At 31.9% G+C, this 57,671-nt stretch carries 59 protein-coding genes and 2 pseudogenes (1 of these 61 running past the window's edge); 39 read left to right on the top strand and 22 right to left on the bottom strand.

Features of this window, described 5'->3' with window-relative positions:
• From MG290_RS14690 to MG290_RS14610, 17 genes are all read left to right on the top strand, one after another.
• A protein-coding gene (locus tag MG290_RS14690) for an efflux RND transporter periplasmic adaptor subunit (protein WP_264563278.1) crosses the window boundary here: on the top strand, positions 1-1,151 show its 3' portion. 115 nt of this gene lie to the left of the window's left edge; only the last 1,151 of its 1,266 coding nucleotides appear in the window; the start codon falls outside the window, past its left edge; its stop codon occupies positions 1,149-1,151.
• An 11-nt stretch (positions 1,152-1,162) separates the two neighbouring features.
• Positions 1,163-1,585: a Fur family transcriptional regulator gene (locus MG290_RS14685; RefSeq protein ID WP_264563279.1), complete on the top strand. Its 423-nt coding sequence runs from the start codon at positions 1,163-1,165 to the stop codon at positions 1,583-1,585.
• Between the two features lie 47 nt (positions 1,586-1,632).
• Positions 1,633-2,337, top strand: a complete 705-nt coding sequence (locus tag MG290_RS14680) for a transglutaminase-like domain-containing protein (RefSeq protein ID WP_264563280.1) — start codon at positions 1,633-1,635, stop codon at positions 2,335-2,337.
• A gap of 22 nt (positions 2,338-2,359) precedes the next feature.
• Entirely contained in the window at positions 2,360-4,399 is a 2,040-nt protein-coding gene (locus MG290_RS14675; RefSeq protein ID WP_264563281.1) for a heavy metal translocating P-type ATPase, read from the top strand.
• 238 nt (positions 4,400-4,637) lie between these two features.
• Entirely contained in the window at positions 4,638-4,799 is a 162-nt protein-coding gene (locus tag MG290_RS14670) for a hypothetical protein (protein WP_264563282.1), read from the top strand.
• Positions 4,800-5,035: 236 nt separating this feature from the next.
• Positions 5,036-5,338, top strand: coding sequence for a hypothetical protein (locus MG290_RS14665; RefSeq protein ID WP_264563283.1), 303 nt, complete (start codon positions 5,036-5,038; stop codon positions 5,336-5,338).
• Between the two features lie 103 nt (positions 5,339-5,441).
• Positions 5,442-5,936 carry a virulence-associated E family protein gene (locus tag MG290_RS14660; protein ID WP_264563284.1) on the top strand — a complete coding sequence of 165 codons (495 nt, stop codon included), beginning with the start codon at positions 5,442-5,444 and terminating at the stop codon, positions 5,934-5,936.
• A gap of 796 nt (positions 5,937-6,732) precedes the next feature.
• Complete coding sequence (locus tag MG290_RS14655) at positions 6,733-7,023, top strand: hypothetical protein (protein ID WP_264563285.1); 291 nt, start codon at positions 6,733-6,735, stop codon at positions 7,021-7,023.
• Positions 7,024-7,269: 246 nt separating this feature from the next.
• The gene (locus tag MG290_RS14650) at positions 7,270-9,708 is read left to right on the top strand and encodes a TraG family conjugative transposon ATPase (RefSeq protein WP_272586475.1); all 2,439 of its coding nucleotides are present in this window, start codon (positions 7,270-7,272) and stop codon (positions 9,706-9,708) included.
• A 17-nt stretch (positions 9,709-9,725) separates the two neighbouring features.
• Complete coding sequence (locus tag MG290_RS14645) at positions 9,726-10,235, top strand: hypothetical protein (protein ID WP_264563226.1); 510 nt, start codon at positions 9,726-9,728, stop codon at positions 10,233-10,235.
• Positions 10,236-11,036: a hypothetical protein gene (locus MG290_RS14640; RefSeq protein WP_264563227.1), complete on the top strand. Its 801-nt coding sequence runs from the start codon at positions 10,236-10,238 to the stop codon at positions 11,034-11,036.
• Position 11,037: 1 nt separating this feature from the next.
• Positions 11,038-11,673 (top strand): hypothetical protein, encoded by a 636-nt coding sequence (locus MG290_RS14635; protein ID WP_264563228.1) that lies wholly within the window; start codon positions 11,038-11,040, stop codon positions 11,671-11,673.
• Positions 11,674-12,699, top strand: a complete 1,026-nt coding sequence (traM, locus tag MG290_RS14630; protein WP_264563229.1) for a conjugative transposon protein TraM — start codon at positions 11,674-11,676, stop codon at positions 12,697-12,699.
• Complete coding sequence (locus tag MG290_RS14625; RefSeq protein WP_264563230.1) at positions 12,696-13,484, top strand: DUF4138 domain-containing protein; 789 nt, start codon at positions 12,696-12,698, stop codon at positions 13,482-13,484. Before traM ends, MG290_RS14625 begins: the two co-directional genes overlap by 4 nt.
• 11 nt (positions 13,485-13,495) lie before the next feature.
• Positions 13,496-14,044 (top strand): hypothetical protein, encoded by a 549-nt coding sequence (locus tag MG290_RS14620; RefSeq protein WP_264563231.1) that lies wholly within the window; start codon positions 13,496-13,498, stop codon positions 14,042-14,044.
• A gap of 59 nt (positions 14,045-14,103) precedes the next feature.
• Positions 14,104-15,267: a hypothetical protein gene (locus MG290_RS14615; RefSeq protein WP_264563232.1), complete on the top strand. Its 1,164-nt coding sequence runs from the start codon at positions 14,104-14,106 to the stop codon at positions 15,265-15,267.
• An 11-nt stretch (positions 15,268-15,278) separates the two neighbouring features.
• On the top strand, positions 15,279-15,983 hold the full coding sequence (locus tag MG290_RS14610; RefSeq protein WP_264563233.1) for a hypothetical protein: 705 nt from the start codon (positions 15,279-15,281) through the stop codon (positions 15,981-15,983).
• A 22-nt stretch (positions 15,984-16,005) separates the two neighbouring features.
• Here the strand turns inward: MG290_RS14610 and MG290_RS14605 are convergent, their stop codons facing one another.
• Entirely contained in the window at positions 16,006-16,899 is an 894-nt protein-coding gene (locus MG290_RS14605) for a lytic transglycosylase domain-containing protein (protein WP_264563234.1), read from the bottom strand.
• Between MG290_RS14605 and MG290_RS14600 the strand changes: the two genes are divergently transcribed.
• Positions 16,900-17,118 carry a hypothetical protein gene (locus MG290_RS14600; RefSeq protein ID WP_264563235.1) on the top strand — a complete coding sequence of 73 codons (219 nt, stop codon included), beginning with the start codon at positions 16,900-16,902 and terminating at the stop codon, positions 17,116-17,118.
• A gap of 433 nt (positions 17,119-17,551) precedes the next feature.
• On the opposite strand, the gene MG290_RS14595 is transcribed toward MG290_RS14600, so the two are convergent.
• The 4 genes and pseudogenes from MG290_RS14595 to MG290_RS14580 form a co-directional block, all read right to left on the bottom strand.
• On the bottom strand, positions 17,552-18,346 hold the full coding sequence (locus MG290_RS14595) for a cation transporter (protein ID WP_045972337.1): 795 nt from the start codon (positions 18,344-18,346) through the stop codon (positions 17,552-17,554).
• A gap of 4 nt (positions 18,347-18,350) precedes the next feature.
• Complete coding sequence (locus MG290_RS14590) at positions 18,351-20,522, bottom strand: TonB-dependent receptor (protein WP_264563236.1); 2,172 nt, start codon at positions 20,520-20,522, stop codon at positions 18,351-18,353.
• Between the two features lie 86 nt (positions 20,523-20,608).
• On the bottom strand, positions 20,609-20,857 hold the full coding sequence (locus MG290_RS14585; RefSeq protein WP_319800364.1) for a hypothetical protein: 249 nt from the start codon (positions 20,855-20,857) through the stop codon (positions 20,609-20,611).
• Between the two features lie 117 nt (positions 20,858-20,974).
• Positions 20,975-21,379: pseudogene (locus MG290_RS14580) on the bottom strand (conjugal transfer protein MobB); the annotation flags it as partial.
• A 141-nt stretch (positions 21,380-21,520) separates the two neighbouring features.
• Between MG290_RS14580 and MG290_RS14575 the strand changes: the two are divergent.
• The gene (locus MG290_RS14575) at positions 21,521-21,751 is read left to right on the top strand and encodes a hypothetical protein (RefSeq protein WP_264563238.1); all 231 of its coding nucleotides are present in this window, start codon (positions 21,521-21,523) and stop codon (positions 21,749-21,751) included.
• On the opposite strand, the gene MG290_RS14570 is transcribed toward MG290_RS14575, so the two are convergent.
• The 4 genes from MG290_RS14570 to MG290_RS14555 form a co-directional block, all read right to left on the bottom strand.
• A complete protein-coding gene (locus MG290_RS14570; protein ID WP_264563239.1) occupies positions 21,748-21,939 on the bottom strand; it encodes a hypothetical protein in 192 nt (63 codons plus the stop codon). The two genes, MG290_RS14575 and MG290_RS14570, sit on opposite strands and share 4 nt — an antisense overlap.
• 81 nt (positions 21,940-22,020) lie before the next feature.
• Positions 22,021-22,626 (bottom strand): IS3 family transposase, encoded by a 606-nt coding sequence (locus MG290_RS14565; protein WP_264563240.1) that lies wholly within the window; start codon positions 22,624-22,626, stop codon positions 22,021-22,023.
• A 12-nt stretch (positions 22,627-22,638) separates the two neighbouring features.
• Complete coding sequence (locus tag MG290_RS14560) at positions 22,639-22,842, bottom strand: hypothetical protein (RefSeq protein WP_272586471.1); 204 nt, start codon at positions 22,840-22,842, stop codon at positions 22,639-22,641.
• The gene (locus MG290_RS14555) at positions 22,842-23,129 is read right to left on the bottom strand and encodes a transposase (protein ID WP_264563242.1); all 288 of its coding nucleotides are present in this window, start codon (positions 23,127-23,129) and stop codon (positions 22,842-22,844) included. Before MG290_RS14555 ends, MG290_RS14560 begins: the two co-directional genes overlap by 1 nt.
• Positions 23,130-23,201: 72 nt before the next feature.
• Between MG290_RS14555 and MG290_RS14550 the strand changes: the two are divergent.
• Positions 23,202-23,654 (top strand): annotated as a pseudogene (locus tag MG290_RS14550) (IS982 family transposase); the annotation flags it as partial.
• Positions 23,655-23,845: 191 nt separating this feature from the next.
• Here MG290_RS14550 and MG290_RS14545 read toward each other — a convergent pair.
• The 7 genes from MG290_RS14545 to MG290_RS14515 all read right to left on the bottom strand — a co-directional run bounded on the left by MG290_RS14545 (position 23,846) and on the right by MG290_RS14515 (position 29,963).
• Positions 23,846-24,169 (bottom strand): hypothetical protein, encoded by a 324-nt coding sequence (locus MG290_RS14545; protein WP_264563243.1) that lies wholly within the window; start codon positions 24,167-24,169, stop codon positions 23,846-23,848.
• 71 nt (positions 24,170-24,240) lie between these two features.
• A complete protein-coding gene (locus tag MG290_RS14540) occupies positions 24,241-25,020 on the bottom strand; it encodes a GLPGLI family protein (protein WP_264563244.1) in 780 nt (259 codons plus the stop codon).
• A 56-nt stretch (positions 25,021-25,076) separates the two neighbouring features.
• Entirely contained in the window at positions 25,077-25,868 is a 792-nt protein-coding gene (locus MG290_RS14535; protein ID WP_264563245.1) for a GLPGLI family protein, read from the bottom strand.
• Between the two features lie 70 nt (positions 25,869-25,938).
• Entirely contained in the window at positions 25,939-26,283 is a 345-nt protein-coding gene (locus MG290_RS14530) for a hypothetical protein (RefSeq protein WP_264563246.1), read from the bottom strand.
• A 203-nt stretch (positions 26,284-26,486) separates the two neighbouring features.
• Positions 26,487-26,834 (bottom strand): hypothetical protein, encoded by a 348-nt coding sequence (locus MG290_RS14525; protein ID WP_264563247.1) that lies wholly within the window; start codon positions 26,832-26,834, stop codon positions 26,487-26,489.
• Between the two features lie 44 nt (positions 26,835-26,878).
• Positions 26,879-27,232 carry a hypothetical protein gene (locus MG290_RS14520; RefSeq protein ID WP_264563248.1) on the bottom strand — a complete coding sequence of 118 codons (354 nt, stop codon included), beginning with the start codon at positions 27,230-27,232 and terminating at the stop codon, positions 26,879-26,881.
• Between the two features lie 79 nt (positions 27,233-27,311).
• Positions 27,312-29,963 (bottom strand): TonB-dependent receptor, encoded by a 2,652-nt coding sequence (locus MG290_RS14515; RefSeq protein ID WP_264563249.1) that lies wholly within the window; start codon positions 29,961-29,963, stop codon positions 27,312-27,314.
• A 646-nt stretch (positions 29,964-30,609) separates the two neighbouring features.
• Here MG290_RS14515 and MG290_RS14510 point away from each other — a divergent pair.
• The 8 genes from MG290_RS14510 to MG290_RS14475 all read left to right on the top strand — a co-directional run bounded on the left by MG290_RS14510 (position 30,610) and on the right by MG290_RS14475 (position 37,652).
• A complete protein-coding gene (locus MG290_RS14510) occupies positions 30,610-31,140 on the top strand; it encodes a transposase (RefSeq protein ID WP_264563250.1) in 531 nt (176 codons plus the stop codon).
• Positions 31,141-31,606: 466 nt separating this feature from the next.
• Entirely contained in the window at positions 31,607-32,632 is a 1,026-nt protein-coding gene (locus MG290_RS14505; protein WP_264563251.1) for a zincin-like metallopeptidase domain-containing protein, read from the top strand.
• A gap of 431 nt (positions 32,633-33,063) precedes the next feature.
• Positions 33,064-33,663, top strand: coding sequence for a ParA family protein (locus tag MG290_RS14500; protein WP_264563252.1), 600 nt, complete (start codon positions 33,064-33,066; stop codon positions 33,661-33,663).
• Complete coding sequence (locus MG290_RS14495; RefSeq protein ID WP_264563253.1) at positions 33,656-33,934, top strand: hypothetical protein; 279 nt, start codon at positions 33,656-33,658, stop codon at positions 33,932-33,934. The genes MG290_RS14500 and MG290_RS14495 overlap by 8 nt, the downstream gene beginning before the upstream one ends.
• Positions 33,918-34,142 (top strand): hypothetical protein, encoded by a 225-nt coding sequence (locus MG290_RS14490; RefSeq protein ID WP_163432955.1) that lies wholly within the window; start codon positions 33,918-33,920, stop codon positions 34,140-34,142. Before MG290_RS14495 ends, MG290_RS14490 begins: the two co-directional genes overlap by 17 nt.
• Before the next feature lie 145 nt (positions 34,143-34,287).
• Positions 34,288-35,442: a hypothetical protein gene (locus MG290_RS14485; protein WP_264563254.1), complete on the top strand. Its 1,155-nt coding sequence runs from the start codon at positions 34,288-34,290 to the stop codon at positions 35,440-35,442.
• A gap of 1,000 nt (positions 35,443-36,442) precedes the next feature.
• Entirely contained in the window at positions 36,443-37,240 is a 798-nt protein-coding gene (locus tag MG290_RS14480; RefSeq protein WP_264563255.1) for a topoisomerase C-terminal repeat-containing protein, read from the top strand.
• Positions 37,241-37,475: 235 nt separating this feature from the next.
• Complete coding sequence (locus MG290_RS14475; protein WP_264563256.1) at positions 37,476-37,652, top strand: histone H1; 177 nt, start codon at positions 37,476-37,478, stop codon at positions 37,650-37,652.
• An 81-nt stretch (positions 37,653-37,733) separates the two neighbouring features.
• Here the strand turns inward: MG290_RS14475 and MG290_RS14470 are convergent, their stop codons facing one another.
• Both MG290_RS14470 and MG290_RS14465 read right to left on the bottom strand, forming a co-directional pair.
• Entirely contained in the window at positions 37,734-38,201 is a 468-nt protein-coding gene (locus MG290_RS14470; RefSeq protein ID WP_264563257.1) for a LexA family protein, read from the bottom strand.
• Positions 38,198-39,451, bottom strand: a complete 1,254-nt coding sequence (locus MG290_RS14465; protein ID WP_264563258.1) for a Y-family DNA polymerase — start codon at positions 39,449-39,451, stop codon at positions 38,198-38,200. The genes MG290_RS14470 and MG290_RS14465 overlap by 4 nt, the downstream gene beginning before the upstream one ends.
• Positions 39,452-39,496: 45 nt before the next feature.
• On the opposite strand from MG290_RS14465, the gene MG290_RS14460 reads away from it, so the two are divergent.
• The 8 genes from MG290_RS14460 to MG290_RS14425 all read left to right on the top strand — a co-directional run bounded on the left by MG290_RS14460 (position 39,497) and on the right by MG290_RS14425 (position 48,560).
• Complete coding sequence (locus MG290_RS14460) at positions 39,497-39,952, top strand: hypothetical protein (protein WP_264563259.1); 456 nt, start codon at positions 39,497-39,499, stop codon at positions 39,950-39,952.
• Positions 39,953-40,066: 114 nt separating this feature from the next.
• Positions 40,067-40,522 carry a helix-turn-helix domain-containing protein gene (locus MG290_RS14455; protein WP_264563260.1) on the top strand — a complete coding sequence of 152 codons (456 nt, stop codon included), beginning with the start codon at positions 40,067-40,069 and terminating at the stop codon, positions 40,520-40,522.
• Positions 40,512-41,075, top strand: coding sequence for a PIN domain-containing protein (locus MG290_RS14450; RefSeq protein WP_264563261.1), 564 nt, complete (start codon positions 40,512-40,514; stop codon positions 41,073-41,075). The genes MG290_RS14455 and MG290_RS14450 overlap by 11 nt, the downstream gene beginning before the upstream one ends.
• 125 nt (positions 41,076-41,200) lie before the next feature.
• On the top strand, positions 41,201-41,767 hold the full coding sequence (locus tag MG290_RS14445) for a recombinase family protein (protein ID WP_264563262.1): 567 nt from the start codon (positions 41,201-41,203) through the stop codon (positions 41,765-41,767).
• Between the two features lie 241 nt (positions 41,768-42,008).
• A complete protein-coding gene (locus tag MG290_RS14440) occupies positions 42,009-42,692 on the top strand; it encodes a hypothetical protein (protein WP_264563263.1) in 684 nt (227 codons plus the stop codon).
• 6 nt (positions 42,693-42,698) lie between these two features.
• Positions 42,699-44,246 (top strand): type I restriction-modification system subunit M, encoded by a 1,548-nt coding sequence (locus MG290_RS14435; RefSeq protein WP_264563264.1) that lies wholly within the window; start codon positions 42,699-42,701, stop codon positions 44,244-44,246.
• Positions 44,243-45,421, top strand: coding sequence for a restriction endonuclease subunit S (locus MG290_RS14430; RefSeq protein WP_264563265.1), 1,179 nt, complete (start codon positions 44,243-44,245; stop codon positions 45,419-45,421). The genes MG290_RS14435 and MG290_RS14430 overlap by 4 nt, the downstream gene beginning before the upstream one ends.
• A 37-nt stretch (positions 45,422-45,458) precedes the next feature.
• Positions 45,459-48,560, top strand: coding sequence for a type I restriction endonuclease subunit R (locus MG290_RS14425; RefSeq protein ID WP_264563266.1), 3,102 nt, complete (start codon positions 45,459-45,461; stop codon positions 48,558-48,560).
• Positions 48,561-48,629: 69 nt separating this feature from the next.
• Here MG290_RS14425 and MG290_RS14420 read toward each other — a convergent pair whose 3' ends face one another.
• A complete protein-coding gene (locus MG290_RS14420) occupies positions 48,630-48,806 on the bottom strand; it encodes a hypothetical protein (RefSeq protein WP_264563267.1) in 177 nt (58 codons plus the stop codon).
• Positions 48,807-48,941: 135 nt separating this feature from the next.
• A complete protein-coding gene (locus tag MG290_RS14415; RefSeq protein WP_264563268.1) occupies positions 48,942-49,130 on the bottom strand; it encodes a hypothetical protein in 189 nt (62 codons plus the stop codon).
• A 295-nt stretch (positions 49,131-49,425) separates the two neighbouring features.
• Between MG290_RS14415 and MG290_RS14410 the strand changes: the two genes are divergently transcribed.
• The 3 genes from MG290_RS14410 to MG290_RS14400 are packed head-to-tail and all read left to right on the top strand — an operon-like array spanning position 49,426 to position 52,763.
• Positions 49,426-49,989 carry a BfmA/BtgA family mobilization protein gene (locus MG290_RS14410; protein ID WP_264563269.1) on the top strand — a complete coding sequence of 188 codons (564 nt, stop codon included), beginning with the start codon at positions 49,426-49,428 and terminating at the stop codon, positions 49,987-49,989.
• The gene (gene mobB, locus MG290_RS14405; protein WP_264563270.1) at positions 49,989-51,134 is read left to right on the top strand and encodes a MobB family relaxase; all 1,146 of its coding nucleotides are present in this window, start codon (positions 49,989-49,991) and stop codon (positions 51,132-51,134) included. The genes MG290_RS14410 and mobB overlap by 1 nt, the downstream gene beginning before the upstream one ends.
• Before the next feature lie 12 nt (positions 51,135-51,146).
• Entirely contained in the window at positions 51,147-52,763 is a 1,617-nt protein-coding gene (locus tag MG290_RS14400) for a type IV secretory system conjugative DNA transfer family protein (RefSeq protein WP_264563271.1), read from the top strand.
• A 479-nt stretch (positions 52,764-53,242) separates the two neighbouring features.
• Here the strand turns inward: MG290_RS14400 and MG290_RS14395 are convergent, their stop codons facing one another.
• Both MG290_RS14395 and MG290_RS14390 read right to left on the bottom strand, forming a co-directional pair.
• A complete protein-coding gene (locus MG290_RS14395; protein ID WP_264563272.1) occupies positions 53,243-55,516 on the bottom strand; it encodes a multicopper oxidase family protein in 2,274 nt (757 codons plus the stop codon).
• 10 nt (positions 55,517-55,526) lie between these two features.
• Positions 55,527-57,671: a heavy metal translocating P-type ATPase gene (locus MG290_RS14390; RefSeq protein ID WP_264563273.1), complete on the bottom strand. Its 2,145-nt coding sequence runs from the start codon at positions 57,669-57,671 to the stop codon at positions 55,527-55,529.

Below are 57,671 nucleotides of genomic sequence, written 5' to 3'. Positions count from 1 at the left end.
AAGCAGCAACAACAACGGACGAACACGAAGAAGAAGAAGAAAACGTTGCCGTACTGACCGATGAACAGATGAAAGCCGTAGGTGTCGAAATCGGCTCTATTGAGCAAAAACAATTATCCGCAACATTGAAAGCCAACGGTGGATTGAGAGTACCCAACAGCAACAAGGCAAATGCAACTTCAATGTTTGGTGGCGTTATCAAATCCCTCAATGTGGAGATAGGCGATTTCGTAAGGAAAGGTCAGGTCATCGCCACTATTTCCAATCCGCAATTCATACAGTTGCAGGAAGAATACCTAAGCATCAATAGCAGGATAGAATTTGCAGAGCAGGAAGTGGTAAGACAAAGAGAGCTGAACGAGGGAAATGCAGGTGCAAAGAAAAACCTGCAAAGTGCCACTTCTGAATTGAATACGTTAAGAACACGTAAATCCTCGTTGAACCAGCAAATCCAAATGATGGGCATTAATCCGGCTTCCTTGTCAAATTCCAGCCTTAAATCCTCGTTGGTTGTTACAAGCCCGATAAGCGGTACGATAAGTAACGTTTTTGCCAAAATCGGAAGCTATGTAGATGTGTCTTCGCCTATTGCCGAAATAATAGAGAACACAGCATTGCACTTGGATTTACAGGTATATGAAAAGGATATTCCCCTAATCAAAATAGGTCAGAAAATAGATTTTGTCGTAACCAACAACCCCAATAAGACCTATTCTGCCGAAGTTTATAGTATTGGTTCGTCTTTTAGCGGAGAGAGTAAGACCATTGCGGTTCACAGTAAAATTACCGGAGATAAAACAGGATTGATTGACGGAATGAGTATAACCGGAACGGTAAGTTCAGATGATGTGCTAAGTACGGCTGTGCCAAACGATGCGATTGTCAATGCTGACGGGAAATATTACATCTTTTTGGTCAAGGAGCAGGAAGAAGAACCACACGACCACAAAGAGGACGAGGCTCACGACCACGGTTCGGAAAAAGGAACTCAATTTGTAAGAGTAGAAGTCGTTAAAGGAGCTTCTCAATTGGGTTACACGGCGATAACGCCTGTAAGTGAAATTCCACAAGGTACGCATATCGTGGTAAAAGGTGCGTTTTTTGTGAATGCAAAAATGGATGATACGGCAGAACACGCTCACGGTCATTAAAATAGTATATAATGAAAAAAAGCATTGAACAAAAGCTGTTGTCAAAGAATACTAATCCGACCAGTATGCGGATATTGGTGTACGATTTCTTGGAGAAACAGCAAACAGCGATGTCCTTATCTGAAATCGAAAGCCATTTTTATAAAGCAGACAGAGTTACGATTTATAGGACTTTGAAAACTTTTGAGGAAAAGGGCATTGTACACAGCATTCAGGAGAACACTACGGTTAAGTATATTTTGTGCCACGATGGGTGTGATGAAGAAACACACAAGGATTGGCACTTACATTTCTATTGTAAGATTTGTAAACAGACGACCTGTAAGGAGGATTTCATAATACCGCAGAATGGAAGTCAGAATTACCGTATCGACGAAATAAAATTATTTGGTAAAGGTGTTTGTGAGAACTGTTTAAAGGAGAGTTTGCAATAGCATTGCAGGCTCTCCCTGTGTAACTTTACTATAAATTTAAATGTATTATGGACACCTATCTTAAAGAAACAAAAATTCTTGATTACTCAAACGTTTCTATACAAAGCCTTTTGGAGCAAAGGGGCTGGGGAAATTTGGACACTATTTCCAAAGTAAAGGCAATATACAATTTTGTACGGGACGAAATAAAGTTTGGCTACAATGTTTCGGACGATATTCCGGCATCAAAAATATTGCAGGACGGCTATGGACAATGCAATACAAAAGCAACTTTGCTAATGGCTTTGTTAAGAGCAACGGGAATACCGAACCGTATTCACGGTTTTACAATTGACAAAGCCTTGCAAAAAGGAGCTATTACGGGTATTTGGTACAAACTTTCGCCTAAGAACATCCTGCATAGCTGGGTTGAAGTTTGGGTAAACGAGCAATGGTATTTTTTGGAGGGCGTGATTTTGGATAAACCGTACCTCACAAAATTACAGGAACAGAACAGTGATTGCAAAACCACTTTCTGCGGTTTCGGAGTTTACACCGATAATTTTGAGAACCCGCCGATTGAATGGAGCCTCAATAATACGTTTATTCAAGACAAGGGTATTAATCAGGATTTTGGTGTATTTGTCACGCCCGATGATTTTTATTCAAAGCACCAGCAAAAGCTAAATGCTTTTAAGCGGTTTATTTTTCGCAACATCGTGAGGCATATAATGAATAATAACGTGGAAAGAATAAGAAATAAAAAAGTGTAATAAATCTAAAAAATTAAAGGCTATGATAAATACAGATAAAAATCATAAGCATACCTATGATGCACAAGGCAGAATGACTTGTTGCACACAGGAAGAAAAAATTTACACCCAAGCAGGTGCAAAAGAGTTGGTAAAAGAAAAGCATCAACACGACCATAGCGATGATGACGGACACGACCATTCACATTCGGGCAGTAACGATAGTGTTTTCAAGATGTTTCTTCCTGCCATTATTTCCCTTGTGCTATTGCTTACAGGTATCACAATGGATAATTGGCTTCCGCAGCAATGGTTTACAGGTTGGGTAAGGATTATTTGGTATGTGGTAGCGTATGCTCCCGTCGGGTTTCCTGTATTGGCAGATGCCGTGAAAAGCATCAGAAAGGGAGAAATATTTTCAGAGTTCTTTTTAATGGGCATTGCCACCATCGGGGCATTTGCCATTGGCGAATATCCCGAGGGCGTTGCCGTTATGTTGTTCTATGCCGTTGGAGAAGTTTTTCAAACAATGGCGGTTTCCAGAGCCAAAGCAAACATCAAATCATTGCTTGACCAAAGACCCGATGAAGTAACCGTTTTAAAAAACAATGAACCGCAAACCGTAAAGGCAGAAACTGTTGCCGTTGGCGAAATTATACAGCTTAAACCGGGAGAAAAATTAGGCTTAGACGGAGAACTGTTGTCCGAAACGGCATCGTTCAACACCGCAGCACTCACAGGCGAAAGCAAACCCGACACCAAAGCCAAAGGAGATACGGTTTTGGCAGGAATGATAAACCTTAATACCGTTGTACAAGTGAAGGTTACAACCGCATATACGGATAGCAAGTTGAGTAAAATTTTGGAATTGGTACAGAATGCCACTTCACAGAAAGCACCGACTGAATTGTTTATCCGCAAGTTTGCAAAAATCTATACCCCTATCGTGGTACTGTTAGCGGTTGCTATTTGTGTGCTGCCTTATTTTTTCATAACAGATTATCAGTTTAAGGATTGGTTGTACAGAGCTTTGGTATTCCTGGTTATTTCTTGTCCTTGTGCATTGGTTATAAGTATTCCATTGGGTTATTTCGGTGGTATTGGAGCAGCGAGCAGAAACGGAATACTGTTTAAAGGAAGCAGCTTTTTAGATGCCCTTTCCAATATCCAAAATGTGGTAATGGATAAAACGGGTACAATGACAGCCGGCGTTTTTAAGGTTCAGGAAGTGGTATTTGACAAAGCGTTCAATCCAGACGAAATTCTGCAATTGGTCAATGTTTTGGAAAGCCACAGTACGCACCCCGTAGCGACAGCTATTCACGAGTACGTCGGCAAACCGGATAATACAATCCGCTTGGTAAATACGGAGGAAATCGCAGGACACGGACTGAAATCAACCGTAAATGGAAAGGATTTGTTGGTAGGGAATTTCAAACTGATGAACAAGTTTGGAATACAATATGACTTAGACCCGAACAGTATTGTTTATACAACTATTGCCGTGGCTTACGACAACAAATTTGTTGGTTACATCACTATTGCCGACAGCATTAAAGAAGATGCACAGGAAACCATAAATCTATTGCATAAGCTCAATGTAAAAGCGACTATGCTTAGCGGAGATAAAAGTACAGTGGTAAAGTATGTAGCAGAGCAGTTAGGGATAGACAATGCTTTCGGGGATTTATTGCCCGAAGATAAAGTAAACAGGGTTAAAGAAATCAAAGCCAAAGGCGAAAGTGTTGCTTTCGTTGGCGATGGCGTGAACGATGCTCCCGTTGTGGCATTGAGCGACGTAGGTATCGCAATGGGCGGTTTGGGAAGCGATGCCACCATTGAAACGGCGGATGTGGTCATACAGGACGATAAGCCAAGCAAAATTCCTGTGGCAATCAACATCGGAAAAAAGACAAAGAAAATCGTTTGGCAGAATATTACTTTGGCATTTGTAGTAAAAGGAATTGTATTAGTACTTGGTGCAGGTGGATTGGCTACAATGTGGGAAGCTGTTTTTGCTGATGTGGGTGTAGCATTATTGGCTATCCTTAATGCGGTACGAATACAGCGGATGAAATTTTAAACTAAAACTACGAGCGACAATTTTTCAATAAAAAAAAAAAGTAGTTCAGTTTACAGAACAAACGGCATTTTTATAAGAACAATCCGAAAATGTTTTGTTTGATATATGGGAAGAAAAAGCAATGGATAATGTCACCTATTGCCAAGAGTTGATAAATAAAATATTGAAATTCCCTGATGCCAAGTTCCCTGATTTCTTTTCACATCATTGCGATTTTGTGGAAGACCCAATAAAATGATTGAACAAATTTGAAAAACTGATTTCAGAAAATGAAGAATCATTTGTTACAACTACCAAGCGTAGGCGGATCATGAAATGCTATACTATTATAGAAAGCAAACGCAAAGAATTAGAAGTATTAAGAAAACGACACACCAACACCAAACCACCAATGCAATAGATCAATGCCGAGTGTGAGGAGTGATTTTTTTATTTAGGGAAGTAAAAAGTAAAGTAAACCGTATGGGGGATTATACAGATAAGATAATGTTTTTGACCAATGAAAAGTTTGATTATAAATAGGCAAGCTTAGATTTCATCAATCCAAAACTACCCGATTATTCAGACCAATGCCAAAAAGAGATAGACCAGATACAGCATTTATTTCGTTTAACCGATAAATTTTCTAAACAACAGATGCAAAAGAATACCAACGGCATTCCGTTCAATAAGCTGAAAATAAACTGTAACATCAATCAGTTGGTAGATATATTTTACCAACTCCACAGGGAATTATTTACAGAAGGCAAACCCATTATTGACGGTAATATAAATGATTTTGTTGCAGTCATAGTAAATTCATTCACAGATACAGACGAGGAAGAAGAAAAACCGAGCTTCATAGATAGGTTAGAAACCTTTTTAAACTACCGTTATAACTTTCGCTATAACGTAGTTTCGGGAAAATTGGAATACAAGGCTACAAAAGCTACGTTTTGAAATCTGTAACGGATTTTGTAGAAAATTCCATATTGAGAGAAATACTCAAAGCAAAAGTAAAATGCAACATCAATACATTACGTAATTTGTTACGTTCCGATTATTGCGAACAGTTCGACCCATTCAAAATTATTTTGATAACCTGCCAAACAATGAAGATGAAACCGACTACATCACAGAGCTTGCCAACACCATTATCAGCACAAATCAGGATTTATGGCAGGTATGTTTCAAAAAATGGTTTGTCGCAATGGTAGCCTGCGTAATCAACGAAAAAGTAACCAACCAAACCGTAATCGTATTCAGCGGAAAACAAAGCGTAGGAAAAACAACGTGGATAGAAAAGCTGATATCAAAGTCTTTAAAGGATTATATGTTTTCGGTGACAATCAAGCCAAATAATAAAGATACCTTGATACACTTGGCAGAATGTATGCTAATCAATTTGGACGAAATCGAAAACTTAAACCTTACCGAAATCGGTACACTCAAAGAGCTGATAACAAAAACGCATATCCGTATGCGTAAAGCTTATGGACATAACAACGAACCCCTTACACGCAGGGCATCGTTTGCAGGCAGTGTAAACACCACCTAATTTTTAAATGACACAACAGGTTCGAGGCGTTTCCTTTATTTGGCCTTAAAAATAAAATTGTACTACCATTTATTTTGGGAGGAGTCGTCTGATTAGTATTTTCTTCTTTGTCATTACTATTAACGAAGGTTGTTGGAAAACTAATTTTCCATTTTTTTTCTTTTGAATTCCACATTAAATATGTTCCATCAAATCCTTCGAGAAAAATAATTTCAAATTCGTCGTTTCCATTAGTTTCATAACTAGGATTTGTTCCTAGCATTTCAATCTTAAATCCAATTTTTCTTAAAGTTTTCCAATCATCATTTTCAGGAAGTTTGTTATTTTGGGTTTTATACTTATTTATATTTTCAATGAAAGTGTTTCCATAATTTATGTCTGATTTTTTGGTTATTTCAAATGGAAAATTCCAATAGATAATTAAAGAAACTATTGATATTATAAAAATAGAAATTAGAATGAAATTGCCTTTTTCAATGTAGATTTAGTTTGGTAAAATTGCCACTAAGGGCAGTTATAGCAAGATATGCGAATGTTTTTAATCTTTGTTTTGCTTTATATATTTCAAATATAAGTATTCTTTTAACATATCAGAACTAATTATTTATGTTTCAAATTTTTCTGAAATTATATGATATATGGTTTCCATTACAATAAAGTTTCTTTTTAATATATAAAAATATATGTATATATAAATATATTTAAATTGTATTAAATGTTAAAATTTAAAATTAACATAAAAAGGAGTGTATAGTTAGAAAAAAAATTTTAACTTGGGTTTTGAAAAAGAAAATCCATGAAAAAGAAATTAATTTATATGTCGATAGTGACTTTTGCTATCGCACAGAGTTCTATTGCTCAGAACCTTGATTTACAGACGCCAGCGAATAATCTTAAGCAACAAATTTCATCAATATTTCCTATTGTTGCATGTATTCTATTTGTAGTTGTTGCCCTAGTTAATTTAGGTCATTTTACCAAAGAAGGTGGCGACTGGAAAAAGGGTGTTTTTAACATTGTTCTTTACTGCGTTATCGTAGGGGTTATTGTTAGTTTATATCAGTATATAGGTTCCACAAGTTTATAATTTTAAAATACTTTCTGGCTATGAGAAAGATTAAGAATTATAAACACTTTAGAAAAGAACCTTCTATTTGGGGTATGAATGTTAAGGCTTTTATGGTTTTTATAATTGTTGTTATATGTTCATTAATGACATTAACAACCGGAGTTTTCATTCCTAAACTTATAGTTTTATTACTAATAATAGGAGTTTCTTATTTGGTTTGTGTTTCCCTTCTTTCTAATAAAGGATTGTTTTCAAGTGTATCAGATGAAAAGTTACCAAACAAAATATCGAAGTACGAATGATACTACATTAGCTATAGATCAAAATAAAATTTGGGCAGCCAATGGAGTGTTTGCTATGGCATTTCATGTTGATTTGCCTGAAAAATATTCTTTGGGAGAAGATGATCTTGAAGCTATTAATGATTTTTGGCATAAAGCGTTTAAATATCTGCCTACAAATACGATTATTTGTAAACAGGATATTTATGCTCAAAATAATTTCAGTACGCATACTTGGTCTGATACTAACTTTTTGCAAAAATCTACTAAAAGTTATTTTAATAATCGTCCTTATTTAGAACATTCCTGCAATCTATTCTTTGTACAATCAAGTATCGATACGTTTTTCAATGATAAAATTCAAAATCCTTTTAAACGGCTAACTAAAAAGAAATTTACCCAGTATGACGATAAAATCAGAAGTTTTATAGACGCTGTTGAGAATACCATTTCCTTTTTGATTAATCAAAAACTTAACAGTGGTAATGCGTTCCGTATTCAACCTTTTACTTTTGAGGAAACTATGGCGTATGAAGATTTCTTTTTCAATGGTTTTACACATGATGTAATTACGGATCGTATTTTTGAAAAAGATCATATTCAGATAGGAGATAAATTTTTGGCAGCTGTTTGTATCAACGATGAGAAGCAAATGCCTGAAACTATTAATTCGTATAAATTAGATAAAGACTTCTCCACTGCAAATTATAAATTCTTTCAAAGTAATGGTGATATTTTTGGGTTCGATTTAAACTTCGATCACGTGTATAATCAAATCATTTTTATTGATGATAGTAAGAAGCACACTCGTGATTTAGAAAAAAGAAATGAACAACTGGAGAAGTCCCAAAGATTTTCTAATGAGAACAAAATTGGGTTTGATCAAACCAAATTAATAATAGAAGATGTAATCAACGAGCGAGATCATGTACAAATTGTTCGTGGCCATAATAACATTATTGCTATGGCATCGAATATTGAAGATTTAAAAATACGTACGAATCAAATTATTCAAAAGTGCCGAGAATTAGATATTAAAGCGTATTTACCTATTTCGAATTATTTGAATGCTACCTTTAATTACTCATTCCCTTTGTTTGCACAGTATTTTTCTAATCGACAAACTTATCGTGCAAATTTAGATTTAGCTGTTTCGTTATTCAATAATACCACGAATTATAAGAGCGATAAAGAAGGGATTTTATTCAATTCTCGCTTTAATTCTAATATTCCTGTGCGAGTGGATACTTGGGATGAAAACAAAAAATATATGAATGCGCGAAACTTCTTCATTGTTGCTCCTACAGGTTATGGAAAGTCGTTTTTAGCGAATCATATTTTTAGAAATTTTAATGAACAAAATAACAGTAAAACCGTTATTATTGATTTGGGAGGATCTTATAAAAAGCTATCTGCACTTTATCCGGATACAGCTTATATTACCTATCAAGAAGGACAAAGCTTAGGTATTAATCCTTTTTTTATAGAGGGAGAAATATCTTCTAAAAAGATTGAAGAATTAACGCTCTTTGTTCAAACGCATTACAGAAGGGATCGGCTTCCAAGTCAGAAAGAAAGTACTGCCCTAAAAAAAATTATAGAATATTATTATCAAACGAAAAACAGAAATAATGATTCGTGTTTTTCCTTTTTAAACTTTGTTGATTTTGTAGAAAATTCAAAGGATAATCTTTTATCTACTTTAGAAATTGATTCGGATTATTTTGATTTAAGAGAGTTCCTGTTTTTGTTGTCTGATTTTAGAAAAAATGGATTGTATGAGTTCCTTTATCGGGAAGATGAACATACAATTATTCAATCATTAACCGATAAAAGAATTATTGTTTTTGAGTTAGACGAAATAAAGGATAATGAGCTTTTGCTTACTATTATGTTGCAGTTAATCGGGATTACTATTGAGGATATTATTTGGAAAGATAAATCCACAAGAGGATATATCTTTTTTGATGAATTCGCTAAACAATTAAAATTCGAAGGAGTTTTAAATAAAGTGGAATATTTCTTCCAAGCGGTACGTAAACAAAACTCGGCAATTGGTATTGTTCTACAATCAATTACCCAATTACCAGAAAATACTACCGCCCAATCTATTATTGAAAATACTCAAATGTTATATGTTCTCAATGCTAAAGATTACCGTGAAATTCAGAAGCGTTTTCATTTATCGGAGCACGCGTATAATCAATTAGTTTCTATACAAAGTAATTTTTCTGCGGAACGTCCCTACTCGGAAGTTTTTATTATGCGTGGAAATGTTCACGGTGTTTATCGATTAGAAACTCCTCAGGAAGTGTTTTGGGCATATCAAACGGAAGGTAGTAAGAATCAAGAACTGATGAATTATTACGAAGAGTATGGTGATATGGAAAAAACAATTACAAAGATGATAAGTAATAAATAATTTAAAAAAAATAGGCTATGAAAAGAATTTTTTTACTCGTTGCATTATTAGTTGGTATAAGTAGTAATGCACAAATGGTAACCATAACTGAAGCACCAGCCACCGATATTTTATTAGGTGAGCAAATTGCAGACGGCTTGAAAAGTCTACAGGTGTCAATGGATAATTACGAATTGGTAAAATCGAATGTAGAAAAGGTTGAAAAGGTGAATTCATATATCGGTCAATTGCAGTTGATATCCGATATGATTGATCGGCAGCAAGAAGCCATCAAAAATGCCCAACAGGTTCAAAAACTGATAAAGAATATTAAAAATGTTTCTACTGCAAATTCTACAATGAATTCAGTTTCTAATTCGCTTACTGCAATTAATAATTCGGCAAAGATGATTAACAAAATTACTTCATCTGGATTCTTTAATATGAGCGACAAAGAACGTATTGATATGTTGGAGAAAGAGAATCAAATAATATCATCTAATGCAAGAAAAATAAAGAGTAAGCTGTACATTCTTAAAAATTTGTAGATGGAGGCGTTTGATTTTTCATTTATAAATAGCCTTCGGCAATCCATTGAAAGTGAAAATATTTTAAACTATACCATTACTGGGTTTAAGGCATTTGCTATTGCTTTGTTGGGTTTGAAATATTTAGGAAAGTACTTTCAAAATATGGATCATGAAGAACCTCGTTTAGGTGGCTTTATGGAAGTTTTAGGGGCAGGTATGATTATTATTTCAGCTGATTGGATTATCGATATGATTGAAAATATATTTGCTCAAATCGATGATTCTATAACCACCAAAACCGTTCCTTTTAATACAGAGGTATTCACTAATGCGATGCTTGAACTACAAATGTTACAAGATGGATGTTCGGGGTTTGACTGTATTAATGTCTTTATTGATTCGTTTGTCGCCAATTGTATCATCGTCATATTCTATGCGATTTATTGTTTGTTATGGGTGTTGGATAATTTGGTATATGGGTTTTATTTGATTGAACGGGTGTTTCTAATTCAGATTATGAGGTTCATTTTTCCATTAGCAATTGTATTTTCTCAGCTAGATGGTACAAAAGACTTTTTTTACCGCTGGATTAAAAAATATGTAGGGATTCTACTATTGCCCATACCTTATATGGCCATATTTCATTTATCGAATTTAGTGATGACACATACCTCACAAATTCAAAGTATAAACCCTGATGATCCTGCTAATTTAACCAAGAGATTATTACTCTATATCGCAGGTTTGGGTATATCATTTTTCTTGAAAATTAAATTGTTCAGTGGCACAAAACGATTAGTAGATAATTTATTTAATTAGTATGAAAGTAGGAGAAAACATATTTTATAAACTAAAAAGAAACAATGTAGCCGTATACGTTATGGCTGTAATTACGTTGGTTTCTGTAGTGTCGGCAGTATATTTCAGTTACCAAACATATCTACATAGTCGCAATCATGTGTATGCTATTGATAGTACAGGTCAAATGCTACCACTTACTCTAATTGATGAAAAGAAAGACCGTATTAGGCAAGTAATGGCAAATGCCGATTTATTTGTCAATTACGCCTACGATATTGACGCTTTTAATTATAAAGATAAGAAAGAAAAATTAGCGTGGTTGTTAGATAATAATGTAATCAGGATTTTTAAGAATAAAGAGAATGCCGGCTATTATAATCAGTTGCTGCAATACAATATTATTCAGCACGCAAAAGTACTTCCTGAAACGATGCAGTGGTCGGAGGAAAATGGAAAATATACGCTACGATTTATAACTCAAATTCAAATTATTAATACAGGACAAAAGCAGGTTTATAATATTCAAATTAAGCTGAGTATGATTGATGTGTCCATTAATTATCCATACAATCCTTATGGGCTTTTGATAGTTGATTATGTAGAAGAAAGTAAGGTTTTAATTCAAGATGTTGAACAGTTAAAAGAAATGGAATAGATGAATTGGGATTTTAAAAATTTAAGTGAAGAAGATAAATGTAAATTCATTGTTTATACCATTTTCGGAATTATATCAATAGGTGTAATTGGTATTGGTTTTTCGTTCGCAGGTGGTGAGGATTCATCAAATAAGGAAGTTAGTACTATGGATATTCCTTTATCTTCAAAAAAAGAACAGTACGAAACAAGGCTACAAGCTTTAAAAAAATTTGATACCGTTAGGGGGGATCCAAATCAACGAATGACTCAATTTTTTGCAAGAAAAAAGGAGAATGATATAGAGGGTAATATAGATTACTTTAATCAGAATAAATCGGAAACAAATTTTAATACTAGTTATGAACCGATTCATCAGCAAGTAGATAATACTACTCCAGTCCGAAAATCGAATTACAACCGATACGGAAATTCATCCATGTGGCAAGTAGAAGAACCTCAAAATAGTAACATTGGGTATTCATCAGCCAATAATTACGTTGAAAACAGAGTACAGCAAATGGAACAACGTACTACTGTTCAAACTACCGAAACTTATGTGAAGAATGTTGTTTCCGTAGAACAATCAAAAAAGGAAATATTCGAAAATGGCAAACAAGTACGAAATGGTACGATTCAGGCAGTTGTTAGAGGTACACAAGAAGTTAAAAACGGACAAACGTTACGGTTTCAAACCAATGCAGATGGTTTTATTGGTGGAGTCAAAATTCCACGTAATACGTCCTTATTTGGTATTGTTCGCTTTAATCAATATCGTGCCGAAATTACCATAGAAACTACAAATATTAATGGATCTATCGTGCCTGTTAATCTAGTAGTTTATAGTAATGATGGTTTAAAAGGAATTCCCATCTCTTTAGATGAAAGTTTAAAACAAGGAAGAAATAGCGCAGTGGATGATGTGGCTAGAAGTGGTGGTATTTTAGGTAAAGTGGGAAGTGTTGTGGGCAGTGTAGTATCTAATAAAGTTAAAGAACCTTCTGTAAAATTTATTGATAATCAAAAAGTCTTATTAATTCAAAAATGATAAAGTTATTTTCAATCGCATTACTATTAATCGGATTTAAGGTAAATGCACAGATACAAGTTTTAAAAGCCTCAAAAGATAAATTCATAACGGTACAATTCCCTGCGAAAGTTGATTTTTATCAAAACTCTGTGTCTATACACGATAAATTCGGAATTCGGCAAGTAGATGATATTTTGTTTATACAATTTCTTGAACCAAACGTTCAGGAAACCAACTTATTTGTAAAAACAGTTGATAATAAAACATACAATTTTTTATTACGATACGATGAAGATCCAACAGACCTTACTGTTCGAATTGATGCAGGAAATATAACGAATGAATCGCAATCAAACGCTAAATCATTACCGGTTAATAGTTCCAACATAAGTCAGAAGCTTTTGAAGGAATCTGGATATATAAAAAGCCGTAATATCTCATCTTATAAAAATATCAAGGTTATTTTAAATGGTATTTATGTGAATAGTGATAAGATGTATGTTTTAATGCGAATTGATAACAATAGCAATATCAATTACGATGTGAATGCCTTCAAATTTTATATTACTAACTCCAAAGGTATTGCTACGAGTGAACAAACAGTTGATGTTAATATTCTCCAAGTAACTCCTGATTTAAAAGCGCTTCCTAAAGGTAAAAATAAAATAGTTTTTATGTTCGATAAATTCTCTGTAGGAGATGACAAACAACTTCTGTTTGAATTAACAGAGAAAAACGGAGATAGGAATTTAAGTTTCAAAATTTTAGCATCATTAATTGATAACGCACGCTATTACAATTAAAAAATATGACTATGAGAAAGATATTATTGTTCCTTTTCGGACTTTTCTATGCATCAACTTTTGCTCAAACACATTACGCAGGGCAATATAGCTTAGGGTTTAATTATGGATTTGTAAATAATGGAAAAAACTATAATATAAACGTTCAAAAGCTTATTGGAAATAAATTCTTTGGAATGCGAGCCGATTTGGATCTTTTGCAGCAAGATTATAACCTTGCATTTTTTGGTTCAACCGTGTATCAAGGAAATTTTAATAGCAAAAGAGTGGGTATTGCAGGTACTTATTCGCTTGAAAAAGTAATTCCCCATCCTTTCTATTTACAGCTATATATTGGTGGAATTTATAGTAATGAAGAACTTAAGAATTTTGATCTTCCTGAAGGAGCCATGCCTTCATACAACCGAAATAATTTCGGCGCATATGGGGGTACAGAATTAGAATTTGTTCTTTTTCCAGCTCTCTCATTAACTGGCGGGGTTAAGTATCACAACATTTTTAAATCTACTATTGATAAAGAAATAGTTTTTGGGCAAGTAGGTCTCAAAATAAACTTTTAGTCTAACACATTTAAATTTTTTATGCTATGAGAAAGATTTTAAAATTATTTGTTTGCTGCATGCTTCTTATAAGTTGCTCAGATGAAGAAAATCTTATTAGTGGAAATTCTGATTATAAATTTCCTTTTGAAATTGTTATTACAGGAGAGAGTAATTCGGTAAGTAATATTCCTTTTGATATTACTATTCATCCGTTAGAATTGGGCGAGATTGAAAACCCTAATCCAGATTACAAATTCAAATTTACGATTATGGACGCACAGGTAAAAAACGGAGAAACATTACTTACAAATGGTACTTGGTTAAATTATGACGAGCTAACCGATGGTAAGTTAACGTTGATTTTTAATTCTAATAACAATTCTTCTGCGAAAACCTTGACTATTACTATGATAAATAGCCAAGGATATGAAACAACCCAGACTAAATCTTTTGGCATTACCAACCAAGAACTAGATTTTGAAGTAAGCCTTGTAGATAGTCAGCTTAATCCGTTTTCTAATAATGTGATTCCTTACGATCAGCGTGAAAATACATTGATTAAAGTTGAAAACGTAGTCAGTACAAATCCAATTATCGGGGTAAAATTTCAAAGCAATGCTATTTTATCTGTAAATGGAAATCCTATTACAAATTCTACTGTTATTCCATATGGTTCAGGTGTATTTACAATTAAATATAAAGATGATAGTTATGGTGTACAACCTATTAATGTTATTGCTATGGATCAGCAAAATAATGAGGTTACCAAAGGGTTGATTGTTGATTTAAAGTATAAAGTGTTTGATGTGAATTTTACATGGGGAACAAGTCAATCTGTTACTACAAATACCACTAATTTGATTGAGTTTTTTGTGACAGGCAATTGGAACAGTAGCCCTTATCACTTCACAAGAACAAGTGGAAGACAAGATAAGTACATTAAAGTTAATATTCAAAAATATGACCCTTCAGAGACTTTCCATGTGGAATTTACGCAAAATCCTACGGGATTATTAACTTATAGTTATGGTATTGTAAATGAACCTTTAGATACGAATTGGCAAGGACATTATATCCTGGAAGAAGGATCAAACTATTTAAAAATAGATACCAATTTTGGAGCTCAGGCTACAACAATTTGGGGAGCTGGTACTGCTACTTTTAAAGTTGTTAGCAGCAATGGTGATGAAAAATCAAAAACATATAATATAAACGTGTATTTAAACGGATCTTTAAATTAAAATAATTGTATATGAAAAAGTTAATCTTATTTGTTTCTGCTGCATTTATGTTTATTTCTTGTAGCGATGATGATTATGCAGTAAAAAATGAAAAATATATTTCTGCTTTAAAAATAGAAAGTTCATTTGCTTCTATTGATAAAAATGAAATCCCTGTTGATTTTACATTTTATTCGACCTCAGATGTTGAATCTGTAACTATAAATATTGATTTTGACGGAGAAGTCAAATTAAATGGAAATATTGTAAACGGTAATTTTCAATATCACATAAATGATGATGTGACATTAACCCCTAATGAGTACGGAAGAACCAAAGCTATTGTTTCTTTACCTGAGCATGGTACCTTTTCAATAAAAGATTTTTACACTATTGAATCAAATGGTCAGCCGTATGTATTTGTAAATAATTTAATTAACCGAGCACCAGAACATTCAAACGGTAAAATTTATTATGAAACAACCGATGGTAATTCATATTCTGTAAATAAAGTCCAGTTAGTAGTATTAAGTGCACAACCATATGAATTTACAATTGATGAAAATAATTCCATCTTAAATTCTTCAACTAGTGTTTTTCAAGGAAGTGATTTATTGTCAACATTCGAGTTAGGACTAAAAGACCAAAACTATGGTTCTAATAGTTTCAAATTTAACTTTGTAAACGGACATGAAGTTGAATATCCTTTTAACTATGTGAAAACTTACATAAAATAATTATTAAAACAAAAGAGCGTTTTCATCGCTCTTTTATTTTGTAATAATATATCCCTTTTGGCAGATAATTTTTAAGAATATGAGGATTACTAAATTTGAATAGTTCATCTTTATTTATGGTTTGATCTTTTTCATTCCGGATAATCTTAAAATCGAAAAAAGAATATTTAAAATATAATGGTTTCATTTGATGCTCCTTATAGAAATTGAAAATATAGTTAATGGCAATAAACGTAGGTACATACGCTTGGGTTTCTTTAGGCATATAAGGGCGTAATTTCCAGTAGTTTTTGGTTTTATAGCTCTTTATTAAAGCTTCAATTTTTCCAGGTCCGCAATTATAAGCCGAGATTGCTAAATTCCAGTCTCCAAATTTATTATATAAATCTTTTAAATAACGTGCTGCCGCATCTGTTGAAGCAACAGGATCATAGAATAAGTCAACATAGTTATCATTATACAATCCGTATTGTTTACCTGTTTCTGGCATAAATTGCCAAATTCCCTTAGCTCCTGCTGATGATACTGCTCGTGGGTTTAAGTTTGATTCAACAATGGCTAAATATTTCAATTCTTTGGGTAAACCATATTGCGCTAATTTTGATTCAAATAATGGAAAATAATAGGTTGAAAGGCCAATTATTTTAGGTAGCCATTTATAAGACAGGTATTTTTTTACATAATAATATGTGACATCATTGTATTCTATATCAAGAGATGTTTTATTATTTAAAAAATAAAAATTCTCTTTATAAATATTTAGTGATAAATTAAAAATATTGTTCGTATTTTCGTTTAGTTGTATACTATTAAGAAATTTGTCATCATTTTTTAAAAAAATGGTATCTTGAGATTGCGAATAGCTTTTTTCTGAGAGGATTATTAAAACGTATATGATTATAATAATCTTTTTCATATGGAAATTAACAAGTTTAGAAAGCAAAATAAATTAACGCAAAAAAGAATCTCTGAAATTCTCGGCTGTCATCATAAAACAATTGCTTATATGGATAAACGAATGGATGAGCATCTTTTTATTCAATATTTAAAAGTACTTCGACAACACGGTTTTGATGTAAATGAATTCATTGATTATCAAATTACTCTTACTGAAAAGTCACCTGAAACCGAATAATCAAATATAAGAATTTTCATTTTGAGGTGTTAAAAAAAGGAGTCTATATTGAGGAATATGTTATATTTATATTTTAAAGTTTTCAGGAAAAAGCTGTATCGGTTGAATACTAAGCTTTTATAAAGATTATCAAAAAAGTCAGGTAACGATTTGGTAACGGTGCTTATTGCTTTGTATTTCAACGTGTTTCCGTTAGCTCAAAGCAAATATACGAATTTTTTGTTTCTCAAAAACAAATAAACATTTTATTCCCTATCGGGATTACAGGACAAGAGAAAAGGGCTTGCAAAGCCCTTTTCACATAATAATGATAGAATAAACTCTGTCTTTCGTCCTTGTTCTTCCGTTTTATTCAAATACGTTCACAACAGCTTAATACCTGTATTTTCATTATCCTGTCTGTTTCTATTAGTTAAAATAGGGAACTTAACGACTACTTTGCCAATTTCAATATTCTATATGCCCCTCTTGCCACTACTACAAATACAATAGCTCCGATAATCAAATCGGGATAGCTCGAGTTTAACCAATTGACCAAAATTCCTGCAACGATAACCCCCGAATTGATTATAACATCGTTTGACGTGAAAATCATCGAAGCCTGCATATGGGCTTCTTTACTCTTGTTCTTTTGCAATAGGTAAAGACAAAGTACGTTTGCTATCAATGCCAAAACAGAAACAATAATCATTGTTTTGAAATCGGGCATCGCTTCTATTCCGATAAAACGTCTGATAACTTCAACAAAACCGATAACGGCTAACAGGATTTGAAAGTAACCTGCAAATTTGGCGATATTGTTTTTTCTTGCAATCGTACCCCCAACAGCAAACAAAGCCAATGCGTAAACGATGCTATCGGCAAGCATATCCAAGCTATCCGCTACTAATCCCATTGAGTTGGAAAAAATACCGAACAACATTTCCAATCCAAAGAAAACGAAATTGATAATCAATACCGTCCATAGTAGTTTCCGTTGGCTATTGCTTGTATCTGTTTCAACAACTGCGTTAGTTTCTTCGGTTGAAATCAGCGTTGTATTTAGGTTCAAGGTTTCCAAAGCTGAAAAAATCGGCTCTGGGTTTCCACTATGGTAAACATTTAGTTTTCTATTGGGAATATCAAATTCCAATGACTTTACCGTATCAAAGTTTTGCAGTTTCATACGGATTAATTGCTCCTCACTTGGGCAATCCATTTTTGTTATATTAAATATGGTTTTATTCATCTTCTTAAAGTCTAAATTTTATTCCTCCGTTAATTACAAATCCGTCTAATGGTGCATAGATGTCTTTAAAAACAGGGTTGGTTATTGTACCTGTATAAATGTTGTCGAAACGTGTCTGTCTTGTATCAAAGAAATTTTCAAAGTTGATGTACAAAGAAAACCGTTCCCAAATTTTTTCAGCCATAAAGCCACATATAACATAGTCTTTTCCTGTTGTTCCGTCATTGAGCTTTTGCGGACTAAAATAATAGGCTTCCAAACCGATTTTCCATTTATCCTCTATTTCATACATAAGTACAGAGTTAATGCGGTGTTTTGGTGTTAGTGGATTTTCGGTATTTGTTCCGTTTTCAATCAATCGGGTATCGGTAAAAGTGTAGCCCAAAAACAATTTAAAATCATCATAACCGATTTTGATATTTGTTTCTGTTCCTTTGGTATGAATGTAGCCCGATGAATTGATGAACTGATATGTATTTGTAGCTATATTTTGAAGCAACAAAGGGTTATCCAAATAGGTGTAAAAGAATAAATGATTTATGCTGAATGTCCAATCATCGCCAATATTAGTACGGTAATTTATATCTGCATTTGCTCCGTAGCTTTTTTCCAATTTATTGGTATTATCGTCAATAGGCATTACGTTTTGATATTGTATGCGTTCGCTTTCTTCTGTAAAAATGGTTGGTGTTTTGTAGCCAAATCCGCCCCCGATACGTGAAGTCAATCCGTTTGCAATCTGAAACAATGCCGATACTCTCGGTAAAAAAACAGCTCCGTAATCTATCACGTAATCCGTTCTTAAACCTGTTTCCAATTGAAGCCAATCCGTAGCCTTAAAAGAATTTTGAAAGAAAGCCCCGAATGTGGTTTGGTTGTAATCTCTCAACGGAAATGCGGTCATCTGCTTTTCTTTAAAATTGTCCGTCCAAATATTAACGCCTGTTACCCATTCTGACTTTTCTTTGCTGTGGGTATAGCTTGCTTCCGTAAAAGTGGCTGTTTGCGTTCCCTCAAACTCGTAATTGGGAATAGCTGTATTGCGGTTAAAATAACTTACGCTGTTCTTTATCTGTACAAAACGGTTTTCGTTTACCGTATGGTCAAAAACAAATTGGGTAGAATAGCGTTGTGTTTTGTTTTCTTCAAAATATTGGTGTGTGTTATCGCCTTTGCCTTTGATGTAAAGCATATCGCCACCCAAACGGTTTTCAATGGTGGTGTTAATGTCGAAGTTCATTTTTGTTTTATCATTGAAGTAAACAAATAATTTAGGGTTCAGTACATACCTTTCAAATTGGGGAATGGCAGAAAGCCCGATTTGTGCAGGGTCATAAGCTCCGTTGCGATTATGCGAAGCAAATATTGTCGTTCCGATTTTCTTAAACTTCTGTCCGTAAAAACCATTGATGTCTAAACCCCTGCCCGATGTTCCGTTTAAATGAAAACGCAAATCCCTTTCTTCCGTTGGTGTCTTGGAAATCAGATTTACCAAACCTGCTATTGCTCCACCACCGTACAGCGTAGATGTTGAACCTTTAATAACTTCAACCTGCTTTAAGTCAAGCGGTGGAATTTGCAACAAACCCAATCCTCTCGAAGCACCCGAATAAATAGGAAAACCGTCTTTTAAAATTTGCGTATATCGTCCGTCAAGCCCCTGAATACGAATACTTGCATTGGCACTTGTGGGCGATGTGGTTTGTACGTGGATGCCTGTGCTTTCTGCCAAAAGCATACGAATATCCCCTGCTTTCATATTGCCTTTTTCGTCTAACTCCTCACTTCCTATAAACTCAATACGTGTGGGGATATTTTGGATAGTTCTTGTACTTCTTGTTGATGAAATAACGATTTCTTCCAAATCTTCCGATTGTTCATAAAGTAGGATTTCAATCGGAGCTGTATCTTCTAACGGAAAATTAAAGCTGTCGGTACGTTGGGCAAAACCGATATAACTAAATTGAATTTCTTGCAAACCGTTTGCAATACCTGTTAATATAATCTGTCCGTTTTCATCGGAAATTGTGGCGATTGTAGTGCCTGTTACTTGTGCGGTTACGCCCATTAAAGGCTCTTTTTTTTCGCTGTCTTTAATTACAGCTTTGAACGTATTTTGTGCATATACACAAAGGTTGAGTGTCATAAAAAATGACACAAAGAGTATTTTTTTCATTGAAAAATAATGCTTAATATTTAATAAATAAGTAATAACGGTGGAAAGCACCGTAACAAATCAGTTTGGGCGGAAAGCACCATATATTAAGCCAATTGTGGAGGATGCCAAATAGAATAAGGAAAGTCTGAAACAGACGGTGCAGGTATTGCACCTGCTTTCTTTACAGGTAGTTGTATAGAGTTTATTGTCGAAAAATAAAAAGAGTCTATTACAAATCCTGTACAGGTATTACACTTGGAAAAAGGCGAGCAACACGCCATTACGCAATCATCATCGTTTTGCTCTTGGCTACTTGTTGTTTGCTGTTCGGTTTCAAGACATTTATCTTCCATAAAGCAAGGTGCGGTCGATAAGACCAACACTAATAATGCTAATATGTATGATAAATACTTCATATTGCAAATGTATTGAAAATATCTTTTAAACCTCTTCCGACAAAGATAATTGTATTACAATCTCCTCCCTTTTTTCTTTTTCTTCTTCATCCGGTTGGCAAACTGTTCTTCTTCGTAATTCACGCTCTGTGCATCGGGTAGCAAGCTGAATAATCCTAAATCGAAATTAGTCGAATGCTCCTGTGGAATAAACTCAAAAAGGTCTTTCGTTGGCAAATCGTCCAATGTATTTGTTTTGGAAACAGGGCTGTTCTGTATTTTTAATTCGGGTTTGTTTCCGTTGTTCCACCAATCGTTGAATACATTAGCTGATAGGTTTCTGTCTAAAGCTGAACCGTTCCAAACACTACGGCTCTCGTGGTCGATAAAAGTTATACCGTAAATCCGTCCGTTGTCGTTTCTGCGAACAACGGTATTAATACCGTGTTCGGTCAATTGTTTTCTAAATTCTATTTCGTTGCTTTTTTCTGCTTTTTACCGCATTACCAAAAAATCATAAAACGGCTGTAAAGCCTTTATTTACAACCATTTTGCCTGTTTTTAATCTTTGATGTATATTTGCTGAAAATTTATTTTAAATAATTTATCAATTTTTCTCTTATGAAAGGAAAGCCTTTTATATTTTTAATTACCATTTTTTTATTAATTAGTTTGTTGGCTTTATCCTTTTTGGATATACCGTCCCTTGCCCAAAACATTATCTATTTTATATTTGGGTTAATTGGAGCTTATTTTATTTTCAATAATTATTTTATGGGAATGAGCGATCAAGAAAAGAAAAACTGGAATATTAATTTAGATTTTTATAAAAAGAAGAAAAGTAAAAACTAAAGATTTATGCTGATTTCATGTAAAGAATGTAACCATAAAGTTTCTGATTTAGCAACTGCTTGCCCAAACTGCGGATTTCCTTTGCGTAAAATTAAACCAGCTGTAAAATCAAAAGAAGGACTATTTTTAAAGTCTATGAATTTTGGTTGTTTTCTTTTTATAATATTGGTAATATTAGGCTTTATCATGGTTTTTAATACGGTTTGGGAGAAGATACCTTAAGTTCCCCTCATTTGTTTAGACCAAAAATATGAGAAGTTAAGTTGAATTTAGGCTGCTTTTTTATATTTCATTTTTGGTTTCTGCATTGCTATTTCTTGATGCCTTCTGTTATGATATCGTTCTAACCAGTCTCTGATTCCTAAATACAATTCTAATCCATTTTCTTTGGGATTGAGATAAATATACTGATATTTAAGAGTTCTCCAAAATCGCTCAATGTAGATATTGTCCAGAGCTCTTCCTTTGCCATCCATCGAAATCTGGATTCCTTCTGATTTTAAGTACTTTGTATATTCATAACAAGTGAACTGTGTTCCTTGGTCAGAATTGAGTATTTTAGGTTTTCCATGTGCTTTTATGGCTTGTTCAACGACTCGGATACTTTCTGAAGCTTCCAAACTGTTGCTCAATCCCCAGCCGACAATATATCTGCTATGGACATCGATGATGGCAGTCATGTACATAAATCCGTTTCTCATAGGAATGTAGGTAATATCCACCTGCCAAACTTGATTAACTTCGGTGATGGATAAGTTTTTTAGCAAGTAGGAATAAATGTATTTATTATCTCCTCTTTGGGTAAGGCTTCTTCGCGGATAGATGGGGACAATATTTGCCTTACGCATCAGTCTTCTCACGCGTTCATAACTCATTGAAAGGCTATTTTAATCTAACATACTTTGCATAGTTAAAACTCCAGCGGTGGGTTCTTCCAAAATGTGTTGATCCATTAAATGCATAGCTCGAAGATTATCTTTGTTTTCCCCTTTTTGGGTATAATAAACGCTTGAGCGGTTAATCCCTAACAGCTCGCATTGCCTGCGGATGCTCATCTTTTTTTCTTTCAAAAGCAATAATCTCATATCCATTACAGACCGAAGCGTTTCAAGTTTTTTTTTAGGAATTCTTTCTCCATTTCTAGTTTCCCAATCTTGTTATAAAGCTCCGAAATTTCGACTTCTGATTCTTTGACCGCCTTTTTTGTGTCAAAAACCTGTGAGGACTTCTCTAAAAACTCCTGTTTCCACTGCGATATTTGATTCGGGTGTAACTCAAATTTTAACGCTAATTCTTGGAGCGTTTCTCTTTCTTTCAAAGCTTCTATTGCTACCTTAGCCTTGAATTCCGACGAAAATTTTCTTCTTGTTTGTTTCATTGTTTTAGACTTGTTTAAAGTTAATATTTTTCAACTTAACTTTTGGTCCAAATTTTTAAGGGTATTATATTATATGGATTCAAGCTTCACTTAATTATTAATGAAAAGGGTGAAATTCTAAGCTTTACTATTACACAAGCCAATTTAGATGACCGTTAACCTCTTAAAAATGAAGGATTTATCAAAGGGATTCTCGGGAAACTCTTTGCAGATAAGGGGTATATCTCTAAGAAAATTGCAGACATATTATTTGTTGATGGTGTTCATCTAATCACACAGCTTAAAAACAATATGAAAAACTGTTTAATGACCTTGTCTGATAAGATACTATTGAGAAAACGTTCTGTTATTGAAACAGTTAACGATGAATTGAAAAATATGTGCCAAATTGAATATTCAAGACACAGATCTATAGGAAACTTTTTTACAAACCTTATTTCGGGGCTAATTGCTTATTCATTTTTTCCTAAAAAACCTTCAATACAATATAATAAATTAAAAACAAATCAGTTAGCAATATTCTGATTAATCGAACTCAGGTTATTAGTAAGAATTTGGTTTGATGTGGCTTTAGCACACAATCTAAGAAAGAAAATTGCCACTTAAGGACAATTCTATGCGTTTTTCAAACGAAATTCATTCGTTGAAAATTTAAACAAATAATAAAGAACCGTCTCAAATTTAATATTGAGACGGCTTCTATTCTGTAGAATTTCTTAATAAAATGAAATTATATACCCAACTTCATATCCTACATTTTGATAAATTTCGGCATGGGCTTTGCCTTGAGAAAAACAATCTACATCATTTTGTGCGAACGATTCTAACTTAACCAATGTTTCAACTCCATCTTTTCGTACTAAAAAAAAGTTGAAACAATTAATGTCTGATTCTACTTCATATAAAAGATCATTAGCTGTTTCAATAATACATGATTCTACTTCTTTTGATATTGAAATGCCATATACAATTTCGTTTGAAGCGTATACTCCTGTGTAACTTGCTAAACCAACAAGTGCTGATAATAAAATTTTTTTCATAATGTAATATATTTATTTGTTAAAAATTCTTTATATAAAGTATATTTAATTTATTAGATGAATATTTATCATTAATCTAACCATGATAAATTAGCTTTAGTTTCAAATTTTTTTTCTTTAGTGTTAAGAAATACATCTTTTGGTGTAGGAGCACTTTTTCCTAAAAATAAAAAATTAAATAAATAATCTTGATATTCTAAATACTCTTTAAAAGAAATTATTTTTAATATTTTTTCTCTAGGTATATACAATTCACTTTCTAGATAATTATTATCTATTTTTTCAGCAATGAAGGTAAAATATCCGTCTTTTGTTTTTGCTTCTAAAATTAATCCTGGTAAGCCATGTAATTTCCATGGTCCATATGGGTAAGGAATAGATGGAGCATACCAAACATCCCAATCATTTCCTCTGAAATTTGTTGTTGCTTTAAAGCACTCTATATTGTTAACTGTTTTAGTTTCTTTCTGTAAATTCCATTTTAACTCATTAAATGTATCGGGAACAGAAAATACTTTCTTACCTAAATCCTCAATAATCTCTATTTTTCTGTTTTTGTAGTCATAAAGAACATAATCATCTGGAATGGTTCTTCCTAATTCCGCTGAAAAAGCATTATTATATCCTTTTTCTATTTGCTCTTTTTCTTCTTTTTTTTTATCATAGTCCCAAATTTGAGCACTTGTATTTTCAACCCAAACTGTTTTTTCATTTTTCAAATCTATAAACAATTTATTTGGTTGCTTAACGGGAATCTGTATATTAATATATTCAGAATAATTTACTTTTAATCTGTTTTGTGCGTTTATATTAATGAAACTTATAAAGAAAAGTAACAAAATCTTTTTCATTTTTAAATATTAAATAGTTTGTTATAAATTTATATTCTTTAATATAATATATCATGTTACTTCATCCATGAAAGGTTTGCTTTAGTTTCAAATTTTCTTTCTTTTTTATGTGCAAATATATCTCTTGCCTGTTTAGGCATATCTTCTCCTAAAAACAACATATTAAATAGAACGTCTTGATATTCCAAATATTCTTTGAACGATAACTCTTTAAGAATTTTATCTCTTGGAACTAATTGATTATTTTCTGGATAATTATATTCTATCTTATCTGCTATTAATGTATAAAATCCGTCTTTTGTTTTTGCTTCTAAAATTAATCCTGGTAAGCCATGTAATTTCCATGGTCCATATGGGTAAGGAATAGATGGAGCATACCAAACATCCCAATCATTTCCTCTGAAATTTGTTGTTGCTTTAAAGCATTCTATATTGTTAACTGTTTTAGTTTCTTTCTGTAAATTCCATTTTAACTCATTAAATGTATCGGGAACAGAAAATACTTTCTTACCTAAATCCTCAATAATCTCTATTTTTCTGTTTTTGTAGTCATAAAGAACATAATCATCTGGAATGGTTCTTCCTAACGAAACTTCAAAAGAATTATCGGGGCGTCTTATATCTTCGTTTTTAGGTTTTTCAATATTTTTTTTGTCATAATTTTCTATTCTAGAACTTGTATTTTCAACCCAAACCGTTTTTTCGTTTTTTAAGTCTATATAAAGTTGTCCCTTTTGCAAAATAGGAATTTGAACATGTTTATATTCGGAATAATCCACTTTGATACGTTCTTGTGCAGTAACGGCAAAAAGGCTAAAATAAAATAAAATAAAACATATTATTTTCATAATGTGAGATTTAAAAAATAGTAATTAGCAACTTATAATTAAGTTGCTAATTACTTTGATGTTTAATATATTAACCACTATAATTGTTGGAATAATCACTTACAACATATCCTGCTAGTTCAAAAAGTTGTTTTTGCTCTTGTCCTTTTTGTGAACAAGCTTCCGCAGATGAAGTTGTTGTTTTTGAATAATGTTCAGATGGGAGACCTTCTTTATCTGTAAAAGTAAACCTTGTGAAACAGTTATATTTTGGATCAAAATCATTAACTGATTCGGTTGTTGAATTTAAATTAGTTATTAAATTACTAAATTCATATTCTACTGTATTAACAGTATTAGAAACAATTTCATTTGAAGCATAGACCCCAGTGTAACTTGCTAAACCAACAAGTGCTGATAATAAAATTTTCTTCATAATATTTAAATTTTTTACATTAAAATAATTATTCTTAATTGATTACCCATGTTATAGCATTTTGATAAAGTATATTATAACAGATATTTCAATAAGTATTTGAAATAGTACTAAAATTATTTTTTTAAAAAGAAAAAATTAATTTTAATGATAATTAAACTTGGTTATTATTTAGTTAAAATAGATTCAATTTTTGTTAAAATCTATTCGATGTTAAAAGAATTATTATAATGTGTAATTTCAAACCCAGCGGCTTCATATAACGAAGCAAATTGCAAGCCCCTTTCTATACACTCATCTGCATTTGATGTATTAGTATTAAGGTTTACTTCTGTTTGCAATCCTTCCTTATCTTTAACTCTGATGGTAGTACGACAATTATAACTAAATTCTAAGTTGTAATTTTCAGTAAAAGCTTCAATTTTTAAGGTTTCAATTGGAAAGTTTAATGTTTCAACTGTATTAACAGTATTAGAAACAATCTCATTTGAAGCATAAGCCCCAGTGTAACTTGCTAAACCAACAAGTGCTGATAATAAAATTTTCTTCATAATGTAATATATTTATAATTAAAAATAATAATTTTAGTTGATTACTACCAACCATCTTCTCCGTAATGAATACTATATTTATCAATAGTATATCCCCAAGATCTTAAGTCGTCTAATTTTTCATTTATAGCTCTAACACAATCAGAATAACTCTCATAGGTGCCAATAGGCATCATTGTTTTGGAATGCTGAAAACCATTTGTATCAGTCCAAAAAACAGAATAAACGCAATTATCAAAAAAAATTATTTTTTCAGAATGCTCAAAAGATGATACCTCAAAAGAAATATCATTAAAAAATAAGTTGCTTTTTAAATCTAATTGGATTTCTCCGTTAGAAGCATAAGTTCCAGTGTAACTTGCTAAACCAACAAGTACTGATAATAAAATTTTCTTCATACTATAATATATTTATTAATGTTAACTAAAATTTGTAAAATATTTTTCTAAAAATAATAAAAAAAAATAATAATACAAATTAAAATCTAAATTTGATTGAAAGTAAAATATACCGGTTGACTAAGGAGTATGTAGATGTTGTATAGCCGATGTCAGAAATACGATAGGTCGAAAAGTTTTTTTTATTCAATAGATTATTACCCCGTAATGTAATTGTATATTTATCATTTATATTGTATGACGTTTCAAAATCAATAAAAAGATGGTCTTTATTATTATTCTCTAGGTTTCCAAAATGATAGTGCTCTCCTAATATTTTAAAATTAAATTTTCCCAATAGATAATATAATTCTAATACATTAAAATTATTATTAAAATTATTAATAAAATCTGGAGATTCTACTTTATCAAAAGTAAATTCTGAACTCATAGAAAAGTTAAAACCAGTACGATAATTTGTTCTCCATTGAAAATTATAGTTTTGGGAATAATAAATGGTTTTTCGTAATCCTGAATTGTTAATTACATTAAAAGATTTAGATATTCTATAGTTCCCACCAAAACTAATTGTGCTTTTCATAAAATATGGTAAATAAAATTGCGATTTTATTGAAAATGAATAAGTATTACCCCCTTTCATTAAAATAGATTCTGATAGATTATTATTTTGGTTTAGTATACTTCTTGTTGATAAAGTATTATTCTGCTTACTATAATCTAAACCAAATGTAATATTGTATCTTGAAAGATAATGATTGTAAGTGTATCTTATATTAGCAGATTGAAAATCTGTTAACTGAAAATTTCCTAATCCTTTAGAAAATGATCTTGATGAACTAAGTACGTACGTGTCATTTACATTGATTACTGGAATATTTGAATAGTTTAACATGTAAGCCGCAATTAGTACTTGTGTAGGGGTGATATCCCATCGAAAACTAATTGAAGGATTTATGTAAAATGGGTTTTGCGATTTATTTGATTTTAAAGATTCAAATCTATTAAATAGTTGATGAGCATCTCCACGACCTGTAATTTGAAAATTAGTCCATTTCCAAGTATAACGACTTCTAATATAAAAATCATTTGTAGAAAATGAACTATCAGTCTGAAATTCATTTGGACGAATACTTGAGTAGTTATTAAATAATTGAAAATTAGTATTAATTATATCTTTATTATATTGATAACCCACTTGAAATTCAATTAAATCATTATTTTTCTGCTTTAATTTAAAATCTGCTTCAATTCCAGAAAAGGTCTTTTGATTATCAATATTATTGTTCATAGCATCTGCATCAAATGAAAATAAATCTCCCAATAGATAATCATCTACAGCATAAAATTGCGGAATTTTATTTGAAAAAAACCTTCCTTTTATAAGTACAACATTTTTATCTTTCCATTTATGAGTATAGGTTAACTTTTGATCAAAAAAACTATTTTCAGTTTCCAAACGTTCTAATGTATTTTTTTTATTAAATGTTAAATCATTATAATTATTTATTATCCCCTTATTAAAGACAGAACTAACTTGTAGCATATCATTTTTAGAGATATCGTAAGTAGTTAATAAATTTATATATCCTTTTTTTAAGTGACTTTTAAATCTGTTCATTTCAGAATTTTCGAAATAAGTATTTCCAACAGAAGTTACATTTAATCTATTATTAAATGCATAGTTTTCATCCAATCCCAAAAAACCGACAAATTTCACTTTTAATACTTCTGTTAAGGGAATAATTGTACTTAATGATATATTTTCCGCGTTATTTATTCTAGTTCGCTCATCCTTTAATTGACCTGCACGACTTGCGTCCAATCCCATTATTTTATTTAGATTTTTACTTCCAATTGATTCTAGGTCATTATTATTAAAAATCATATCTTCTATTGAGCCTACTTTGTCTAAACCAATATTATTTAATCCATAATTAAGAAAGTTTTTATATTTTTTACTAAAATTCATTAAATTTCCACTAACATCGTAACGGTTTTCTGAAACTAAGCCATAACCCATAGAAATATCTCCAAACCAAATATCTTTATATTTGTCGTCTATCGTAAGGTTTAACGCCACCTTATTTGATTCCTCTATTCCTTTTAGAAGTTTATTATTAGAGTATCTTCGTAATATCTGTACTTTATCAAGTGGCTTATTGGGCATATTTTTTGTTAGTAAAGAATACCCTTTATTAAAAAAATCATCGCCATCAACCATTACTTTTTCAATTTCAATACCTGCAAATTGAATTTTACCATCTTTTTCAACTGTAATTCCCGGAATGTTTTTTAACAAATCTTCCACAGTTTGTTCTCTACCGGTACTAAAATTTTTTGCATCATAAGAAAGAGTGTCCCCCATTTGTTTAATCGGATTTTCAATTTCAATGACTAAATCATCTAGCAATTCACTAGTTTCATTTAACACAAAATCTAGTTGATATTTTTTATTTTTTTTATCAACAATAAGATCTTTTTTTTCTTTTAAAAAACCCGCTTTATTTACTTCTATTATAAACGATCCACTTGTTTCAATATCTATACTGTAATCCCCACTATTATCAGTAAAGCTAAAACTAATAATATGCCCCTCAGTGTTTTTGCATACTACTGATGCATTAAAAATGGGATTCTCATTGAAATCTTTAATTTTTCCAACACATTTAGTTTGTGCGAAAAAATAATTTGATAATAGACATATAAATAGAATTACAATTTTTCTTAGCATAAGATATCTTTAAATTGATTTTATTGTTAAAAATAAATGAATTGGAATATAATATATATTTTTCTACTATAAAACTATTCTGATAATATTACTTTAATAAATTTTATAATTAATTAAAAAATAAATTTATAACCAACATAAGCTGGTTTATAATAAAGATGATTTTTGTAAACAGAAAACCACCATTATAAAATAGTGGTTTTTCTTTTATATCTATCATTTTTGTCGTTTACAGTATTTGTTTACTATATTTGAAAATAGCATTTTTGTAAACTTTTGTTATTATTGTACACTTATAAACTTCATTTGTAAATGAAATTTGGATATGTAGATAGAGTGGATAAAGTGAACCAGTCGCAGCGGATAAAAGTGTGCAGATTAGTCTTGCTTTTGGCAATATTATGTGCTTTTTGCACAACTCAAATATAAATAAAAATCGCATCTTGTTGCATGCAAGAACGTAAAGATTTTACCTTAGAACTTTTTTATTAATTAAGCCTAGATGGCTTGGTTCCAGCAGATAACTTTTATAGGTGCATAAATCAAGAGTTAGATTTACACTTTCTGTATAACTCCACAAAAAAAAATATTACGGTAGCCAAGGTCAGAAAAGTCTATACCCTGTGGTTTTTTTAAGATTTTGTTAATGAAAATTGGTGAAGTTTTACCAGATGTAGGTTACAGTAGTGGTATGAGTTTGCAATATTGTGAGCACAAAAAATTGGATGCCTGGATCCCTAATTTTGAAAAGTACCCCCCGAAAAGTTTTTTTTTAATACAGAAGAAAATCGATATGAATGCGTTCAGGAAGGAGGGAACAAGGCTCATTTGCCTTTTAAATGAACAGCAACAACCTCTTTACGACAAAATGCATAAAAAACTGATCCGAAACAAAGCGTATCACCGCAGATTGGTTAAACGTCGATCAAGCACAGTGGAGCCAGTATTAGGTACGTTGATCAACTTTTTCAATATGAAGCGCATCAATAGTCGTGGGATGGCTCAGGCAAACAACCATGTAGTAATGTCAAGTTTATCGGATAACTTGAAGAAACACTTGCGTTTTATATTTAAAATACTCCATGTTTTAGCCCAAGTTTTCTCCTTAAAACAAGGTAATAGTTTGGTTTTTGTAAAACCTGTCCAACCCAACGTAAAAAGGTTCAGTTTTAGTTAATCATTCTACGATTGAAATTAGTGTGTTTATCCTATTTAAAAAGGAAAGTTGTTAATGTTTTAATTAATTCTTTTTGCTTGGTTTTTACTTGTTCTATCATAATATTGAAAATAGCTTCTTCCCTTTTTATGTCACTCTATTCGGAGGTGTCGCCGTATATGATTTTCTTGTTGCAAAATTATTGCCTATTCCGCTTTATAAAAATCTATTGAGGTTTCTACTTCTTAAGAACTACATCAATAGATATCACCTTAAAATCGTCAGTATTTTCAGGAAAAATAACGCCAATTTTCAGTTTATCTATCTTGTATTTCTAACTCGCAGACACTCCTAAATATATTTACCAGTCGAATCCATTTGTCAGCTTCATTTCTGTAGCGGCCAATGGATTTTTCCTTTTATAAATCGTTCTGTAGTCAATAGTTCTATTTCGCACAGAAAAGCCATAAGCGACAACTCACGAAGAATGATTAATAAAAATTGTAGAACTATTAAATATTATTTTATTATGGAAACAAATGTAAAAACTCCCCAAGCAAAAAGAACCGTTAAAACAACAGAAAAGAGCCAAGCTCAAACTACAAAGAATAATTATAACGATTTGTTCTTTAGTTCAATTATTGAACAACTGGAAAACGTAGAAGAGAAACATTGGCAACATTTTTTAAAAGAAAATGTATCTTTTATGCCTGCTAACAGACTTTCTTTACAATCTTACACACGATTAAACCAATTTATATTGGCACTTGATATGTTGATTAATAAGCGTTCAAATTGCTATTATGCGACTTTTAATCAGATTACTAAATCAAAAGGCAAAATTAAGAAAGGTTCAAAGTCATTACCAATACAATACTTTAGTTATGATATTAGACATAAAGAAACGGAAGAACGTATTCAACTTGCTGATTTTAAGGCTTTAGATAGCACAAAACAAAAAGAATATCGAGTAAAAAGCTTTATGAAGTATTATCGTGTATTTCATACGGATAACATTGAAAATATAAATGATTGTGAGTTTCCTATTATTGCTGATGTTGAACTCATAGAACTTGATGATTGTGCCGAAAATTTTATTAATGGTTTAATTGAAACCAAAAATTTATCATTACAACATTTAGTACAAGGCGAAGCGTATTATACTCCTGGAAAAGATGAAATTCATTTACCCAAACCGCAGTATTTCAAAAATAAGGGTGCATATTATTCAACTGTTTTTCATGAAATTATTCATTGGACAGGACATAAAGACCGATTAAACCGTTTAGACCAAGATTTTGAAGACGGTAGAAATAAATATGCTTTTGAAGAATTGGTTGCGGAATTGGGTTCGTTATTGTTTTCGTTAGAATTCAATTATTCAGAGCAGTTTATTAACTCAATTATTTATTTAAAAAGTTGGTTAAAGCATACAGCCGAAGAGAAAAAACATCAAATTTTAGAAGAGGCTTTTAGTTATGCGAACAAAGCAATAAATTACCTTAAATTATAACCCTTTTACGCCTTTTAAAATAATAAAGGGCGTAAAAATTCGCCCCTTCGGGGCGGATTGAATTATTTAGTGAAACCTTATATTCGTACCTTAATATTTTTCTTACCCACCCACCCTATTTCAAAGTTAAATTTCTATCGACCTCCTTTAATACTTTACACTCGGAAAATATTTCCTTGTTGTAAATAATTAAAGGGTACATTCACAAAACAAATCCTCTTTTAATCGGATTAGTTTTTAGTTGTTCTTTATACGATAGAAATTAGTGTGCTTAACCCTTTTGATATAAGGTATTTATAAAATATTATTTCATACATTTTTAATAATATATAAATATATATTTATATCTAAATATATTAATATTTAACTATACAAATATTTGTATATCAATATATTTTGTTTTATTTTTGATAAAAATTAATAGATGAATTATGGCTAAGATCATTTTATTTACTCATCAAAAAGGTGGCGTTGGGAAAAGCACATTATCTTACAATGTTGCAAATTTACTCAACCAAGACGCTAAGGTTGGTTTAATTGATTGGGATTATCAAGGTACTTTACTCCAAGTAAAAGACTTAAATGACCAGCTGACATATATAGATGTAGATCGTAAAATTAATAAAATCCCACATGAAGATTTCGATTTCATTATTATTGATACACCCCCTTACCTATTTGAAGAAATTCACTCTTTAGTACAACAAGCTGATTTAATTGTAATACCAACGCAAGCGAGTATCAATGATCTATTAGCTATTGATAAAACCGTTCAGATTATTAAAGATAACAATGCTGTAGATCGATCTTTAATCGTTTTTAATAGAATTAAAGCTAATTCATCACTTAAAGATAGATTAACTGAGAATTTTAATGAGTTGGATGTTCCTATTGCTAACACAGTAATCAACGACTATGATGCAATTACTAATAGCATTGTAACCAAAGGAGTTGAAGGGAAACACAAAGCAAGTAATCAACTTCAGAATTTGACAAGAGAATTAATGATTAAACTTTTAAGTAATGGCTAATAAAAAAGTAGATTTATCTGCATTAGTAAATCAGGTAAAAAAAACGCAAGTAGAAACACCAGTACAAAAAGTGGTGCCGGTACAAAAACCTTCAACGTCTGAAAAAGGATTATATGTAAAAGTTCCGAGTGAAATGATCACATTTCTTAAAAATAAAGCTTCTTTGATTGAAGGAATGACGGTGAAAGAATTGATTAATACTGCATTAATAAACGTTTATGAGGAAGAATATAATGAATTCTTAAAGCGTTATCATGGAAAAGTCAAATAAAGTATATGTAGTAAATGTGAAGCTCTTAAATGGTAACTGGGTTAAGTATCGAGCTGTACAAGGATCAGCTGGAGTAAAGCGGTTGGTTAAGTATTTTGATGAGCATTTTGTAGGAGAAAATAAATGGTTATTCTGCAATGTATATGAGAAAGAAAGCCAACAACAAGTTGCTAATTATTTAAATGGTAAAAATCCTACCAGACCATAAAAAAAAGAGGAGCCGAAGCCCCTCTTTCGGAAACAAAATAAATTTTGTTTTCCTTTTCGTGTTTCAAATATACGATTAAATTTTATTTGTTCACTGAAATAATTATTAAATTACAGCACTTTAACCAGTAGAAAAGTTACAAGTTATGAATGAGGAAGAAAAAGACAATAAAGTAAAAGAAACCTTTAGCAGCAATAAGATAGCTGATAAGGTTAAAATTTCAAATGAATTTTATAGAGATCTATTTTTCCAAGATGTTAAAGGCAATTTCATTGTTAAAGAATCTATGCCTATTGAGGCAAATCGTATAATTATTAATATTCTAAATGTTCTTAGAAATAGGCAATTTCAATATGGTGTTTCAGATGATAGTTTTCAATTAGATTTATTTAAGAAAACTTATTTAGAAGATGATGAATCATATGCTAAAATTGTAATGCGTACTTCAGATATATCTAAATCCCGTAATTTAGAATTAACTAAAAAAGGACTACAATTTTTAGTTAATTATAAGCAAGAATGGCATACAGTAAAGTATATTAATTCTAAAGGTGACATTGAAAAAAAACAATTTTATGGTGGTTTAATTATTGATCCAACTATTTATAAAGGACAAGTATCTTTCTATATTAATCCTTATTGGTTTAAAAAGATTGTTGCTTTAGCCAATTATAATTACGTTCTCTATTCTTTAGTTTATTCTGTAAAATCTCATAAACAATTCTTATTTGCACTCTGGTTAAATACTCTTAAAGAAGACGGAACCAAGGTTACCTTAGAGTATATGAATAGAACCTGGGGGATTAATTATAAAGATTTAAGAACGCTAAAAAAGGGCTTTCTAGACCCTATTAAGAAAGTATTAGATAAATCATCGTCTTTTTCTTTTAATAGCTCTGTAAGTGGAAATTTTATAGGTATAACTAGATATCAACTTAAATCCATTGGTAGTGGCGCAGCAGAATCTATAAATTTATCAAGTCAGGACAATCAATTCAAATTATATAAACTTTCTTATATTAAGAAAAGACATAACCTGACTAAAAAAGAGTTAGAGCATATAGAAAAAATATTTGATATGGATTTTGGTGCAAAGTTTCTTTTTAGCAGTGCATATAAGAATCTGGTTAAAAAATATAATACAGCAAGAAGAAAAGATAACAACAATCCTTTAATTACTGATATTCCTTTTTCAGCATTGTTAGATGAAATTCAAGAAGAAGTTATTTCTCTTTATTCTGCGACGAAGCATGCTCAAATATCCCCTAAGGGTTACCCAATATTTAATGCTCCTTTGTAGGAGCATTTTTTATTATTATCGAGATTCCACTACCCACCAGGATAAAAGACTACTAATAAATCAGGGAACTTCTCTTTTAAATTTCGAGATTCCACTACCCATAATAAAAAAAAATCTATAGAATTTAAGTCGAGTTTGTAGTACTTACGTAGTTTCAACTAAATTATTTTTTATTAATATTATCGAGATTCTACTACCCACCATTAAAAAAGATTATTATTAAACCAAGGAAGTACTCTTTTAAATTTCGACATTCCACTACCCATTACTATATAAGCACTCTGATATATAAAGATAACTTAATATATATTTCGACATTCCACTACCCATATTGTATTAATATGTTAGCTATCATTACTTTATTAATATGTATTCATACAATTGAGTATATATTTATACCGTTTATACTAATATACCTTATTTATTTATCGTATCTTTATATGAGTTACTAATTCAAAATCGATATTTCACTACCCAAAATTCAATAAAGAACAACTATTTTCTTTTATTTCGACATTCCACTACCCATAATTATGCATTTTATCCATTTAATATTCGACATTCTACTACCCATCAAACTTTTTTTGATTTTAGAGTCAGTTTTTAAGGTAAAATATCGAGATTCCACTACCCAAAAATCGACATTTCACTACCCACGTGATTTTATTTCGACATTCTACTACCCAAAAATCGAGATTCCACTACCCATTTAATCGACATTCTACTACCCATATCTTCGAGATTCCACTACCCAAAAAAGCCTAAAACAAAGAGTGTAAAACATTAATAAACAATGTTTTATAGCTTAAAAAAACGATTACTTAAAATTAATATTAAAATTAATATTAAAATTAAAATAAGAAACGTTCAAAATTATATTCCCATTTTAAAAGGAATTTTTTTAATAGTTTACCCATTATTGATAAAAAAGTCCGAAAAGGAAAGACGATATTTCACCAGTGCCCGGCGAATTTTTGTAAAAAACAGCTAATTTTATAGAATGAAACGAGTTGGTACATGTCCCATTTGCAACAAAGGGCAGCTTTTAGAGTTTGAGGATAAATTTCAATGTAATTTTGTTGAAAACAATAAGCAGTTGTGTAATTTTTTTATTTATAAATCTTATTCGAAAAAAATTATTACTCCAGAAATGCTATTTGACTTGCTTCACAATTACGAAACAAAATATTATTCAGATTTTGTGGACGATAAAGGCGAAAAATTTGAAGCTGCATTAAAAATTGTACACGGTTATATCAATTATAAGTTTCGAAATCAAATTGTAGATGATCTTAGATGTATTAATTGTGATGGCGAAATTCTAAGAACAAAGCAAGGTTGGGGATGTGAAAATTATTTTAACCGAAAATGTGGAATGTTTATTTACCGTTCTTATAGTGGAATTACAATGACTGAAGATAATGTACGATTATTAGTTACTGGCAACTCAACTCCTTTTTTAAATTTTACTTCAAAACAAGGCATTCATTTTCAAGCAAAACTTTTTGTAAATGACAGTACTTTTCAAGTCCAATTTGATTACTCTTTAGGAGATTGTCCGAAGTGCAGCGGTACTGTATTGAAAATGGAGAAATTCTTTGGCTGTACTCATTACTTATCAGATATTAAATGTGATTTTATAATTTGGCCCTCTATTTTTGGCTATAATTTATCTTTTGATGATATCGAGATCTTACTTAGAGGAGATCAAACTGATATTAAATCTTTTAGATGGAAAGATAAAGAATTTCAGGGTAGACTTTCATTAGATGAAAACTTTAAATGCAAAGTGTTATAATAACTTACTTGTTATCACATATCTAAAAACATATATGTATAGTAATATATATAAATAGAAATATATAAAAGTATATATATATTTAAATATAAAGATAGCTTTATATTTAAATATTGTTTTATAATTTAGTTTTACTTTTTAATATGATTATGGTAATTTTAAGCATTAAAATATTAATGAAAAGTTCCTCCCTATTACTGTTTCAAATGCTATATTTGTATAAAATAATATTATAATGAAAAATCTTTTAGAACAATTAAACACAGAATTTGAAGCATTCAACTCAGACGCTCAATTACAAATTGAAAAAGAAAATAAATCAGCTGGAACAAGAGCGAGAAAATCATCTTTAGCTTTAGAGAAACTTTTAAAAGAATTTAGAAAGTTATCTTTAGAAGAATCTAAAAAATAATAGAGAAGCCGTGTATCAATGTATACGGCTTTATTTTTTTATTATAACACGATATATATAAATATATACATAGAAATATATTTATATATTTCTTTTCTTTTTATCTCTGATCAAAGCATCTACCACACCTAATATTATTACTTCATCATCTTCATCAATTTTTACGCTTTTTGCGTAATCACTATTCAAAGCCACTATGCGATTATTTGGTTTATCGTATCGTTTTAATGTATATTCGGAGCTATTAATAGAAACTACAATATCATCACCATCTATAGGATAATAGTCGGAACGTATGATGATAATATCGTTTTCTAAATATTCGGGATACATAGATAATCCTTTCACACGATTTACAAATGTACTTTCTACTTTAGACAGATATCGTTCGTCTAAACTGATACGATCACTTAAAAAATCTTCTGCTGGAGAAGGAAAACCTGCACGAACTCCTCCATATACTTGGACATATTTTTTTTCTCCTTCTGCATGGATGGTTAGATTTTCTAATTCAGTTCCAAAATAGGGTGCTTTTTTAAATGTAATCATTGTATTGTAAGTATATCATTCCACTTCGTTGTATAGTTAGGACTTAATAAATCTTGACGCATTTTCCATGTTTTATCTAATGCTTGAGAACCAATTTTTAATTTTTTAACTCCATATTTAAAATTAATTTGATCCATAACATTCATCAATTTTCGATGTTTGGGGTGCTCGTCTTCAAATAAATTGAATTGTTTTTCACTTTCCGGAGTTATTCCACTAACTATAACTCCTGCTTTTTTATAAGCATAACCTTCTTTATAAATAGCATCTAATCCAATTTTTGCATATTTAATAATCTCAATAGATGAATTAGTAGGGAAGGGGATGGTTACATTGATCGATTGATAATACTGTGGCTTATTTTCTTGAAATCGATTCGTAAAAATAAAAACAGTTACAATTTGACAATTGCTGTGCTGGTTTCGTAATTTTTCTGCACAAGTTGCAGCAAAAGTAGCAATGCGCTCTTGTAAATAGGCTTTATCTTCATAGGTTTTATCAAAAGATCTTGTCGTAGCAATATTCTTTTTTGTTTTTACATCTTCAAGTTCCATAGCAGATATGCCTTCTAATTCCTTTTTTAGTCGTAAACCAACTACAGTAAATTCCTTTCGGACATATTCATCAGGAAGATTTGTAAAATCTAATGCTTTATTTACTCCTTTTGCCTTTAATTTTTTAGCAAATTGTCTACCAATACCCCATACATCTTCAATAGCTAACCAACGCAAAGCTTTTATTCGTTTTTCTTCGGAATCTATAGCATAAACACCTTCTAATTGCGGATATTTTTTAGCTATTTTATTGGCTACTTTAGTTAATGCTTTTGTGGGGGCAATTCCAATACACGTTGGAATTAAAGTGTTTTTAAGCACTTCTTTCCGTATCTCTTTTGCATACGATACTAAATCATAATTTTCAAATCCCTTGAATTGTAAAAAGCTTTCATCTATCGAATAAACTTCTAAATCAGGTGTATATTTTCTAAGGATTCGAGTTACACGGTTACTCATATCGCCATACAGAGCGTAGTTTGATGAAAATACATTTACATTATTATCTTGAAATAACTTTTTGTATTCAAAAGCGGGTGCTCCCATTGGAATACCTAATGCTTTGGCTTCATTAGAACGTGCAACAACACAGCCATCATTGTTGCTTAACACAACAATTGGCTTATGCCGTAATTGAGGATTAAACACCCTTTCACAGCTTGCGTAAAAATTATTACAATCTACTAAAGCATACATCCTGCAAAATTATTAAATTAGTAAATGTGCTAAAGTTAAATTATTATGATGCCAAGAAACGTCGTTTGTTTATCGTTAGATTTAGGAAATTCATTAGAACCTGAGCATATATCTAACATTGAGATTGTAGCAAAAAATTTAGAAGATTTTAATAATCGTTTTCAAACAGATTTTTATCTTTTTTATGATACGGATGGATATACTTTTGAAATCCCCGAACAATTTATAATTAATGACTTATTAAATTGGTTTGTTGAAGGTATTGGCAAATTATTAGCTTTTTCATATTCCCCAACTCGGGACAGTTATTTTGATTTAAATTCTTATTTAAATGATCGCAAAACAGAGTTAAACTTTTTACATAGTTTTGAAATGTATAACAATTATCGTCAACGTTATATTGATTATGCCCCATTAGGATTTTTAGAAGAGGACTCGTACTTTTTTATAAAAGAAAATCTTACTAATTTGATATTAGACTATTCCCGGAATTTTAATTGATAAGGCTAATTCTGCAAGTTTTTTAATTTTATTAGGCGAAGTATAAAATTATTTATTTCGTTTATTTTGTTTGTTTCGTTTATTTCGTTTAATTTTGTGTAAAACAATTTAACTATGGAAGCATTAGATTATATAAAAAGACCCACTAAGAAAGAACAACGAGTGGCTATTGAATCTTATTCAGCACTTTCTTCAATTTTATCACAATTGAAGAAAGATGATACTGAAATAGAAATCGAAGAAACAAACGACAGAATTAAAATACCTTTTAAAGCTTTAAAACTTTTAAGTGAAATTTTAAAGTCAATGAGTGAAGGAAATCCAATTTCTATTGTACCTATTGCAACGGAAGTCACTACTCAAAAAGCAGCTGAAATATTGGGTTGTTCAAGGCCTCATTTAGTTAAACTTTTAGAACAAGGCGAAATTGATTTTACAATGGTTGGAAGACATCGTCGTATTTTATTTGAAGATGTAATCAAATATAAAAACGAAATGAAGCAAAAACAGAAAAAGCATATCATTGATATTATGAACTTTGATGATGAAATAGGTTTATATGATTCATAGTGTTCGATACAAAGCAGTTCTTGATACCAATGTAATATTTCCTATCGTGATTAGAGATTTATTATTTTGGTTTGCTCATTATGATTTATATACCCCAAAATGGAGTAAAATCATTTTTGATGAATGGAAATCTGTAATGATTCGAAAGGGAGTAGAATCTTCACAAGCAGAGAAGCGGATAAACATAGCAAATTTGGCATTTCCCGATGCTTTAGTATTAAATTATGAAGGTTTAATTGATACTTTAAGTTTACCTGATAAAGATGATAGACATGTATTAGCAGCTGCTATTAAAGTCAATGCCAATATTATTGTAACTAATAACTTGAAAGATTTTCCAGATGATTATTTAGACTCTTTTGGATTGAAGGCAGTTTGTGCGGATGATTTTCTTACGGATATCATTGATTTAAATCCAAAAATAGCCCTTCAAGCTTTTAAAGATTTGGTATTAAATCGCAAAAACCCGGCAATGGATGAATTTCAAGTATTAGAAAGTTTTAGAAAAAATGGATTAAATCAAACAGCAGATTATTTACATGCTTTATTGTAATTAATGATACCAAAAATCGACCGTTTTATGGAACTACTTTTTAGTAGTTCTTTTTTTATTTTCATTAGTGTTATTTATCGTTATTTTTAGTAGTTTCGTATAGTAACGTTTTATAGTACTATTTTATGACAATTGGATATGCGAGGGTATCAACAAAGGATCAAAATTTACAAAATCAGATAGATTTACTCAACCAACACAAATGTGAAAAGATATTCTCAGATGTTGCTAGTGGAGTGAAAGAAGATCGTAAAGGGTTATTAGAACTTTTAGAGTTTGCTCGACCTGGTGATACTATTTTAGTATATAAAAATGATCGTATTTTTCGCTCGCTTAAAAATATGGTGGATTTGATTGAAACCTTCAATCAAAAGAAGATTCATTTCAAATCTATAACAGAACCCGAATTTGATACGCAGTCAGCTAATGGTAAATTTTTGCTTCAGATATTTAGTGCTGTAGCAGAGTTTGAACGTAACCTAATCAGCGAACGAACCAAACACGGTTTAGAAGGAGCAAGAAGGCGGAATGAAACGTTAGGTAGACCTAAAGGTATTTCTAAAGAAACTTTAGAAAAATACCAGTACGCAAAGCACCTTTACGATAATAAAAAACTAAGTATTGAAAAGGCTTGTAAACAAGCTGGAATAAGTAAAACTACTTTTTATAGAGTGGAGAGGAGTGGTATATAAATATATGTATATATATATAATCAAAACGCTGTCTCATTTGTTGCTTGCAAAGTTTTTTTATTTTCAAGACATCTTTACTATAATAAACGACAATGCATTTATATCGTTTGTTTCCAAGCAAGAATAAGTAAAATTATCGTTTTATAGGGTTGAAAATAGAAATTCAAATTTAAAAGACAATTAATGACGCTCTAATGTTTTATTTTTAATATCAATATAATATTTAGAAACATAAGGTAAAATGGAAATATCAAAAGAAACTGAAAAAAAATTAAAAGAAATTGTTGAAAAAACATTATCAGAAGTTACTACTGAAATGAAGGATTTGAATGAAATATTAAAGTTAATAGAAATAAAAGATAAAATTGATAATATAGATGAGAATCTTAAAGATTTAGCAAGCTATCGATTACTGATTGGTATTTTAACTGCGGATCTTTGTAGTGTAATTTTGATGCATTTAAAGGCAGGTTTAAAATATGAAACACTATATCTAGCAAGACAAATGATTGTTAATGTTAATGAAGGATTTAAACTTATATATGGATTTATTACTCAAAATATAAAAGGTGAACTAGTTGTTACTAATCGCAACAATTCACTTTGGATTAAAGATATAGGTAGCTTAATAAAAAACAATTTTCCAGATTATGAAAAAAAGTATTCACTTATAACAGAACAGTTAAATGCTTTTTCTGAAAAAGACTTTATTAAATTAAAATCAAAAAATTATAGATGTTTATCCGTTCATTATGATAAAGAAACAATAAAAGTTTATGATATGCTTCTAGAATTAGATACAGAAGAGGTCCTTAATGTAACTATTGACTTTTTAGAAATTATAAAACAAATGTTTGGTTTTACAAAAGAATTACTTAATAGTCATAATGTTAAAACAATTGATATACTTACCAAAAACACGTAAAAACACATGACAAATACAGCCCAAAGAGCAGAATTACAAGCTAAAATCTGGAAAATCGCCAACGAAGTACGTGGCTCAGTAGACGGATGGGATTTCAAACACTTTGTGTTAGGAACTTTATTCTATCGTTTCATAAGTGAGAATTTCACGAATTATATAGAAGGCGGTGACGAAAGTGTAAACTATGCAAAATTAACAGACGACATCATCACACCAGAAATCAAAGACGATGCTATTAGAACAAAAGGATATTTCATTTATCCAAGTCAATTGTTTTGTAATGTAGTCGATAAAGCACACAAAAATTCAAATTTAAATACAGACCTAAAAGCGATATTCACAGATATTGAAAACTCAGCGAATGGATACGAGTCTGAACAAGATATCAAAGGATTATTCGCAGATTTTGATACAACAAGTACACGTTTAGGAAATACCGTAGAAGATAAAAACAAACGTTTAGCGGCAATCTTAAAAGGAGTTGCTGAACTAAACTTTGGTAGTTTCGAGGATAGTCAAATCGACTTATTTGGGGATGCGTACGAATTTTTAATTTCTAACTATGCAGCAAATGCAGGGAAATCGGGTGGTGAATTCTTTACACCTCAAAATGTATCGAAATTGATTGCGCAATTAGCGATGCACAAACAAACTACGGTGAACAAAATCTACGATCCTGCCGCTGGTTCGGGTTCTTTGTTATTACAAGCTAAAAAACACTTTGATAACCATATTATTGAGGATGGATTCTTTGGGCAAGAAATCAATCATACGACATACAACTTAGCGCGTATGAATATGTTTTTGCACAATGTCAATTACGATAAATTCAACATCCAATTAGGAGATACATTAACCGATCCTCATTTTATTGACGATAAACCATTCGATGCCATTGTATCTAATCCACCTTATTCGGTAAATTGGGTTGGTTCGGACGATCCAACGTTAATAAACGACGATCGTTTTGCACCTGCTGGGGTATTAGCACCAAAATCAAAAGCAGATTTTGCCTTTGTCTTACATGCCCTTAATTATTTATCAAGCAAAGGACGTGCAGCTATTGTATGTTTCCCTGGTATTTTCTACCGTGGTGGAGCAGAACAAAAAATCAGAAAATACTTGGTAGATAACAACTTTGTAGAAACAGTGATTAGCATACCTGCAAATTTATTCTTTGGGACTTCGATTGGGGTAAACATCTTAGTGTTGTCAAAGCACAAATCTGAGAATACCACACAATTTATCGATGCAACAGGGGAAGATTTCTTCAAGAAAGTAACCAATAACAACATGTTAGAAGATGTGCACATCGAGAAGATCATGCAGTTATTTGATTCGAAAGAAAATGTAGAACATGTTGCTGTAACGGTTGATAATGCAAAAATCGCAGAAAACGACTACAACCTTTCGGTAAGTTCGTATATAGAAGCAGTAGATACACGCGAAGTGATAGACATAAAAGTCTTAAATACCGAGCTAACAGAAACTGTAAACAACATTACAACCTTACGTACAGCAATTGATAACCTAATTAAAGAAATCGAAGGATGAGCAAATTAGACGAGTTATTACAAGGAGTTGATATTGAGTGGTTGCCTTTGGATGATATTGCTAGCTTTAGAAGAGGCTCTTTTCCTCAACCATATGGAAATAGTGAATGGTATGATGGAGAAGAATCTATGCCTTTCGTTCAGGTTAATGATGTTGGGTTTAATATGAAACTTGTTGAAAAAACTAAAAACAGGATTTCTAAAAAAGCTCAACCAAAAAGTATTTTTGTACCTGAAAATACAGTAATAGTTACTTTACAAGGTAGTATAGGTCGAGTAGCTATAACACAATATGATTCGTATGTAGACAGAACGTTAGCAATATTTGAAAAATATAAAAAAGAAATAGATATAAAATATTTTGCTTATCAGCTTGAAGCTAAATTTAATATTGAAAAAGATAGAGCAAGAGGTAATATTATAAAGACAATTACAAAAGAGGATTTCAAAAAATTTCAAATCCCAATCCCTTGCCCTGATAATCCAGAAAAATCTCTTGAAATCCAACAAGAAATTGTTCGTGTTTTAGATGATTTAACTTCTTTAACCAACCAATTAACAACCGAATTAGAAACCGAACGCCAAAGCCGTAAAAAACAATTCGAGTTCTTTCGTGAGCAGTTGTTTAGATTTGAGGAGGGTGAAGCAGAATGGAAAGAAATTAAAGATATATTTAGCATTAAAAGAGGCAAAAGACTTATAAAGAGTGAATTATTAAATATAGGAAAATATGCTGTTTTTCAAAATAGTATGAAACCTTTAGGATTTTATAATGAATATAATGTAAAATCTGATACAACATTTATCATTAGCGCAGGTTCAGCGGGTGAAATTGGTTTTAGTAATAATGATTTTTGGGCAGCAGATGATGTTTATTATTTTATCTCACCGAAAAACATTATTAATAAATTTCTATTTTATTTTCTTTTGAATAATAAATATAAAATTCAAAAAAAAGTGAGACGTTCTAGTGTTCCACGTTTATCTAGAGATAGTTTTGAGAAAATTTTATTTCCAATTCCCTCACTAGAAGAACAAGAACGCATTGTAAAACTCTTAGATCAATTCGATGCAACACATACAGCTATTGAAGAAGAGATTTCAAAAGAAATCAAACTAAGAACTCAACAATACGAATATTACCGAGAAAAGTTATTAAGCTTTCCTCAAAACTAAATCATTCATCCATTAACAGCTACTAGAATAACATAAGATGTACAAGACTATCGCAGAATCCAACAATTACATTGTATTGGACAAATACACCAAATTCTACGAATTAAATGAGGCTCCAGTGGCTTATCAATCAGAAGCTGCCTTAGAAAAAGAATTCATCCAAGATTTAATTAATCTGGGATACGAGAATCCGACTCATCTCAAATCAACGGAAGCTATGTTAGTCAATGTGCGTACACAATTACAAGCATTGAATAATATGGTATTTACCGATAACGAATGGGCGCGTTTCCTTGTAGAATATTTAGATAAACCAAGTGATAGTTTAGTCGATAAATCGCGTAAACTTCACGATAACCACATCTACGATTTTGTATTTGATGATGGACACATTCAAAACATCTATTTAGTCGATAAAGATAATATTACGCGTAATAAAGTACAGGTTATCTCACAGGTCGAACAAACAGGTTCGCACGCCAATCGTTACGATGTAACGATTTTGGTCAACGGATTACCGATGATTCAAGTAGAGCTGAAGAAACGTGGCGTAGCCATTCGCGAAGCGTTTAATCAAGTCTATCGTTATTCCAAAGAGAGCTTTAATTCAGATAATTCGCTATTCAAATACTTGCAGTTGTTTGTAATTTCGAATGGAACAGATACACGTTATTTTGCCAATACCGTTACGCGTAACAAAAACAGTTACGATTTCACGATGAATTGGGCAAAAGCAGATAATACCTTAATCAAAGATTTAAAGGATTTTACAGCAACTTTTTTTCAAAAAAACACGTTATTAAATGTCTTACTAACGTATACGGTTTTAGACATCAAAGATACATTATTGGTGATGCGACCTTATCAGATAGCAGCAACCGAACGTATTTTATGGAAAATTAAAAGTGCTTATCAAACCAAAAAATGGTCATCTTTAGAAAGTGGTGGGTACATTTGGCATACTACCGGTTCAGGGAAAACCTTAACCAGTTTCAAAGCTGCTCGTTTAGCGACTAAATTAGATTTTATCGATAAAGTATTTTTCGTGGTAGACCGTAAGGATTTAGACTTTCAGACCATGAAGGAATACCAAAAATTTTCGCCTGATAGTGTCAACGGTTCAAACAGTACAGCAGGTTTAAAACGAAATATCGAAAAAGACGACAACAAAATTATTGTCACAACCATTCAGAAGTTAAACAACTTAATGAAGGGGGATCAAGAGTTGGATATTTACAATAAACAAGTTGTTTTCATATTTGATGAAGCTCACCGTTCACAATTTGGTGAAGCGCAAAAAAACCTAAAAAAGAAATTCAAAAAATATTACCAATTCGGATTTACAGGAACACCAATTTTCCCTGAAAATGCCTTAGGTGCAGAAACCACAGCAAGTGTTTTTGGTTCAGAATTACACGCGTATGTCATTACAGATGCCATCAGAGATGAAAAGGTTTTAAAATTCAAGGTGGATTATCATAATGTAAAACCTCAATTCAAAGGCGTTGAAACGGAAGTTGATGAAAAGAAATTAAGTGGAGAAGATGCAAAAAAAGCATTCTTACATCCTGCGCGTATCAGCGAAATTTCAAAATACATCTTACAGAATTACCGCATTAAAACACACCGTACAAAAGGTGGAAATAACGGTTTCAATGCGATGTTTGCTGTGAGTAGCGTAGAAGCGGCTAAATTATATTACGAAGAATTAAACCGTCAGCAAATAGACAGTGAAAAACCGTTGAAGATTGCGACGATCTTTTCTTTTGCAGCAAACGAAGAACAATCTGCGATTGGAGAAATCATAGACGAATCATTCGAGCCTTCTGCATTAAACAGTACAGCAAAAGAATTCTTAACGAAAGCCATCAACGATTACAATAAAATGTTCAAGACAAGTTATGGTGTGGATAGCGATGAATTCCAGAATTATTACCGTGATCTATCAGAACGAGTAAAAAACAAAGAAATCGACTTATTAATTGTTGTCGGTATGTTTTTAACTGGATTTGACGCACCAAAATTAAATACGTTATTCGTTGATAAAAACTTACGTTACCATGGTTTAATTCAAGCATTTTCTCGTACCAATCGTATCTTAGATGCAACGAAATCTTTTGGAAATATTGTTACGTTCCGCGATTTGGAACAAGCAACGATTGATGCCATCACATTATTTGGAAATAAAAACACGAAAAATGTTGTTTTAGAGAAAAGCTACAAAGAATATTTAGAAGGTTTTACCGACGCTTTAACAGGTGATACACGTAGAGGATTTATTGAAGTAGTTAACGAATTAAATACAAAATTCCCAAATCCAGATACAATTGAAAAGGAGAAGGATAAAAAGGAGTTTACAAAATTATTCGGAGAATACTTACGCGTTGAAAATATCTTACAAAACTACGATGAATTCACAAGTCTAAAAGCCTTACAAAGCATTGACCAAAGCGATGCGACTGCTGTAGAAGAATTCAAAGAAATGTACCATGTTTCGGACGATGATTTAGCTGTGATGCAAAAGATTCAGTTGTTACCACAACGTGTAGAACAAGACTATCGTTCGACGTATAATGATATTCGTGATTGGTTAAGAAAGGAGAAAGAAGGTAAACAACCAGAAGATGGTGGAATCGATTGGGATGATGTGGTTTTTGAAATTGATTTATTAAAATCTCAGGAAATTAATTTGGATTATATCTTAGAATTAATCTTCGAGCATAACAAAAAAACAAAAAACAAAGCCGAATTAGTTGAAGAAATAAGTCGAGTAATTCGTGCAAGTATTGGGAATAGAGGAAAAGAATCTTTAGTAGTCGATTTCATCAACGATACAGATTTAGATACCATTCCTGATAAAGCAACGGTTATTGATTCGTTCTTTAAATATGCACAAGTCAAACAAAAAGAAGAAGCTACTGAATTAATCGTAGAGGAAAACTTAAACGAAGAAGCGACAAAACGCTACATCGAATCTTCTTTAAAACGAGAATACGCAAGTTCTAACGGTACAGAATTAAATGCCATTTTACCAAAAATGAGTCCTTTAAATCCTCAATATCTTACGAAAAAGCAAACTGTTTTTCAAAAAATAAGTGCCTTTATTGATAAGTTTAAGGGAGTGGGAGGTAGATTATAATTTCATTAATTATAACTAAAATCTTAATTAAAATAGAACAGCTTTCCATTATGGAAAGCTGTTTTTTATTTACATAAACTCCAAAATTTCTTTCTTCATTTTTACAGGAAACTTGACATTATTTTCTTTCAAAAGATTTCTATCTATTGCCTCAATTTCTTTAATGATAGCACTCAATTTTTCATCATTCTGTTTCTCTAATTCCAATTGAATTTTGTACAATCTCATAGAGAGTTCCTTCACCATTTTTTCTTATATAGTTTTTTAATTTAAATTGAAATATTACTTCATTTAAATATATCAATTTAATCTCAATTCCTTTTCGGACTTTATATCAACCAAAAAAACAAAAAATGCTTTCCAAACTGGAAAGCATTTTTATTATAGAAAATCAAGAATTTCCTTCTTCATTTTTGTTGAAAATTTTAAATTATTTTCTTTCAAAAGATCCTTGTCAATGGATTCAATTTCTTTGATAAGCGGTTTTAAATTTTCATCATTTAAGGCTTCTAATTGTGTTTGAACTTTGTACAATCTCAATGAAATTTTCTTTACATTTTTTTCTTCCATAGCTAAAAAAAAATTTAATGTTATTTAAAATGATTTCTAAAATTACAAAATTTTACTGTTTGATACAATTGTTTTTCTTATTGAAATAACGTATTGTAATATATGTTCAATTTGGGATTAAAGTTAAAGTGTATGTTTAGCGAGAGGATACGGGGCAAAATTGCCCCGTAAATAATAATGTATTGAAAATCAATAAAATAACATACACTTTAAATTAATTTGTAAACAAATATGTAATAAAATTTGCTTATTAGGTTGAAAATTAATAATTTAACTGTATTAAAATCTGTAACTTATGTCTAATGTTGTTCGTATTGATGTTTCTACAAAGTTAAAGCTTGATCAGTTAAAAGAAAATTATAGCATCAAAACTTTTGCGGAAGTTGTAGAAAAAATGACTTCTTTTATTATAGATAATAACTTCGATTTGAATCGAAATTATACTGAAGACTGGCACAATGTAATTGAAAAATCGAATGACAAAACGTTGAAAAGAATCGAAGATGTAATTCGAATTATTCGTAATATCGAGAAGGAATCTGTTATACCAATTCGAAACCAAGTTTATGATATGTATCACAATAACGATGCGCATTTTAAAGCTGATGTTATAGATGAAGTTAAGAAAGATTTGGAAGTAAATGGCGCTACTGAATCTGATATTGAAAAATATAAAATTGAATTAGCACAGATTAAAAAAAGTCGTGATTTATATTTCAATGAATTGAATAATTTACGTCCATTGGTTAACGAGATTTTAAATTCTCTTTCTACGAAATCTGGATTAATGGGTTCAAAAGTTGAAACAACTATTTCTCCCGAAAGATTAAATGAATTAAAACAATTAATCAATAAATAATGTATATCAATTTTACTCCACATAAAGCAAACGTGAACAATTCAAACGCTTCTTCTTGTGCGAATATATTTGAATATTTAGAAAAAGAAGAGCAAGGATTTGTTCAAGATGAATCAATTTTCAAAGATGAAAATAATGATTCTATTGGTTTTTTTGATCAACAAAACATCAATATTTCTAAAGATACAGTAATTGAAAATATTGATAATAATAGAGGTAAAAGAGGGATTAAAGAATCAAACTTTTACATGATCAATATTTCACCTTCTTATTTAGAACAAAAGCATATTTTAAAAAGAATTGATCAATTTTTAGAAGAGAAAAATTTTAAAATTTCTGAGAAAGAATTAGCAAATGTACGAGATGTTATGATGCGTGATATGCTGATGAATTATAGTAGAGAAGTTATGAAAGAATATGCTAAAAATTTTGATCGTGAAATTAATGGAGAGAAAATTACTGATGAAAATTTAATGTATTATGGTCGAGTTGAAACGCAACGTACCTATAATTTTAAAGACAGACATGTTGTAGAGAATAAAAAAATATTAAAAAAAATTGAGAATACAAAAGATGTAAATCAATTAAAAAAATTGCATGAATCTTTACAAAAAGATTATTTCTCTGGAGAAGTAATCAAAGAAGGTGTGGCCAAAGGCGGAGTAAATTATCATGTGCATATTGTTGTTTCTCGACATGATAGAACGAATGATCCTCGCAGTAAAATAAGTTTGTCACCAATGAGTAAATATCGTGAGCAAAACTCGCAACTCAATAATCAAAAGAATAAAACAATAGGTTTTAACCGAGATGCTTTTTTTCAAAATGCTGAAAAAACTTTTGATGATTTATTTAATTACAATCGAGATTATTCTAAATCTTATGAAGCAATGAAAAAAAATGCAAATACCAAAGGAGTCCGAGAAAATAAAAAAAATGGTATTGCAAACAATGTAAAAAGAGAACTAAGTAGATATGTAGGAATACCTATTTCAAATCCATCACATATATTTAAAATGCAGCTGTCACAAAATTTAGGTGTGAATATTCCATCGCATCTTAGTATACCAACTAACCCAGCACAGCTAACACTTAAAGTTGCCAAAACAGTAGCTAAAACTATTGAAAAAGGTTACGGAATGTAAATTACTATTGTTATGAATTTATTTAGTGAATTAACTACCGAAAACAAATTAATCGTTTTAGTAATGATCGCAGTTTCATTACTTGGTTTTATTTCCCTTTTTCGCAAAGGGATGATAAGTCGGATTATTGGAATCTTGATTACGATTGGAATTGTAAGTCTGTACTTTTATTTTTTTAAAGGAAATAATCTGTTTATCGGTTTATTATTAGTACCGCCTTTTATTATTGGATTATTGACTTCATTCTTTAAATCAAAACCAAAAGAACCAGACCTTAGAGAAGTTCATTTTCCTTCAAATCGAAAAAATATTTTTATTCCTAATGTGAATACGGGAGTGTTTATCGTGGCAGGTGCAGGATCTGGAAAAACAGAAAGTCCTATTTATTATTTAATGAAACATTTCGCTGAACATCAATTTACAGGAGTAATCTATGATTATAAAAATGGAGAACTTTCTGAAATTGCTTTCGGACTTTTTGGCGATCGTTTAAAACCAATTGCATTACATAATGTGAATTATTCTTATCGAATCAATCCTATTGCTCCACAGTATATCGAAAACGAAGTAGATATTGAAAATATATCAAAATCTATTTTAGTGAATCTGAAAGGCAAGGATGAAAAGGAGGATTTCTTTTATTCGGCTGGTGCAGGATTATTTGCGGCCATTATTTTGAAACTTCGCACGTATCACCCAGATATGTGTACTTTACCACATGCAGTAGCGTTTTTTTTAAGTTTAGAAGAGTTATTGAATGCACAGGATGAAGATAACCCACAACCTTTCAAACCATTAGTAGATTGGTTAAAAACCGACCCAAGAGTTATGAGCCAGGCATCTGCCTTTTTAATGGGAATACAATCTACCCGACAAACAGCTGCCGTACTAGCTTCATTAGCTTCTTTATTACGGAAGATTGTCAATCTTGAATCCTTTTATATTTTATCTGGGAATGAAATTGATTTGAATGTCAACGATCCTGAGATTGATATTGTACTGTCGGTTATCAATGAACCTAAAAATGCGACCTCTTTAACGCCACTTTTGGCGGCTATATTACAAACCACAACTTCCCAGATGATGCAGAGAAATAGAAAGCAGAGTTTTGTTTTATTAGATGAAGCACCTACAGTTAAACTACTAAACATGGCAAAAATTCCTGCTACCATGCGAAGTTTTGGAGTAAGTACCGTGTATGCTATCCAAGATATTTCACAAGGTTACGTGCAGTATGGTCGTGATGATTTTCGTGAAATCACCTCCAATTTAGGAACTCAGATCTTGGGTAAATCAAATGATCCGGATACAGCGAAATTTAACGAACAATACTTTGAACTCGTAAAGGAAAAGCAAGTTTCTAAAAATTTAAAAGGAGGATCTGACTTATTTGGTTCTACCAATTCTCGAACCATATCTCAACGAGAGGTTTCTAAAGTCCGGGCGTATGAATTTACGCAATTTAAAGTAGGGCAATTTGCTTTTATTAGTGGTGGCAAATCACAAGTGATACAATTCAAGAAGGCAGCTATTAATAAACCTCAATTAAACCGAGTACGAACGGTTTCTAAGGAAGATTTAGAATTGCATTTTCAAAAGATATTTGATGATGTGAGAACGTTGTTTTAAGATTAAAATAAAAAAAGCAGTAATCGTAAAATTACTGCTGGTATATCTTAAAGCTGCACTTCGAAAACTCCATAATACTTTATTAGCTTCCTACGGTTTAACTCATTAGTATAATTTATTTTGGTATTCGTTGAATATTATTTCGTTAAAAGGGGTTTACTTCACATTTTAATTATTTGTTTTGGTGATCAGTGATTTTCAATTCATTTCTTGTCTTCCAGACAAGACGACTCGACCAAAGGGATAGAGCGAAGCTAAAGCTTACCCGCTGGTGTTCTGTTTGCCAGTCTTTGCAAACTATTGTCAGTATTGAGTTTTTGTTTCATTGTCAGGTCGGTTGTGTGTTGCATTTTGCGTTTTTTACTTTTTTAAAGGATCGGGAATTTTTTAAAATAATCTTGTCTTGAGTCGGCTTTGCAAGCTCTTTGCCAAAGCGTTGGCTAGTGTGGCTTTGGCAATATGCTTGCAATTGCAGAACTTTAATAATTCAATGATAGTCCAACTCCAAAGCCCATATCGCTGTCATAATGTGTTCGTATTCCCATATTTTTATTGATAATGTATTTTAGTTCAGCCATATATTCAAAATCGGTATTGACCATAAAACCTGCTCTTATTCTTTTTGAAATCGGAATGTCTTCACGCATCAAAGACAATCGGACAATTCCATCATGATATACTTCTGCCTGAAAGTTAACGAGCATTGGCAGGGTGTATATAAAACCTAAACTAACAGCTCTGCGTGTATCTTTTTCATTCTTTTGTCCGAATAAGTTTGTTTCGTGTTCGTCCATTCCCATTTTTCGGTATCGGTAATCAAAACCAATAAACGGCATAAACCATTGCATTTTGCCGATGTATCTTCCCAAATGCGTTTCTACTTCGTAGCCGTGAATATCATTGTAGCCCAACCGCCATTCTGTACCCAAACTCCATCTTGCATTTTGAACCATTGCTTCACCATCATTCCCATTGGTTGCAAAATCATTTTCAATCATAAAGTGCAGCATATTACTTTCTCTTTGCAATTTATTGTAGGATTGTTTCTTGTTGGGTAAGTGTGGATTTAGATAGTCATCAACTGCAAAAACTCTATTCATTCCGCTCATCATATGGTATAAGATATGGCAGTGAAAAAACCAATCGCCTTCTTCATTTGCTAAAAACTCGATAGTGTCCGTTTCCATTGGCATAATATCCAACACATTTTTGAGAGGCGAATATTCCCCCTTGCTGTTAATTACCCTGAAATCAAAACCGTGTAAGTGCATCGGGTGACGCATCATAGAGTTGTTATAAATGGTAATACGCAGTATTTCTCCTTTTTTCACTGGTATTTTATCCACTTCCGAAAGTATTCTATTATCCATACTCCACACATAACGGTTCATATTTCCGGTAAGCGTAAATTTTAGATTTTTTACAGGCGCATCTTTGGGAAGTGTGGTATTGTAAGGAGATTGGAGCATGGCATAATTTAAGGTCTCAATATCTCCCAACGCATTTGCATTATAACGGTTGGGGTCATTATCCATATTCATACCGTCGTGCTTACTGTGGTCTTCTTTTTTGCCTGCTTCGCCAGTAATCTCCGGATACATCACTACATTCATATCCATTTGGTTCAGGCTCATATTCATACCCATATCGTCAAGGTCGCCATTCATCTTCATCATATCATTCATCATTTTCATCCCTTCAAAATATTTCAATTTCGGAAGTGGAGAAATGAGTTGTTTGATGCCGTTGCCAATAAAATAACTTGCTGATTGTGTTCTGTCTTCGGTGGTTGCTAAAAATTCGTAAGCAACACCGTCATCAGGAATGGTAACAACAATATCATAAGTTTCAGAAACCGCAATAATTAGTCTGTCGACTTCCACAGGTTCTACATCATTGCCATCATTGGCAACTACGGTAATTTTACCGCCTGCATACCGCAACCAGAAATAGGACGAAGCTCCACCATTGGAAACTCTTAATCTTACTTTGTCACCTGCTTTCAAGGTTTTTCCGTCAACCGTTTTTAAATCGGTTGTGTGATTTCCGTTGAGTAGAATTTTATCATAATACACATCACTTACGTCCATCGCCAACATTCGCTTCCATTCATTAGTCAGTTTGGTTTTAAAATGCCCTTCCCGAATAGCTTCTGCGTATGACTGTGTTGCATTTTTTTTAATGGCTGCCCAATCGTTGGCATTGTGCAACATTCGGTTGATATTATTGGGATTATAATTTGTCCATTCACTTATCATCAGGGGAACGGTTGGTAAATCATCGATGCCTTTTCTAAAAGTTGGGTCGTTTTGCTTTTTTAGCATCACAAAATTGCCATACATACCAATTTGCTCTTGTAAACCCGAATGGGAATGATACCAATGTGTTCCGTGTTGGATTATTGGAAAACGATAGGTATAAGTTGTACCGGGTTCAATAGGTTTTTGTGTAAGCCAGGGCACTCCATCTTCTTTATTTGGCAAAAATACTCCGTGCCAATGTAGTGATGTACTTTCTTTTAGCTGATTGTGTACCACAATTTCAGCAGTATCACCCTCGGTGAAAGTGAGCGTAGGCATCGGGATTTGCCCGTTCACCGCAATCGCTCTTTTTTCTTTTCCGGCATAGTTTACCAAAGTGTCTTTTACATATAAATCGTATCGCACTACTTTTTGTGCGTAAAGAGAGGTTGTTGCCAAGAGCATCAGTGCTATCGGCAACAGCTTTTTTTGAAAAATATTTTGTATATCCATTTCAGAATTTTCATTTATTAATTTTTAAAAGGCTTGCATTTATGGCAACCACAATTGTACTTACGCTCATCAAAACCGCACCCATTGCAGGACTTAAAACGAAATTCGGATAAAGCACGCCTGCTGCAAGCGGAATGGCAATAACGTTGTAGCCAACTGCCCAAAGGAGATTTTGAACCATCTTTTTATATGTCCGTTTACCAAAGCTAATCATTTTTACCACATCTCTTGGGTCGCTGTTTACCAAAATAATATCGGCTGTTTCGGCTGCAACATCTGTTCCTGAACCAACTGCAATACCTACATCTGCCTGTGCCAGTGCAGGTGCATCGTTCACGCCATCTCCGGTCATCGCAATCACTTCACCTTTGGTTTGATACTCCTTTACTTTTTCCTGCTTTTCGTGAGGCAGTACATTGGCGATATAACCGTCCATTCCTAATTGTTCAGAAACCGCTTTTGCAATTTTTTCATTGTCGCCTGTAAGCAGAATGGATTTGATATTCATCTTTCTTAACTCGTCAATGGCTTCTTGTGAACCCTCACGAATACTGTCAGCCAACGTGATAATCCCTATTACTTCACCGTCAATAAAAACATAGTTGACTGTTTCAATGCTTTGATTGATTTCTTTTGGCGTTTCAGGCTCTGTAAGATTGTTTTGTTTGAAATAATTAGGTCCTGCCGCTACTATTTCCTTTCCGTTTACTATTGCTTTTACACCTATACCTGCCATATAGCTGAAATTCTCCGACTTCCATAGTTCAAGGTTTTTTTCTTTTAGAGTTTTCAAAATACCTTTTGCAATGTGGTGTTCGGAATATTGCTGAACGGCTGCTGCATATTGTATCATTTCATCGGCAGCATATTTATCGGTTAATGGGATAACTTTTTCCACTGCGTGAGAACCTTTGGTAAGCGTTCCTGTCTTGTCGAAAATAATCGTGGATAGTTTTCGTGTGGTTTCAAAAGCGTTACGGTTGCGAATGAGCAAGCCATTAGTAGCAGAAAGCGTGGTAGAAATAGCAACAACCAACGGTATAGCTACACCCAAAGCGTGTGGACAAGCCGTAACCATTACCGTAACCATTCGTTCCAAAGCAATCGCAATATCTCCGCTACTACTAAACCAATAAATAAAGGTGATAACCCCAACCGCAATTGCAATATAAGTGAGCCATTTGGCTACTTTATCGGCAAGGTTTTGCGTATTGGATTTTGCTGCCTGTGCATCCTGAACTAAATTGATTACCTTATTGAGATAACTGTCTTTGCCCACTCCGGTTGCCGTAACCCGTAAAGCACCTTCGCCATTGATGGAACCTGCAATTACTTTTCCTTCCTTTTCTTTTTTCACCGGAACGCTTTCGCCTGTGAGCATACTTTCGTTCACATAAGAAACCCCTTCGACAATTGTTCCGTCTGCAGGAATTTTTTCACCGGGTTTGATGATAATGGTTTCACCGTTTTTTAGGTCTTCGAGTTTCATTTTCAAAGCTTCTCCGTGTCGTTCCACAGTAACATCGTTTGGTAACAGAGCGACTAAAGACTGTAAGGCTTTTGAAGCTGCCATAGTAGAACGCATTTCCAGCCAATGCCCCAAAAGCATAATAACGATAAGGGTTGCCAATTCCCAAAAGAAATCCATACCTTTCAATCCCAGTGCCACGGCTACAGAATAAACATAAGCGACAGTAATAGCGATGGCTACCAAGGTCATCATTCCGATGGTTTTGGCTTTGATTTCGCCTACCATACCTTTCAGGAAAGGCATTCCGCCATAGATGTAAATAATAGTTCCCAATGTCAGCAGTACATATTTATCTCCCGGAAAAGCGATAGTAAAACCGAACCAATGCTGTATCATTTCGGATAAGAGCAAAATGGGAATGGTAATGATTAAACTGACCCAAAAACGTTTCAGGAAATCGTGGGTATGATGCCCTTCATGTTTGTCGTAACCACTATCGGAATTATGATTATGGTTTTCACTATGATGCGAATGTTCTTTGCGGTCGGGATGTTGGTGTTCGTGATGACTGTGAACTTCTTTTTTTGCTTCACCCATCGGAACTAAATCCATTCCGCAAAGTGGACATTTCCCCGGTTCGTCTTTTAGCACCTGTGGGTGCATAGGACACGTATATTTCTTCAT

Source organism: Flavobacterium sp. CBA20B-1 (assembly GCF_028473145.1).
Lineage (GTDB): Bacteria > Bacteroidota > Bacteroidia > Flavobacteriales > Flavobacteriaceae > Flavobacterium.
The sequence above is the reverse complement of the archived record's forward strand: the minus strand, read 5'-3'. Positions and strand labels throughout refer to the sequence as shown.

Bases quoted from the DNA above. Each gene is read 5' to 3' on its own strand.
- mobB (WP_264563270.1), top strand. From the start codon at position 49,989: ATGTATATCAATTTTACTCCACATAAAGCAAACGTGAACAATTCAAAC.
- MG290_RS14445 (WP_264563262.1), top strand. From the start codon at position 41,201: ATGACAATTGGATATGCGAGGGTATCAACAAAGGATCAAAATTTACAA.
- MG290_RS14475 (WP_264563256.1), top strand. From the start codon at position 37,476: ATGAAAAATCTTTTAGAACAATTAAACACAGAATTTGAAGCATTCAAC.
- MG290_RS14490 (WP_163432955.1), top strand. From the start codon at position 33,918: ATGGAAAAGTCAAATAAAGTATATGTAGTAAATGTGAAGCTCTTAAAT.
- MG290_RS14390 (WP_264563273.1), bottom strand. From the start codon at position 57,671: ATGAAGAAATATACGTGTCCTATGCACCCACAGGTGCTAAAAGACGAA.
- MG290_RS14450 (WP_264563261.1), top strand. From the start codon at position 40,512: ATGATTCATAGTGTTCGATACAAAGCAGTTCTTGATACCAATGTAATA.
- MG290_RS14610 (WP_264563233.1), top strand. From the start codon at position 15,279: ATGAAAAAGTTAATCTTATTTGTTTCTGCTGCATTTATGTTTATTTCT.
- MG290_RS14640 (WP_264563227.1), top strand. From the start codon at position 10,236: ATGGAGGCGTTTGATTTTTCATTTATAAATAGCCTTCGGCAATCCATT.
- MG290_RS14680 (WP_264563280.1), top strand. From the start codon at position 1,633: ATGGACACCTATCTTAAAGAAACAAAAATTCTTGATTACTCAAACGTT.
- MG290_RS14655 (WP_264563285.1), top strand. From the start codon at position 6,733: ATGAAAAAGAAATTAATTTATATGTCGATAGTGACTTTTGCTATCGCA.
- MG290_RS14470 (WP_264563257.1), bottom strand. From the start codon at position 38,201: ATGATTACATTTAAAAAAGCACCCTATTTTGGAACTGAATTAGAAAAT.
- MG290_RS14645 (WP_264563226.1), top strand. From the start codon at position 9,726: ATGAAAAGAATTTTTTTACTCGTTGCATTATTAGTTGGTATAAGTAGT.
- MG290_RS14540 (WP_264563244.1), bottom strand. From the start codon at position 25,020: ATGAAAAAGATTTTGTTACTTTTCTTTATAAGTTTCATTAATATAAAC.
- MG290_RS14485 (WP_264563254.1), top strand. From the start codon at position 34,288: ATGAATGAGGAAGAAAAAGACAATAAAGTAAAAGAAACCTTTAGCAGC.
- MG290_RS14545 (WP_264563243.1), bottom strand. From the start codon at position 24,169: ATGAAAAAAATTTTATTATCAGCACTTGTTGGTTTAGCAAGTTACACA.
- MG290_RS14685 (WP_264563279.1), top strand. From the start codon at position 1,163: ATGAAAAAAAGCATTGAACAAAAGCTGTTGTCAAAGAATACTAATCCG.
- MG290_RS14615 (WP_264563232.1), top strand. From the start codon at position 14,104: ATGCTTCTTATAAGTTGCTCAGATGAAGAAAATCTTATTAGTGGAAAT.
- MG290_RS14500 (WP_264563252.1), top strand. From the start codon at position 33,064: ATGGCTAAGATCATTTTATTTACTCATCAAAAAGGTGGCGTTGGGAAA.
- MG290_RS14575 (WP_264563238.1), top strand. From the start codon at position 21,521: ATGAAAGGAAAGCCTTTTATATTTTTAATTACCATTTTTTTATTAATT.
- MG290_RS14535 (WP_264563245.1), bottom strand. From the start codon at position 25,868: ATGAAAATAATATGTTTTATTTTATTTTATTTTAGCCTTTTTGCCGTT.
- MG290_RS14510 (WP_264563250.1), top strand. From the start codon at position 30,610: ATGAAAATTGGTGAAGTTTTACCAGATGTAGGTTACAGTAGTGGTATG.
- MG290_RS14520 (WP_264563248.1), bottom strand. From the start codon at position 27,232: ATGAAGAAAATTTTATTATCAGTACTTGTTGGTTTAGCAAGTTACACT.
- MG290_RS14525 (WP_264563247.1), bottom strand. From the start codon at position 26,834: ATGAAGAAAATTTTATTATCAGCACTTGTTGGTTTAGCAAGTTACACT.
- MG290_RS14555 (WP_264563242.1), bottom strand. From the start codon at position 23,129: ATGAAACAAACAAGAAGAAAATTTTCGTCGGAATTCAAGGCTAAGGTA.
- MG290_RS14395 (WP_264563272.1), bottom strand. From the start codon at position 55,516: ATGGATATACAAAATATTTTTCAAAAAAAGCTGTTGCCGATAGCACTG.
- MG290_RS14415 (WP_264563268.1), bottom strand. From the start codon at position 49,130: ATGGAAGAAAAAAATGTAAAGAAAATTTCATTGAGATTGTACAAAGTT.
- MG290_RS14425 (WP_264563266.1), top strand. From the start codon at position 45,459: ATGTACAAGACTATCGCAGAATCCAACAATTACATTGTATTGGACAAA.
- MG290_RS14650 (WP_272586475.1), top strand. From the start codon at position 7,270: ATGAAAAGTTACCAAACAAAATATCGAAGTACGAATGATACTACATTA.
- MG290_RS14430 (WP_264563265.1), top strand. From the start codon at position 44,243: ATGAGCAAATTAGACGAGTTATTACAAGGAGTTGATATTGAGTGGTTG.
- MG290_RS14635 (WP_264563228.1), top strand. From the start codon at position 11,038: ATGAAAGTAGGAGAAAACATATTTTATAAACTAAAAAGAAACAATGTA.
- MG290_RS14625 (WP_264563230.1), top strand. From the start codon at position 12,696: ATGATAAAGTTATTTTCAATCGCATTACTATTAATCGGATTTAAGGTA.
- MG290_RS14505 (WP_264563251.1), top strand. From the start codon at position 31,607: ATGATTAATAAAAATTGTAGAACTATTAAATATTATTTTATTATGGAA.
- MG290_RS14560 (WP_272586471.1), bottom strand. From the start codon at position 22,842: ATGGATATGAGATTATTGCTTTTGAAAGAAAAAAAGATGAGCATCCGC.
- traM (WP_264563229.1), top strand. From the start codon at position 11,674: ATGAATTGGGATTTTAAAAATTTAAGTGAAGAAGATAAATGTAAATTC.
- MG290_RS14595 (WP_045972337.1), bottom strand. From the start codon at position 18,346: ATGAATAAAACCATATTTAATATAACAAAAATGGATTGCCCAAGTGAG.
- MG290_RS14460 (WP_264563259.1), top strand. From the start codon at position 39,497: ATGATGCCAAGAAACGTCGTTTGTTTATCGTTAGATTTAGGAAATTCA.
- MG290_RS14605 (WP_264563234.1), bottom strand. From the start codon at position 16,899: ATGAAAAAGATTATTATAATCATATACGTTTTAATAATCCTCTCAGAA.
- MG290_RS14465 (WP_264563258.1), bottom strand. From the start codon at position 39,451: ATGTATGCTTTAGTAGATTGTAATAATTTTTACGCAAGCTGTGAAAGG.
- MG290_RS14400 (WP_264563271.1), top strand. From the start codon at position 51,147: ATGAATTTATTTAGTGAATTAACTACCGAAAACAAATTAATCGTTTTA.
- MG290_RS14410 (WP_264563269.1), top strand. From the start codon at position 49,426: ATGTCTAATGTTGTTCGTATTGATGTTTCTACAAAGTTAAAGCTTGAT.
- MG290_RS14435 (WP_264563264.1), top strand. From the start codon at position 42,699: ATGACAAATACAGCCCAAAGAGCAGAATTACAAGCTAAAATCTGGAAA.
- MG290_RS14515 (WP_264563249.1), bottom strand. From the start codon at position 29,963: ATGCTAAGAAAAATTGTAATTCTATTTATATGTCTATTATCAAATTAT.
- MG290_RS14495 (WP_264563253.1), top strand. From the start codon at position 33,656: ATGGCTAATAAAAAAGTAGATTTATCTGCATTAGTAAATCAGGTAAAA.
- MG290_RS14620 (WP_264563231.1), top strand. From the start codon at position 13,496: ATGAGAAAGATATTATTGTTCCTTTTCGGACTTTTCTATGCATCAACT.
- MG290_RS14600 (WP_264563235.1), top strand. From the start codon at position 16,900: ATGGAAATTAACAAGTTTAGAAAGCAAAATAAATTAACGCAAAAAAGA.
- MG290_RS14480 (WP_264563255.1), top strand. From the start codon at position 36,443: ATGAAACGAGTTGGTACATGTCCCATTTGCAACAAAGGGCAGCTTTTA.
- MG290_RS14570 (WP_264563239.1), bottom strand. From the start codon at position 21,939: ATGATAAAGCCTAATATTACCAATATTATAAAAAGAAAACAACCAAAA.
- MG290_RS14455 (WP_264563260.1), top strand. From the start codon at position 40,067: ATGGAAGCATTAGATTATATAAAAAGACCCACTAAGAAAGAACAACGA.
- MG290_RS14590 (WP_264563236.1), bottom strand. From the start codon at position 20,522: ATGAAAAAAATACTCTTTGTGTCATTTTTTATGACACTCAACCTTTGT.
- MG290_RS14530 (WP_264563246.1), bottom strand. From the start codon at position 26,283: ATGAAGAAAATTTTATTATCAGCACTTGTTGGTTTAGCAAGTTACACT.
- MG290_RS14440 (WP_264563263.1), top strand. From the start codon at position 42,009: ATGGAAATATCAAAAGAAACTGAAAAAAAATTAAAAGAAATTGTTGAA.
- MG290_RS14585 (WP_319800364.1), bottom strand. From the start codon at position 20,857: ATGGAAGATAAATGTCTTGAAACCGAACAGCAAACAACAAGTAGCCAA.
- MG290_RS14565 (WP_264563240.1), bottom strand. From the start codon at position 22,626: ATGAGTTATGAACGCGTGAGAAGACTGATGCGTAAGGCAAATATTGTC.
- MG290_RS14665 (WP_264563283.1), top strand. From the start codon at position 5,036: ATGCAAAAGAATACCAACGGCATTCCGTTCAATAAGCTGAAAATAAAC.
- MG290_RS14675 (WP_264563281.1), top strand. From the start codon at position 2,360: ATGATAAATACAGATAAAAATCATAAGCATACCTATGATGCACAAGGC.
- MG290_RS14420 (WP_264563267.1), bottom strand. From the start codon at position 48,806: ATGGTGAAGGAACTCTCTATGAGATTGTACAAAATTCAATTGGAATTA.